This window comes from Corynebacterium sp. HMSC070H05, from assembly GCF_001837615.1.
GTDB lineage: Bacteria > Actinomycetota > Actinomycetes > Mycobacteriales > Mycobacteriaceae > Corynebacterium > Corynebacterium coyleae.
In genome coordinates this window covers 243448-299604 of the sequence record NZ_KV833341.1, presented here as the reverse complement: position 1 = coordinate 299604, position 56157 = coordinate 243448, and the positions used below count along the sequence as shown (strand labels likewise).

Sequence of the window (56157 nt, the reverse complement as noted above, 5' to 3'; positions counted from 1 at the left end):
GTAAGGACATCCCGAAGGCGATTAATGCTGTTGTCTTCCGCCTGCTGGTGTTCTACTTCGGCTCCGTGCTCCTGCTGTGCATGCTGCTGCCGTACACCCAGTACTCCGGTGACGAGTCACCGTTTGTGACTTTCTTCAACTCCATCGGCGTGCCGTACGCCGGTCCTATCACTCAGTTGGTGGTCATCACCGCTGCGTTGTCCTCCCTGAACGCCGGCCTCTACTCCACGGGCCGCATCATGTACTCGCTGTCCAAGGCCGGTTCCGCACCGCAGTGGGCAGGCAAGGTCACCAAGGGTGGTGTGCCCTACGGTGGCATTCTGATGACCACCGGCGTCGCCCTGTTCGGCGTTGTGCTCAACTACTTCGTGCCGGAGGCAGCGTTCGAGGTTGTGTTGAATATCGCGGCACTTGGCACGATGGCGTCCTGGGCGGCAATTTCCCTGTCGCACATGCGCTTTGTGCGGCTGGCCCGGCAGGGCAAGTACACCCGTCCGGATTACCGCGCACCATTCTCGCCGTTCACCGATATTGTCTCGCTGCTGTTCCTTGGGCTGGTTGTCGTGCTCATGGCCTTCGACTACCCAATTGGCACCTGGACACTGATTGTGTCACTGCTGATGTGGCCGGCGCTTGCGTTCGGCTGGTTCAAGGTCCGCGATCGCGTCGAGTTCATTTCACGCTCGCACGTAAACTACGAGCACGTCACTGGTGAACAAGCCCCTGATATCGATCCCCCAATCGTTGCCCATTAATCCCCCACATTTTTGAAAGGAACTACCCGTATGACTCAACTCGTCGACGTCACCAACATGTGCCGCTGGATCGACCACCACGGTGTGGAGAAGATCATCGCCGGCATCCTCGAATACATCGAAAAGGACTTCGTCCGCTGGGAGGAATTCGACAAGATCCCGCGCGTGGCTAGCCACACCCCGATCGGTGTCATCGAACTGATGCCCACCTCCGACTCAATCGAGTACGGATTCAAGTACGTCAACGGCCACCCGTCGAACCCGGCTCGTGGCTTCCAGACTGTGACCGCTTTCGGTTTCCTGGCTGACGTAGACAACGGCTACCCCACGTTTGAAGCCGAGATGACCTTGCTCACTGCACTTCGTACTGCTGCAACCTCCGCAATGGCGGCAAAGTACCTCGCCCGCAAGGACTCTGAGGTCATGGCGATGATTGGCTCCGGTTCGCAGTCGGAGTTCCAGGCACTCGGGTTCCGTGCGGCGCTGGGCATCGAGCGGGTTCGCATCTTCGATATCGACCCGAACGCTATGGAGAAGTTCCGCCGCAATATCGAGCCACTCGGCATCGAGGTCTACATCGCCGACAGCGTTGAGGATGCGCTCGAAGGCGCAGACATCATTACGACCTGCACCGCCGACAAGGCCCAGAACACCATCCTGGACTACTCGTTGGTTCGCCCGGGCGTCCACATCAATGGTGTGGGCGGCGACTGCCCCGGCAAGACGGAGCTTGATCCGCGCATTCTTGACGACGCCACCGTGTTCGTCGAGTTCCCTCCACAGACCCGCATCGAAGGCGAGATCCAGAACAAGGACGAGGACTTCGAGGTTGTCGAACTGTGGAAGGTCATCGCAGGCAAGGTCCCGGGCCGCTCCAGCGATGAGGAGATCACGCTGTTCGACTCCGTGGGCTTTGCTATCGAGGACTTCTCCGCCCTGCGCTACCTGCGCGACTCGACTGCTGGCACCGACTTCCAGACCTATATTGAGTTGGTCGCCGATCCGGATGATCCGAAGGACCTGTTCTCCCTGACCACCAAGGTGCTCAGCCCCATGTAGAGCGCTCTGCCTAACGACGAAACGCCGCTGGCTCCGAACAGAAAGGTTCGGGGCCAGCGGCGTTTAATCGTCGATACGCGCTAGTGGCTTAGCGTGCGTCTTCGATAGTGATCGTCTGGGCAACAGCCTGGACAACACCGGCAATCTTGATGGATTCCCAGACTTGTTCCTTGGTCAGGCCTTCCTCGCGGACGGTGTTGGCGTGGGCGACAGCGCAGTGCTCGCAACCATTGATGGTGGAAACGGCGAGCGACCACAGCTCGAAATCAGCCTTTTCCACGCCCGGCTTGGAAATGATGTTCATGCGAAGGCCAAACTTCACGTTGGCGTAGTCGTCACCCAACCAGCCCTTAGCGCGGTACGCGACGTTGTTCATCGCCATGACAGTGGCCGCACCGAAGGCTGCGTCGATGGCCTCCTCGGAGAGGTGCTCCTTGGCCTCGTCGGTGATCTCGGAGATGACGGTTGCGTTGCGGGTCGCGGCCGCGGAGGCGACGAGCGTGCCCCACAGTTGCTGCTCATTCAGCTCGGTCGAGCGGGTCAGCGAACCAAGGTTGAGCTTCTGGTCCTTTGCGTACTCGGGAAGTGCGTTGCGCAGGTTATCGATAGACATACGTTGATCCTTTCAGTTGGTATGGGAGCGCCCCGCCACTCCAGCGGTAAGGAGCGCGGGGCGGCACGGAAACTAAAGTTCGGGTGCTACTTCAGGGACTCCTGGACCACAGCCATCTTGTCGATGTTCTTGGTCGGGTCGTTCTTCTGCCAATCGCAAGCGCAGACCTCTTCAGACTGCAGAGCGTCGAGGACACGCAGGACCTCGTCGACGTTACGGCCAACAGCGTCCGGGGTGACGGACACGAACTGGATGATGCCGTCCGGGTCGATGATGAAGGTTGCACGGTCTGCGACACCGTCAGCGTTCTCAACACCGAGGGCGCGGATCAGGTCGTGGCGGATGTCCGAGAACATCGGGAACGGGATGTCCAGCAGTTCCTCGTGGGTTGCACGCCAGTTGAAGTGCGAGAACTCGTTATCGATGGAGCCGCCGAGCACCTGGGTGTCGCGGTCCTCGAACTCCTCGTTGAGCTTGCCGAATGCGGCGATCTCGGTCGGGCAAACGAAGGTGAAGTCCTTCGGGTAGAAGAAGATGACCTTCCACTTGCCCTCGTACTTATCCAGGGAGACGCGCTCGAAGTAGTCGTCCGGGGAAGCAGCGTTAGCTTCCTTCAGGTTGCCACCCTTCAGTGCGAGAAGGTCGAACTCCGGAAAACGCTCTCCAACGGTCATGATCGGCATGATGATCCTCCAAAAGAATCTGGTCAAACGAATGTGTTTCGGACGTAAAACAGTATGACACAGTTCGCAGAAGGTTGCAACCAAAAACCTATTAGCCGGTGTAGGATTCATAAGTATGAGCAATCGAGAGTATAAACCGACACTCGCACAGATCCGTACCTTTGTCACGGTTGCAGAACAGAAACACTTTGTGAGCGCAGCAGCGAAACTTGGCATCTCCCAGCCTTCCCTGTCACAGGCTTTGGCGTCGCTTGAAAATGGTCTTGGCCTGCAACTTATCGAGCGTTCCACCCGGCGCGTGATCGTCACCCCCACCGGTGAAGCGCTGTTGCCATACGCGAAGGCAACCCTCGACGCTGCCGATGCTTTTCTTGCCCAGTCGCGCGGAGCGCTCGGCGAGCTTGCTGGACCACTGAACATTGGCATCATCCCTACAATTGCGCCGTATCTCCTTCCGGGAGTGCTTATTGGGATCGAGGAAAACTACCCGGATTTGGAACCGCGCATCGTAGAAAACCAAACGGATCAACTGTTAAAAATGTTGCGCGACGGGCAACTCGATCTGGCAGTGCTTGCCACTCCGACGCACGCACCAGGTTTGGAGCAATTGCCGCTTTACGACGAGCCGTTTGTGGCAGTGACCAATCCGGACGATCCACTTGCCGGCAGCACCGATCTGGGGCTGGACAGCCTGAAGGACCTCAACCTTTTACTACTGGATGACGGCCACTGTCTCCGGGATCAGATTGTGGAGCTGTGCAAGATCGCTGAGGCAACTCCCGGCGCGCGCAAGCATGCTGTGACACGCGCATCGTCACTGACCACGATCGTCCAGTTGGTCGTGGCAGGGCTGGGGTCAACGTTGATTCCGGCCTCCGCGGTAGGCACTGAGTGCTCTCGCCCCGGAGTCGCTTCCGCAACGTTTGCAAACGGCGTACAGGCGCAACGCACGGTGAGCTTGGTCTACCGTGCGTCCTCGCAGCGTGTTGCGGAGTTCGAGCAGTTAGGGCAACTCGTGAAGGCTTCGTATGAGCGGGCCCTGGAATCAGGTAAATCCCTGCTTCCGCGCTAAGCTCTGCCTCTGGCTATGACTGATCATTCTTCCTCCTCCCCCGCCCCGCCGAAGCCGCAGCTCTACGATGCGCTCGATGCTGTACCGATTGCGGATGTTCGACGGTTCCGTAGGCGACTCAAAAATGCGAGCGCGCCGGATGCGCTGCGGGCGATTGAGAAGGATATTGAGAGGGCACGGGGTGTCGTCGAGAAGCGCGATGCTCTGATCCCTGAAATTACTTACCCGGAAAACCTGCCGGTGTCTGCGCGCCGCGACGACATCATGGAACTGGTGCGCGACAACCAGGTCGTTGTTATCGCCGGCGAGACGGGATCGGGCAAGACCACCCAGATTCCAAAGATGCTGCTGGAGATGGGGCGTGGCCGGCGTGGACTGATTGGACACACGCAGCCGCGCAGACTCGCCGCTCGCACCGTTGCGGAGCGCATCGCCGACGAGCTCGGCCAGGACATCGGTGAATCTGTCGGCTACGCCATTCGTTTCGACGACAAAGTATCCCCGTCTACTGCGGTCAAGCTGATGACGGACGGCATCTTGCTCACAGAGATGCAGCGCGATCGCTTCCTCAACGCGTACGACACGATCATTATCGACGAGGCCCACGAGCGCTCACTCAACATCGACTTCCTGCTGGGCTACCTCAAGCGACTGCTGCCCAAGCGGCCGGACCTCAAGGTGATTGTCACATCTGCGACCATTGACCCGGAGGCATTTGCCAGCCACTTCGCCGACGCCGAGGGCAACCCAGCTCCGATTATCGAGGTCTCCGGGCGTACTTACCCAGTCGAAATCCGCTACCGACCACTGGTTGAGCAGATTCAGAAAAAAGACGGCTCCATCAAGGAGATTGACACCGACATGATCGACGGTGTCGTCGCCGCCTGCAAAGAACTTATGGGTGAGGGCAACGGCGACATTCTGTGTTTCTTCTCTTCAGAGCGCGACATCCGTGACTGCATGGAGGCGATTGAGAAGCAGCACTGGCGTGGCGTTGAGGTTGTTCCGCTGTTCGGTCGCCTCTCCAACGCGGAGCAGCACCGTGTGTTCTCCCCACACTCGGGTCGTCGCATTGTGTTGTCGACAAACATCGCCGAAACGTCTCTGACCGTGCCGGGCATCCACTATGTGGTGGACACTGGCCTGGCGCGTATCTCGAGGTATTCGACACGCACCAAGGTCCAACGTCTGCCTATCGAGGAAATCTCCCAGGCTTCCGCGAACCAGCGTTCGGGCCGATCGGGCCGTACCGCCGACGGCATTGCCATCCGCCTGTATTCGGAGGAGAACTTCGAAGCGCGCCCAGAGTTCACTGACCCGGAGATTCTGCGCACAAACTTGGCGTCAGTCATCTTGCAGATGATCTCGTTGCGGCTTGGGGATATCAATGAGTTCCCCTTCATCCAGGCGCCTGACCATAAGGCGGTCCGCGACGGTCTTATGCTGCTGCACGAATTGGGGGCGATCTCGCAAAAAGAACGTGGTGGCGCACCGATCCTCACCAACGTTGGCCGCGATATTTCCCGCATTCCTGTGGACCCCAAGATGGCCCGCATGCTGGTGGAGGCCAATCGCCTCGGCGTGCTCGATGACGTCACTGTCATCGTCGCAGCCATGACCATCCAGGATGTTCGAGAACGCCCCTTGGAGTACCAGGCCCAGGCCGACCAAGCACACGCCCGCTTCAAGGACAAAGAGTCCGACTTCCTGTCATCGCTGAAACTGTGGGATTACATCGGTGATTCCCGCGACGAGCTGTCCGGCAACGCATTCCGTAAGCGTATGAAGCGCGAGTTCCTCCACTACATGCGCATCCGTGAGTGGCGCGATCTTGTCCGCCAATTGCGCGACGTGGAGCGACAGCTCGGCTGGTCTCCCGCCGATAGTGTCGCAGGTGAGCGCGATGCAGCTGCAGTCCACCAGTCGCTCTTGACTGGTTTGCTCTCCAATATCGGCGCGCGTGACGGCAATTCCAAAGAGTTTCAGGGAGCGCGCGGGACACGGTTTATGGTCTTTCCCGGCTCGTCGCTGGCTAAGCGGCCTCCGGAGTTTCTCATGGCCGCTGAACTCGTCGAAACGTCACGGCTCTGGGCTCGTGACGTAGCCAAGATCGAACCTGTTTGGGTTGAGCGTGCCGCCGGCGACCTGCTCAAACACTCCTATTCGGAACCTGTGTGGTCGCGTAAGCGTTCCGCAGCGATGGTCCACGAAAAATCCATGCTTTACGGCGTGACCATCGTGCGTGATCGGCTTGTTCCCTACCACCGGGTGGATCCTGCCGCTGCGCGCACAATGTTCATCCGCCACGCGCTGCTGGAGGGCGATTGGAACCGTCACCATAAGTTCATCGACCACAATGAAGCGTTGCTTGCGGAAGCAGCCGAGGTCGAGGAAAAGGTTCGCCGCCGCGGCCTTGTCGTCGACGAAGATACGTTGTTCGACTTTTACGACGCTCGCCTGCCCGACAATGTCACCACCGCTCGCCACTTTGATTCGTGGTGGAAGAAACAGCGTGCGAAAGACAAGCATTATTTGGACTTCGATCCGAACGCATTGCTTGACGACGACAACGTTGACGCCTCTGCGACCGCCTTTCCCGAGGCCAAGCGCCAGGGCTCCGTGGAATACGCACTGCGCTACAAGTTCGAACCGGGCGACCCGTTTGATGGAGTCACTGTCGAGGTACCCGTGCCACTCCTGGCAAACCTTGACCCTGACGGCTTCGATTGGCTCGTCCCAGGCTTGCGCTCTGAACTCGCCGCCGAGATGATCCGCACCCTACCGAAGGCGTTACGTAAAACCGTCGTCCCCGCCCCCGACTTTGCGCAGCGTGCACTCGAGGTAATGCCCGAGGACGTCAACACGGACATCCCGTTTACTGAAGCGCTCGCCGATGCGCTTCGAAGCGTTGGTGGCCGCGGTATTAACGCCACGGATTTCACCCCCCAGGCGTTGCCACCGCACTTGCAGGTTACCTATGCGGCAATCGACCGCCGCGGCAAGATCGTCGACCACGACAAGGATCTCGCAGCGTTAAAACGCCGTCAGGCGGGCAAGATTAAGTCGTCTGTATCCAAAGCTGGACGCCAATCGGAGTCTGAGTCTGTAAAAAAGTGGACGTCGGACTCGCTCGGCGCTGTACCGGAGACTGTGACCACAACAATCGACGGTAACGAGGTTGATGCTTACCCAGCACTCGAAGCTACAAAAGACGGTGTCAAGGTCACGGTGCACCCGACGAAGGCTGCTGCCGACGCGTCGATGGTCACTGCGACACTGACGTTGCTGTTGCGCGAAATCAGCGTTAATGCGCAGCAGATGACCAAGGGCCTACCGCTGCGCCACAAGGTCGCTGTTGACCGCTATCCCCACGGCGGAGCAAATGGCCTGGTCGAGGATGCTCGTGTAGCAGTGATTCGTGATCTGATGATGTCGCACGGGGGGCCGGTGCGCACTCCGGAGGAGTTCGACGCCCTTCTCGCCGAGATTAAGCCACAGGTCTCGGGTGGTGTAAGGCGTGCTGTGGTCAACACTGCTCCAGCGCTTGCCGCGTACGCCGACATTTCGGTGGAGCTCGATCAGTGGGAGGGGCCTGCGATTGATGACATGCGTTCGCAGCTCGTCTTCTACCTCCCCCGTCACGCAATAACGGTTCATGGGGTGCAGCACTTGCAGCATTTGCCGCGCTATATCGGTGCGATGCGGATCCGGCTGGAGGATATGCGTCTGGACCCGGACCGAGATGCTGACCGCCAGGCAGTTGTCGATGGGGTGAAACGCTACCTTGCTGATCATATGAAGCGACTTCCCGCACAACGGTCGAAGACGCGGGCCTACAAGGATATTCTTTGGCTCATTGAGGAGTTGCGGGTCAGTTTGTTCGCGCAGCGACTTGGCACTCCCCGACCGGTCAGCCAGCGCCGGATTGAGAAGAAAATTGATGCGCTGCGCTAGCGATATTCTTCGCGGTCGCGCCGACGCATAAGCCTGATTTCCGACTCGAAATCGTCGGCACTTTCAAACGACTTATACACAGATGCGAAGCGCAGGTATGCAACCTCGTCAAGCGCACGAAGTGGCTCGAGTACTGCCAAACCAATCTCGTGAGCAGGAACCTGCGAGCTGCCCTGCGCACGCACGATTTCTTCGACTTCTTGTGCGAGGCGCTTCAGTGCATCGTCGGAAACGTCCCGACCTTGACATGCACGCCGCACACCAACGATGAGCTTGTCGCGGTCGAACGGCTCACTTACTCCATTACGTTTGACGACGGTGAGTACCGCGTTTTCAACAGTGGTGAATCGACCACCGCATTCTGTACATTCACGGCGACGGCGAATTGCAGAGCCTGCTTCGACAAGTCTGGAGTCAGCGACTCTGGTCTGTTCGTTATGACAGAAGGGGCAATACATAGGGCTCAGAATACCCCTCTAGCGGACCGCCTCAGAGTCTGCGATGAAAACCGGCTGGGACGATCCCGGCACCTGGTCTGCATCACTAAACACTCCACCAAACGCAGAGCCGGCTAAAAGCGCTCCAGTCAGCAACGCTGCTAAGACGAAACCTTCCTTGCCCTCGCGGTGAGATTCGAATGCCTCAGATACATATTCCCGACGTCCATAACCTAGGTTCTCTGTACGCTCACCTTTTCGATCAATAACGTCAAGCGTTCGAACACCGCTATAAACACCGCTACGATCTCGTCCTGGATTAAGGTCCCACACCTCGACCGGCTGCGCTAACCGAGGCGTCCGAGATACACCGCAATCGCTCCCATACCCACTGTTCACTGCTGGATTAATCGTTACCGACATTTCACTCTCCTTCAATCTCGTGCACCACTGTACGAATGCACTCGACATGTTCGAATATGTAATCGTTTGTATGTTCGATTCCGCTTACATGTTCGATTTATAGCAAAGCGAGCAAACACTGTCTAGCCCAAAGTGGAAAATATCGAACAAACTTGCCCTCTCTGGTAGGTTCTATGCCTACAGACCTAGAAACAGAGACACGCGGAAAGAGGAAGAGCGGTGGCAAAGAAAAAATCTGACGCAGGCAATCTCGACATGAGCACACTTTCAGACAGGCAACGTCGAATCCTTCAGGTCATCCAAGACGCCGTTGTGCTCCGCGGCTACCCGCCAAGCATCCGTGAGATCGGCGACGCTACCGGGCTGCAATCAACCTCATCCGTGGCATACCAGCTCAAGGAACTGGAGAAGAAGGGCTTCCTGCGCCGCGACCCCAATAAGCCGCGTGCCGTGGATCTGCGCCACCTACAACAGACAACCAAACCGAAGCGCAAAACCCCCCAGCAGGACACGCCCGAGGACGCGACTCCCGCGCGTTTCGTTCCAGTTTTGGGACAAATAGCAGCTGGTGCACCTATCCTGGCCGAAGAAAACGTCGACACCTATTACCCACTTCCTAGCGACCTACTCGGTGATGGCGACGTTTTTATGCTTCAGGTTGTTGGAGAGTCCATGCGCGATGCCGGCATCCTCAACGGCGACTGGGTTGTTGTACGTTCGCAGCCTGTTGCCGAGGAAGGCGAGTTCGTCGCTGCATTGCTTGACGGCGAGGCGACAGTCAAAGAGTTCCACCGCGATTCCACCGGTGTGTGGCTCCTTCCCCACAATGATGCGTTTGCCCCAATCAAGGGCGATAACGCAGAGATCATGGGGCGTGTTATTTCCGTTTTCCGCACCCTTTAGCGGGAATTTGCCCTCCTTTAGGGGCAAAACAAACACAATCGCAGACATCCGGGCATGAATGTCTGAAATACTGAGTACTCCGACCAAAACGTTTGAGGAGTGCGATGTACGCCGAGGAGCGCAAACGCCAGATTGCGTCACTTACTGCTGTGGAAGGCAGGGTGAGCGTCGCTGAACTCGCGGAAAAGTTCGATGTCACTGCCGAAACGATCCGCCGCGACCTCACCGCACTTCACGCCGATGGGATTGTGCACCGCGTACATGGTGGTGCTGTTGCAAACCAAGCGTTTCTCACCTCTGAACTCCCGCTCGATGCCCGGTCTCGTGCGGCATCTGATGCGAAAACCGCAATCGCGAAAGCTGCACTGGATTTTCTCCCCCGCCACGACAGCGCCGCGATTTTTCTGGATTCTGGCTCTACAACCAGTTACTTTGCGCAGTTGCTTTGCGAGAACACCCGCGCTCAAAACTGCTCTATCGTGACAAATTCGCTGCCAATCGCCCTGGATCTTTCCTCCGCAGGCCTTGATGGCGTACAGCTTCTTGGAGGGTCAGTTCGTGCAATTACGCAAGCGGTAGTTGGTGCGACCGCACTACGAACGTTGGCATTGCTCCGCGCCGATGTCGCATTCATTGGTACCAATGCACTGACGATTGACCACGGCCTGTCTACCGCCGACTCTCAGGAAGCAGCCGTGAAATCAGCCATGGTCACGAATGCCCAGAAGGTCGTGGTCTTGTGTGATTCATCAAAGATCGGCAACGATTACCTTGTCAGTTTCGCACCCCTCGATGCGATCGACATCGTCATTACCGATAGTGGTGCACCTGAGACATTCCTCGAAGATCTCGAGCGCAATGATATTGAAGTCGTTCTTGCGCCGGTGACATCCAGCACACATTAATTCCGATTGTGTGGGATTCGTTGCAAAAACGGAAGCAATCGGACACACTGGTTGTGTGAGCAGCACAAAGAACACGGTGCGGGTGGTCACCCTCACCCCAAACCCCAGCATGGATGTGACCGTAAACGTCCCCGTGCTTAAACGCGGTGAGGTTGCGCGGATTTCCCAGACCCGAAAAGAGGCGGGTGGAAAAGGGGTCAATGTCGCGCACGCGTGTGCCAAAGCAGGCATTCGAACCACCGCGATTGCCCCCTGTGCCCCCTCCGATCCGTTTGCGGACGTCATCCGTGAACTCCCGGTGCAGTTTCACCCCGTTGCTATCGCGGCATCGGTGCGAACCAATACTGCGATCGTTGAAGATGACGCAACAACGACAAAGATCAATGAACCAGGAGCGAGGCTTTGCGACGACGAAAAGGCAGCCGTTGAATCAGCTATAGATTCAGTCGTCGCAGACGCTGAAGCCGTCGTTCTTGCAGGATCGCTTCCTCCTGGTGTCCCAACTGACTGGTACGCAGATCTTGTGGAGCGCATACGTCGGGTTAATGCTGGCGCGTTGGTCGCAGTGGATACTTCCGATGCACCGCTGCAGGCAATTGGTGAGCGACTCGATACGAGCGCGCCGGACGTGTTGAAGCCAAACGCGTTTGAGCTCGCGCAGCTCACCGGTGGCGACGGCACCGCATTGGAGCGTAGCGCTTCCGAGGGCGACTACGCCGCCATCGTTTCGGCAGCACAGACACTGATTCACCACGGGGCCAACGAAGTACTGGTCACCTTAGGCGGCGCCGGTGCATGCTTAGTTACTCGCGCTGGCGCGTGGGCGGCGACACCACCTCCAGTCACGGTGCTCTCAACCGTCGGCGCTGGTGATAGTTCGTTGGCTGGCTACCTGATGGCACGGATCGCCGGGGATGAACCAGCCGAGTGCCTCCGCCGTGCAGTGGCGTACGGCTCGGCTGCGGCGTCGCTGCCGGGCACTGGCATCCCCTCTCCTTCCGATATCGACCTTGAACACACTCACGTGTTCCCCGTATAACTGCATGAAAGAAGACAACGTGAATCAACCTCTCATCACGCCAAAACTTGTCACGCTTGATGCTGACCTTGGCATTTCTCCCTCCGATGTCATTGGCCAGCTCGCGGCACGTATCGCAGATTCTGGCCGTGCGACTGATGCCGCAGCGGTGGCTGAGGCAGCCATCGCGCGCGAGGCTAAGGCCGGCACCGGCGTGAACGGACGAGTCGCTATCCCGCACTGCCGTAGTGCCGCTGTCACCGAACCCACGCTTGCGTTTGCCCGGCTGTCCAACCCTGTTGACTTCAACGGCCCCGACGGTGACGCCGAGCTGGTGTTTCTCATTGCAGCACCTGAAGGCGGCGGCAAAGCACACTTGAAGATTCTCTCGAAGCTCGCCCGCGCACTGGTCCGCGGCGAGTTCGTTGATAACCTACGCTCCGCAGCATCCGAGCAAGAGATTGTGGATCTTGTGCACGGCGTGGTCAATGCTGAACCGAAGAAGGCTGAGCCGAAGAAGAAGGCCGATGCGGTGGTGTCGTCGCAAAGCAATGCGCCAATTCGTATTGCAGCGGTCACATCGTGTGCGACCGGCATTGCACACACCTACATGGCAGCGGATGCACTGACGCAAACAGCTAGCAAGCGCGACAATGTTGATCTTCGTGTCGAGCCGCAAGGCTCCTCCGGTGGGGATCCGCTCGACCAGGCATTTATCGATTCCGCTGATGTGGTGATTTTCGCCCATGATGTCGCTGTTCGCGGAAAGAGTCGCTTCGCGGGTAAGCCCGTGGTCGACAGTCCAGTCAAGCGTGGTGTCAACGAACCGGACGCGATGATCGATGAGGCGATCGCCGCATCGAAGGACCCAAACGCACCTCGAGTAGCTGCAGCTTCGAAGGTAGATAGTGACGAGACCGCGTCTGCCGCGACACAGAGCTGGCCCAAGCGCATCCAACAAGCGATCATGACCGGCGTTTCCTACATGGTGCCGTTCGTCGCCGCCGGTGGCCTGCTGTTGGCCCTCGGATTCCTCTTCGGCGGCGCGGACATGGCGAATGGCTGGCAGGCACTGGTCACCGAGTACTCCCCGACCAACCTGCCGAGCAATCAGATCACTGTGGACGGCGAACTCATTGCGTTCAGGCGCTCCGGCTGGTTGCTCTACCTCGGCGCAGTGCTCTTCGCCACTGGGCAGATGGCTATGCAATTCGTCGTGCCGGCACTGTCCGGCTACATCGGCTACGGACTCGCAGGGCGTCCGGGTATCGCACCTGGCTTCGTCGGCGGCGCAATCTCCGTGATGGTCGGCGCTGGCTTCATCGGTGGCCTGATCACCGGTTTGCTCGCAGGTGTGATCGCCCACTGGATTCAGACGTGGAAGGTTCCGCGCTGGCTGGGTTCGCTCATGCCGGTGGTGATCATCCCGCTGCTGACATCGCTGATCATCGGCGTACTGATGTTCCTGCTGCTGGGCCGTCCGCTCGGCGCTGTCATGGAAGGACTCACCGCGTGGCTGGAGTCCATGTCAGGATCCTCTGCGGTGTTGCTTGGCGTGATTATCGGCTTGATGATGTGCTTCGACCTGGGTGGTCCGGTGAACAAGGCTGCCTACCTGTTCGGCACCGCTGGCTTGTCTGCGGGTACCCAGGGTGCGTACGAAATCATGGCCGCGGTAATGATCTCGGGCATGGTGCCGCCGATCGCGCTGTCTATCGCCACCTTCCTGCGCTCCTCGCTGTTTACCCCGGCTGAGCAGGAGAACGGCAAATCTGCCTGGCTGTTGGGATTGTCGTTCGTGTCAGAAGGCGCAATTCCGTTCGCAGCTGCAGATCCGTTCCGTGTGATCCCTTCGATGATGCTTGGCGGTGCAACCGCAGGTGCGGTCTCGATGGCCCTTGGTGTGGGTGCACAGGCACCGCACGGTGGCGTGTTTGTGATCATCGCCTACCACCCGTGGTGGGGCATGCTCGTGGCGTTGGCTGCCGGTGTCGCGGTGGCAACGCTCGCTGTTGTGGCGCTCAAACAGTGGTGGCCTAACGATGAGATCCGAAAGGCTGCGAAACGCGAGGAAGAACTCGTGTCGGCTTAAGCACAAGGGCGTACACTCGACTGCAAAACGCATTCTTGAAAAGCCGCGTGAAAGGAAAGTTGCATTATGGCTTCGAAGACGGTCAAGGTCGGTTCCACGGTTGGTCTGCACGCTCGTCCGGCGACGGTGATTGCGGACGCTGCTGGTGAGTACGATGACGAGATCCTGCTTACCCTGGTCGGCGGCGACGAGGACGATGAGACTGATGCTGCGTCCTCGCTCATGATCATGGCGATGGGTGCAGAGCACGGCGATGAGGTCATCGTCACCTCTGATAATGCCGAGGCGGTTGAGAAGATCGCCGCACTGATCGCAAAGAATCTCGACGACGAGTAAAGGCTTCTTGCTTAGCGACGACTACGCCCGGGCAACCACTGTGGTTGCCCGGGCGTTGTCTTTTTGATGGGTGAGGTTAGCGGAACTGGCCTTCACCAATATGGTCGTAAGCCCACCGCATCATCGGATAGATAACGATGATGCCAACGGAGCCGAGGGCGATGCCTTCCAGGGTCACCTGCCCGACCTCGAAGGTGAGGTTGCCGATGCCGACAATCAGCGCGACGGCAGCTGCGGTGAGGTTCGCCGGGTCAGTGAAGTCGACCTTGTTGTCCTGCCAGATACGCACGCCAAGCATGCCGATCAGGCCGTAAAGCACCAAGCACGCGCCACCGAGCACGCCGGCGGGAATGGTGAAGATGACGGCGCCGAACTTCGGGATGAACGCGAGGATGATCGCGAAGGTGGCAGCCACCCAGTACGCAGCGGTGGAATACACCTTGGTCGCGGCCATGACTCCAATGTTTTCGGCGTAAGTAGTGGTGCCGGAGCCGCCGAAGCCACCCGCCAGGGTCGTGGCGATGCCATCGCCGATCAGTGCCCGGCCCTGCATGTGGTCCAGGTTGCGGTGGGTCATCTCGGCGACCGCCTTGACGTGTCCGACGTTTTCAGCAATGAGCACAACAAGCACCGGAAGTGTCACTAGCACGGCAGAAAGGTGGAACTCCGGAGTGTGGAACTGCGGCAGGCCAACCCAGGCGGCGTCACCGATGGTGGCCAGCGCGTCCTCGCTCAAACCGCCAGTGAGCGCGGCGAAGAGCCAACCCACCAACACACCAATCAGGATGGACAGTCGGGAAAGCATCCCGCGCGTTGCAACCGTGACCACCACGATGGTCAGCAAGGTCACGCCTGCAACAGCAGGCTGGGTTTGTACGTTACTGACCGCAGTCGGTGCGAGGTTAAAGCCGATCAACGCCACAATCGCACCTGTGACTACAGGGGGCATTACGGCGTCAATGACGCGTTTGCCGGCTTTTTGCACGATCACGCCGACAAGGATGAGCGCCACACCCGTCAGCAGCACGCCACCGAGTTGCGATCCAATGCCATACTGCTGAGACGCGGTCAGCGGAGCGATGAAGGCAAAAGAAGAGCCGAGGTAGCTCGGCAACTGGTTCCGGGTGATCAGCAGGAAGATAATCGTGCCAAGTCCGGAAAACAGCAACGTGGTGTTTACTGGGAAGCCAGTGAGCGTGGGCACCAGCAGTGTTGCGCCAAACATAGCCACCACATGCTGCATGCCGATGCCGATGGTGCGCGACCACGACAGTCGTTCGTCGGGAGCGACAACCGCCCCGGGTTTCACATGGCGTCCGTCGCCATGCAGGGTCCAACCAATTGAGTTCGTCACGAGTCTTCATTATGGCCCTCGCGCGCTTTGCATAGCTAATCGCAGCCGCAGCAGTTCGAGCGGGTAAGTTGCTCCTCATGGACATCATCATTCGACGCACCCCCGAGGAAGTCGGCACATACGCCGCCGATTGCATCGAGCCGTTCGCACGACAAGGCGCCACCATCGGTCTTGCGACCGGATCCTCACCCAACCCAACCTATAAAGAGCTCATCCGCCGACACCGCGAAGAAGGCTTGAGCTTCGCCAACTGCAAGGCCTTCTTGCTGGACGAGTACTACGGCATCCCTCGTGACCACGAGCAGTCTTACTACTCGACGATCCGCCGCGAGTTCACCGGCTCTATCGACATTCCGGATTCGTCCGTTGCGTCTCCCGACGGCGAGGCCGCCAACCCCCAGGCAGCAGCTACCTCCTACGACCACGCCATCCGCCACGCGGGCGGTGTAGATATCCAAATTCTCGGCATTGGCGCAAACGGACACATTGCGTTCAACGAGCCGACGAGTTCGCTGCGCTCCCGTACCCGTCTCATCGACCTGCATCCACGCACGATCGAGGACAATGCACGCTTCTTCGATTCTGCCGACGAGGTCCCGCGCCAAGCCCTGACACAGGGCATCGGCACCATCCTTGAGGCACGCCACCTGGTGCTTATCGCCACTGGCCCGGCGAAGGCTAACGCGGTACAAGCACTCGTCGAGGGGCCTCTGTCCGCATCGTGCCCGGCATCGGCACTGCAGCTGCACAACGCCGCGAAGGTTGTCGTAGACGAAAGCGCCGCCGAGATGCTCACCGGGGCCGAAACCTACAAGGCGTTCGACCCTTACTGGCGCTAACACCGGGGTCAACGCCAACCCGAACCGCCAGGCTTAGGAGACGACGAACTCCGCATACTGGTCGGCGAGGACACGTGGCAGGCGGACGTCGATACGCGTGCCCTCTGCCTCGTACTCCTCGGAGCGCACTGTGCCCTCCTCGTGCACGCGGCTGACCACATCACCGCGGGTGTAGGGCACGACCATGGTCACGTGCGCGTCGATGGAGTTGAGGTGCTGCTCGATGCGCGCCTCTAGCTCGTCGATTCCCTCCCCCGTCAGCGCGGACACAAACACCGCGGTGCGGCCGGTTTTTTCAAAGGCGTGGCGAAGTTCGGCGAGCACGATCGGGTCAGCGTCGTCGATCTTGTTCACCACAACGATCTCCGGCGGCATCTCCTCGCCCGAGTCGCGTGTGACCTCTGCAAGGACCGCATTGACTGCTTCGATCTGCTTCAGTGGGAACGGATCCGAACCGTCCACGACGTGCAGGACAAGGTCGGCGCCGCTGACCTCTTCGAGCGTGGACTTAAACGCCTCAACCAGCTGGGTAGGCAGGTGGCGCACAAACCCGACAGTGTCGGTCAGCACTACGTTGCGCCCGTCCGCCAACTTGGCCTTGCGCGTCGATGGGTCGAGAGTGGCAAACAGCGCGTCCTCCACCAGCACGCCCGCACCCGTCATCGCGTTGATCAACGAGGATTTACCCGCGTTGGTGTAGCCCGCGATCGCGATCTTCGGGATAGTGGAGCGCTGGCGCTGCGCGCGCTTGATCTCTCGGGCAGTCTCCATATCGCGCAGCTGGTGGCGCAGTTTGGCCATCTCGGTGCGCAGGCGGCGACGGTCGGCCTCGATACGCGTCTCACCAGGACCACGCAGGCCCACACCGCCGTTGGAGCCAGCACGACCGCCCGCCTGACGCGACAGGTTGCCACCCCAACCGCGGGTACGGCTGTAGAGGTACTCCATCTGCGCAAGGCTGACCTGTGCTTTGCCCTCTTTACTCTTCGCGTGCTGGGCGAAGATATCGAGAATTAACATCGTGCGGTCGATCACCTTGATCTTGAGGGCTTCCTCCAGCGCGATCATCTGCGACGGCGAAAGCTCACCATCAAAAATCACCGTGTCAACGCCGGTAGACAGCACAATCTCACGCAATTCCGCAACCTTGCCGGAGCCGATGTAAGTACCCGGATCAGGTTTGTCGCGCTTTTGATACAGCATGTCGACGACTTCAGCGCCGGCTGTTTCCGCCAGTGCTGAAAGCTCCCACATGCGAGCCTCAATCTCTGCAAGGGTGCCTTCGGTCCACGCGCCAACGAGCAAGACCTGTTCGATGCGGAGTTTGCGGTACTCCACCTCGGTGATGTCTTTTTGGTCCTGCGAGCGGATCTCGGTCGATCCGGTCACGGTACGAAACGCGTTGCGCTCCTCCAGGTCGAGCGCGCCTACCGTCGGTGCGGATTCGTCGGGAACGGTGTTGTGCCGAAAAGCCTCACGGAGAAGTTCGTCGTGGGCGCGTTGCTCGGGCGTGGTGTCGTCGTCACGCAAAAAGCGCTCACGGCTACCGCCGAAACGGTCAAGGTGGGGTTCAGTCATTACATCCTTTAATGGAGCTTGAAATGTCCTCTTCATATCTACCCCATTAAACGCAGATACGGCCGAGATTCTTCCCCGTGTGCGACTGCGACTATTATCGGGCGCCATGAGCACAGCAATCAGCAACGACCTCGCCGCAATCGGCTTGAACTTTGATAAGTGGCAGGACGCTGTGGAAGCCGCCATTGCCACCGACCGTCTCGCAGTCACCGGTGAAGTGCGCGGCGGCCAACTGATCCAATACGCCGACCCCTCAGGTGCGCAGCTCAACATTTTGGCAGTTGAGCCGTTTGCCACCTTCGCAGGTTTCGATTCCGTAACCCGCGCCTACGCCCACGTCACCCCAATCAACGACGTAGTTGCGCTCGCCGACGTCGTCGACCCGCGCGGCAACGCCATGGCATCGCTGACGGTGAATCTTGCACAGGGGCCATTGCTTGTCGACGAGCCCACCCTCCAATGGCAAGAACTCTCCGTCAGCGCCCTCGCACTGTCGGTGGAGAACTACACCTCCACCGACGCATACCTCGCCCTGCACCCGGGAGCCGTGGTGGGCACGGTGACCTCCCCGGGCGCCGAAGCCCTGGCATCCGGTGCTGCCTCTACCCCAGACGCACAGGCCGAATTCTCCGGCCGCGTACTCGATGCGGAATACCGCACCTCCGAACTGACCGGCCAGCGCTTCATCCACGTCTCTGTCGATGCTGCGTTCCCGTTCGACGTGTGCCTGCCCGACGGCGACCTGCCGTCCCGCGACTCCGTCATCGCTGGCACCGCCGTCATGGCCGGCTCCATCCCAACTCCGACCGGCGGCGGCTGCGGAGGCTGCGGCGGATCCTGCGGTTGCGGCGGCCACTAATCCTGTAGGGCAGAACCATGAGTTCACCAGACAAGGACCTCTCGCGAGCACTACTCGGCGCGCTCGTACTCGCTGCCACAGTAGTGCTTGTCTTGTTGCTGAAGTGGCCTGGTTTGCTCCTGTCTGTCCTGCTGATCGCTTGCGCCTTCTTCATCAGCCGACATCTGCAGCCAGACCCCGAGGTAGCTGCAATGCGATCGTCGCTGGAGTACGCGCGCGACGACATCCTTGAGATTCTCGACGCTTACGAAAAGCTCCAAAACGGCGCATCAGCCGCCGACATCGCCGACCGCACGCTGCACTACCCCGCCCTGGCAAACCCAGATAACTCTGTGCCCCAAATCAACGAGTTTCTGCTTCGAGCATCCTCTGCGCGACGCTTCATTGAGCGCGTCGACGGTTATCTCGAATCCCCCGGCACCGACAAAACCCAGCTAGAGCGCATTCTCATGGTCGCCGACGAGCGTGCCTTCGAGCTTCAGGAGGCCTGGGACGACGCACGCCGAGCCGCGAAAGAGATCGGCCCAGCGTAACGTGTGGACGTTGCTGGTTTAGAACGGCAACTTGATCCCAAGCTGCGGTGCGAACGACAGGTGCATTGTAAGCAGGAGCACACTCCCGTGCGCAGGGTTTTGAAAGACTCCTCGTTAGAGCGCGCTGGCCAGTTCTCCGCGGTACACGATGGTGGCCGGACCGGTCATGGTGGCTACGCCGTCGTTGAGCTCGACCTTGACGGCACCACCGGGGACGTTGATGGTGACGGCACCGTTTTCAATCCCGGCGTCTGCAAGCACTGCCTGCGCTGCAGCAACCGTGCCGGTGCCACAGGAACGGGTCTCCCCGACGCCGCGCTCCCAGACGCGCATGTGCGCTTCGCTGTCGCGAAGTTCGGTAAGCACTTCGACGTTGACGCCTTCAGGGAAGAACTCGGGGTCGAAGGTCGGGGCGACAAAATCCATTTCCGCAAGCCCCTCAGGAGTCAGGCCCGGGATCACGCAGGCGAGGTGCGGGTTGCCCACGTCCACGCCGATGCCAGCAAACTGGTTCTCCCCCATCGATGCGGTGGATACACCGGTGACCTGAACTGCCCCCATGCCGACGGAGACGACAGCGTTGGCCTCGTCAGCTTCAAGCACGCGGATGTGCTTCACCCCGGCGCGGGTGTCCACGTCGAACTCGCGGGCATCTTCAAGCCCTTCGGCGACGAGCACATGGGAGAAGGCACGGATGCCGTTGCCACACATCTCGGCGATGGAGCCGTCGGCGTTTCGGTAGTCCATGAACCACATACCGTCACGTCGGACGACACGCAGCAGGCCGTCGCCGCCGACGCCAGCGCGACGGTCGCAGAGGAAGGCGACCTGCTCAGGGGTGATGTCGAGTTGGTCGTCGACGTCGATCAGGACGACGAAATCGTTTTCGGTGGCATGTGCTTTCAGGAACTTCACGCCAGCGAGTCTAACGCGAGATCCACCACGTTCGAATCGGCGGCATCGAGCCATACCGTGCGCGGGTCGCGGTTAAACCACGAGCGTTGCCGGCGCACGTAGCGGCGAGTGCCGGTGATGGTCTGTTCGAGTGCTTCTTCTTCGGTGAGTTCTCCGTCGAACATGGCGAGAACCTGCGCGTAGCCGATGGCGCGACCGGCGGTGGAATTGCGGACGAGGCCGTCTGTGACCAGGGCGCGGGTTTCGTCGATAAGCCCTTGTTCGAACATCATGCGGGTGCGCAGCTCGATGCGGGGGTTGAGCCACTCGGCGTTCGTGCGCAGGCCAAGGATGCGCGTACCCCAACGTGGAGGTGCATTCTTCGGCGGTTGGGAAGCCTTGAACGGTTTGCCGGTCAATTCGATGACTTCGAGGGCGCGCACGGTGCGGCGCGGATCTTTGTCCTCGATGATGCTGGCTGCTTCCGGATCAACCTCGGCGAGTTCGGCGTGCAGTGCGTCGACGCCGATCTCCCCCAGACGCGCTTCGTAGCGGGCGCGCACGGTGGGGTCGGTGGGTGGGAAGGACCAGGCGTCGATAAGCGATTGCACATACAGCATCGAACCGCCCACCAGCACCGGCACCTTGCCACGCGCCATGATCTCCTCAACCGTGGCCACGGCAAGCGCCTGGTACTCCGCGACGGAGGCGGTCTTGGTCACATCCCAGATATCCAGCAGGTGGTGCGTGATGCCTTCGCGCTCCTCCACCGGTAACTTCGCGGTGCCGATGTCCATGCCCCGGTACAGCTGCATCGAATCAACGTTGACCACTTCCCCGCCGAACTCGTGCGCCAGCGCAATGCCAAGCGCGGACTTGCCGCTGGCAGTGGGCCCTACAACTGCAATGGGATTCATACGCTCCACTCCGCTACATACCGTCCGACACCCAGCGTGTCATCGGCATCGATCAACCGCGCATCCTTGCGCTCAAGTCCTGCGAGTTCGCGCCACAGTTCCGGTTCGAGCACCTGCGTATCGACGAGCACTGCTTCACCACCGTCCAACCACCGCACAATGGCCTCGTGCGTCTCCGGCGCGCCGGGAACTAACGCGAGCGGGGCGCGCGGTGTTAACCCCGCGGGTCCGTCGACAACGACAACAGTGATGGCGTCGGGATCGGGCTCGTCGATACGCGAACGCACGTCGCGGACCTCCGGATCACCCAGCGCAAACCTGGCAACCAGCTCACCTAAGTGGTTACCACCACGCACCGTGATGTCAGGGCCTCCCCAGGCACGAAACGAGCCAGTGTGCGCCGTGTACCACCGCTCATCGAGGCAGCAGACGATATCGATCGGGTGGCTACCTGCAGTTTCCGCCAACGCACGGGTGACGGCCAGGAGGCGCTGCGAGGCGTCGTCGTGAGGCGAGAGCGCCAACGCAGGCGATCCGGGGATGATCCAAAGGTTTGCTCGCACCCGCCCAACCCTACCTAGCACCCCAATTCGCCCCGCAGTGGTGTGTGTGGCTGTACGATCGCTTGCATTGCGCAAAGGCAGCCGCGACGCGCGGCACAGTGCGGCCCATGCCGCGGAAAGGACGACCATCATGACCGAGTCGAACCCCACCAACACACCAGGCAAGATCCCATCGCCTGCCGCCATGGCGAAAAAGGGCCCGAAGCCTGGGCCACGCCCGTCCACGGCAACGGGCGCCCCGTCGGTAACACCCACTCCTGTACCAGCGCGCACGCCATCGGACCCGTCGAAGTTCGGCCGTGTTGATGCAGACGGAAACGTCTTCCTCACCCGCGGTGGCACCGAGCGCCAGATCGCATCCTGGCAAGCCGGCACCCCTGAGGAGGGGCTCGCACACTACGGGCAGCGTTACGACGACCTGGTTACCGAAGTCGAACTCATCGAGACCCGTCTGCGCGCTCACCCGGAAGACGCAGACGCGATCCGCAAATCCGCCGAAGCGCTGAAAGCCTCGCTTGACGACGCCGCAGTAATCGGCGACCTCGACGCCGTCGAAACCCGCCTCGATGCTGCGATTGCCGCATCCGCCGATGCCCGCGAGCAGGCTAAGGAGCAAAAGGCAGAGCGACGTAAGGCAGCGATCGCCCGCAAGGAAGCCCTCGCCGCCGAAGCCGAAGACCTGGCAGAAAACTCCACCGAATGGAAGCGTGCCGGCGACCGCATCCGCGACATCCTCGAGGAGTGGCGCGGCATCCGCGGCATCGACCGCGCAACCGACGACGAGCTGTGGAAGCGCTACTCCCGCGCCCGCGACAGCTTCAACCGTCGCCGTGGCGCCCACTTCGCCGAGTTGGACCGCAACCGCGCCCAAGCCAAGAAGATCAAGGAAGAACTCGTCGACCGCGCCGAAGCGCTCAAGGACTCCACGGATTGGGGCAACACCGCCCGCGCCTACCGCGACCTGATGACGGAATGGAAGGCCGCCGGTCGCGCCCCACGCGAGGTAGACGACAAGCTCTGGGAGCGGTTCCGCGCCGCCCAGGACCACTTCTTCGAAGCCCGCAACGCCGTCAACGCGGAACGCGACCGCGAATTCGAGGCCAACGCAGAAGCCAAGGATGCGCTCATCGCTGAATACGACGCGCAGATCGACCCCGCGAAGGGCCTCGGCGCCGCGAAGGCGAAACTGCGCGAACTGCAGGACAAGTGGGACGAGATTGGCTTCGTACCACGCGGTCGCATCCGCGAGTACGAGGACAAGATCGCCCGCATCGAGCAGCGCGTCTCCGAGGCCGAAGACTCCCGCTGGCGCAAAACCAACCCTGCCCAGCAGGACAAGGTCAACCAGTTCCAGGTCAAGGCCGACGACTTTGAGCGCCAAGCCCAAGAGGCTGAGGCCAAGGGCAACGCCGCAAAGGCAGCAACGCTGCGTGAGCAGGCGAAGCAGTGGCAGGAATTTGCCGACGTTGCCGCGAAGGCTGTGAACGAGGGCTAGTGCTCACACCACAGCAGTACGTCCCCCGGCCCAACTCATCGGAGGCAGTGGTCGGGGGTTACGCATTTTCCGCAACGCTCGCCATCCAAGACATCACCGGTCTTGCCACCTCTGGCGTGTCCGCATCGCACATTGCGAAGCGCCTCGAGCCGTCCGCCGAATCCGAAGCAATCCTCTTCGCGCTCACCTCCCAGCAGGCACCCCGCCCTGTGACGGATTTGGGCTACCGCGAACTTTTCGACGACGACCTCGACCACACCGACGCCTGGCTCTTCATCTCCCTGCCTTTGCTCGAAGACCGTCGCGTGATCGAAGCGAACTTCACCTTCGACGCCGAGATCGCGCCCCTGCCCGGCGAAGATGAACCGCCCGAACCGTGGGCCGCAGCGCTGTCGCTTCTCGACGACCTCTCCACCCGCCTCGAACGCCCCATCCGCCAACTCTGGGTCACGCACCTGCCCGACGCTTCGGCATCCCCCGCGTTGACCGAAGCCGGCTACACGGCGGCCTTCCGAGAAGACCAGGCCACGTTCGAGATCACCGCACTGGATGCCCTGCCTCGTACTGTGGCCGCCGAGTTCGCAGTCATCGAAGGCCCAGGGTTCTTCTCCAAACGCAAAGCAGGCGCCGACGAGGTAGAGCAGTTCTCCCGTCTGCTCACCGCGGCATCGCGCGACTACCCTCGCGGCGACCTGGTGATGGACACCATCAACTGGGACCTTGAGCGCATCCGCGACGCCGGCGCGAGGCTGCAAGACCGAGGCGGCTCGCAACTGACCGGACTGGCCTACGTCGACGGCGTCATCGTCGGACTCTGCGAAGTCGTGCGCTTCCACGCCGACGACCCGAAGGTCTGCGAACTCGGCCTTGTCTACGTCCTGCCAGAGCACCGCAGCCGTGGCATCGGCAAAGCCATGCTGCGTGCCTCCCTCGAGCGAGCACACGCAACCTGGGAAGACTTGGAGACGGTGTACTGCTCCTACCCCGCCGACTCCGCGCCAGCAGCCGCCATAATGAAAGGGGTCGGCGCGGAAGTGGTTTCCGCGACGACAGGGTGGCAAAAGGTCTAAATCTTGCGGTGGCGTTCGGCGGCACGGGCGCGGCGGTCGTCCACAAGCAACGGGTTCTCCTCGTGCGCGTTCGCCTGATGCGTCGCCGACTGCTGCAGCAACGCCACGTCGTCGCGCTGCTGCACCTTCGCGCGCTCGTCGGCCACCTTCACCTGTGCCTCAGAGCGAGACAGGATCAGCGGGAACAGCGTGAACACCGCAACGAACACAGCCAACATGGCCAGGTAGTAGCCGATGTCGCGTGAGGTTTCCGGAGCACTTTGGTTGCGCAACCAAATGCCGAGGATGGAAAACACGGCAGAGACCGTTGTGACCATCCAGGCAGGCAGGGTGACGGCGAATCGTCGTAAAGCAACTGCGAGCGATGTCAAAACCCCAACACCGATGAAGGAAAACCACACAAACAAGTACTCCGCCACCGAAGTGCGCGCATCGCGCGACGCCTGGGTCAGCCCCAACACCTGCCAACCGGCCACCCCACCCGCAAACGGCAACACCAACGCCACGAGGTACACCACCGCACACGCGGCGAGCACCCACCGTTTCGCCCTCATCGTGATCTGCGAAGCGGCGGACTTCTCCGCGCGAGCCAACGTCTGCGAATCCTGCTGCGTCATAGCAGCCACTGTAGCCCCTAGCAGCCGCAGGACGAATCGCCGGTGGGCTGCTTGGGCGGTTGACCGATCGTCGGTAAGCCAAGCCCCACGCCGACAGGTGCAGTCGTCGGCACTTGGCCTGCGGCAGAATTGTCGCCAGCCTTCGTACGACGGTGGTTACGCACCCCAGAATCTGCAATGAGGAAGTGCGGCTTGGACTCAGTGATGGTGACAGTGACGTAATCGCCCGGGCGGATCTCGCCATCAATGTCACCCTCAACCGCGAAGTGCACCAGGCGGCCATCGCGAGCGCGACCCGACATGCGGTGCGTGCGATCATTCTTGCGTCCGCCACCCGCTTGCACAAGCAACTCCTGCTCCGTGCCGATCATCTTCTCGTTCTCCTCGGCACTAATGCGATCCTGCAGCGCAAGCAAACGCTCGAAACGCTCCTGCACCACAGCCTTCGGAATCTGCTGCTCCATCTCCGCAGCCGGCGTGCCCGGACGCGGCGAATACTGGAACGTAAACGCAGAAGTGAAACGAGCCTTCTCCACCACATCAAGCGTGGCCTGAAAATCCTCCTCAGTCTCACCCGGGAAGCCGACAATAATGTCGGTGGTAATGGAAGCGTGCGGAAGCTTCTTACGCACCTCATCCAAAATCCCAAGGAACTTCTTCGACCGGTACGACCGGCGCATGTCCTTAAGCACCTTGTCGGAACCCGACTGCAACGGCATATGCAGCTGCGGGCACACATTCGGAGTCTCCACCATCGCGTCAATGACATCCGAGGTGAACTCCGCCGGGTGCGGCGACGTAAAACGCACACGCTCCAAGCCCTCGATGTCGCCACAGGCACGCAAGAGCTTGGAGAACGCAGAACGGTCGCGCTCCATGTCCTCGTCGACAAAGTTCACGCCATACGCATTCACATTCTGACCAAGCAGCGTCACCTCGGACACACCCTGATCGACGAGCGCCTGCACCTCCGCCAAAATAACGCCTGGGCGACGATCCTGCTCCTTACCACGCAACGACGGCACGATGCAGAACGTACACGTGTTATTGCAGCCCACCGACACGGACACCCAACCGGCGTAGGCAGACTCGCGCTTCGCCGGCAGGACAGACGGAAACACCTCGAGCGACTCAACAATCTCTACCTGGGCTTCGTCCTCCACCCGTGCGCGATCGAGCAACGCCGGCAATGCGGAGATGTTGTGCGTACCGAACACCGCATCAACCCACGGTGCCTTCTCGATCACCGTGTCGCGATCCTTCTGCGCCAAACACCCGCCGACCGCAATCTGCATGCCCGGATGATTCGCCTTCGTGTTCTTCAACTGTCCGAGCGAGCCATACAGGCGCTGATCCGCGTTTTCACGCACCGCACAGGTATTGAAGACCACCAGGTCGGGCTCAGTCCCCTCGTCTGCCGCCACGTACCCAGCATCCTCGAGCAGACCCGAAAGACGCTCAGAATCGTGCACGTTCATCTGGCAGCCGAACGTCCGCACCTCATAGGTGCGCGAAGTGGTGTTTTCAGAGGTATTTGCCGTAGTCACGGCGAGACAGTCTAACCAGGCAAAGCGCCCAAACCTAACCGCAAATGACAAACACTTTCCCAGTTTTGGTCACCCGCATCACAGTTTTGGCCTACTGTGCCTTGTATGACACAGGAGATTGCCGAACCCATGATTCGCATGGTGGGTGTGGAGAAGTACTTCGACGACTTCCACGCACTACAAAACATCAACCTTGAAGTCCCCCGCGGACAAGTAGTCGTAGTGCTGGGACCGTCCGGATCGGGAAAGTCCACCCTGTGTCGGACGATCAACCGCCTCGAAACCATCGAGGAAGGCACGATCGAAATTGACGGCCGTACCCTCCCCGCCGAAGGGAAGGAACTGGCCCACCTCCGTTCAGACGTAGGCATGGTGTTCCAACAGTTCAACCTGTTTCCGCACCTGACCATTCTGGACAACGTCACCCTGGGCCCCATCAAGGTCCGCAAGGTGAAAAAGACCGACGCCACCGCACGCGCTCGCGAACTGCTCGACCGCGTGGGGATCGGCAACCAGGCAGAAAAATATCCGGCACAGCTCTCCGGCGGCCAGCAGCAGCGCGTCGCAATCGCACGCGCCCTTGCGATGGAGCCGAAAGTCATGCTTTTCGACGAACCCACCTCCGCCCTCGACCCCGAAATGGTCGGCGAGGTCCTCGACGTCATGACAGAACTGGCCGAAAGCGGCATGACCATGGTCGTGGTCACCCACGAAATGGGCTTCGCCCGCAAAGTTGCCGACCGCATCTTGTTCATGGCCGATGGCGAAATCGTCGAAGACACCGACCCCGAGTCGTTCTTCACCAACCCGCAGTCCAGCCGTGCACGAGACTTCCTCGGCAAGATCCTGCCCCATTAACCCACCCACGTTTCTTACAAGGAGAATCACCATGAAGCGCACCGCACGTTTCGCATCGACCACTGCCGCAGCTCTGCTCGCGGCCACCACACTCGTCGCCTGCGGCGGCGACTCCGCCGGCGACGCCGAAGGCCTTCTCGCACAGATCGAGGCCGGCAACGTCACCCTCGGCACTAAGTACGACCAGCCGGGCCTAGGCCTGCGCGAAGCCGACGGCTCCATGACCGGCCTCGACGTCGACGTCGCCAACTACGTGGTCAACCACATTGCCGACGAAAACGGCTGGGAGCATCCAGAAATCACCTGGCGCGAAACCCCCTCGGCACAGCGCGAAACCGTGCTGCAAAACGGTGAAGTCGCAGCAATCGCCGCGACCTACTCCATCAATAAGTCACGCTCCGAAGCAGTCGACTTCGGAGGCCCCTACCTGCTGACCCACCAGGCCCTGCTCGTCCGTTCCGACGACGCCGAGATCACCGGCCTCGAAGCCCTCGACGGCCGCATCCTCTGCTCCGTCACCGGCTCCACCCCGGCACAGAAGGTCAAGGACACCCTGCCGGGCGTCCAGCTCCAGGAATACGACACCTACTCCTCCTGCGTCGAAGCCCTGCGCAACGGCAACGTCGACGCCCTCACCACCGACGCAACCATCCTCGGCGGCTACTCCGCACAGTCCCCGGGCGACTTCAAGGTCGTCGAGCTGAAGAAGGACGGCGAGCAGTTCACCAACGAGCACTACGGCGTCGGCCTGAAGAAGGAAGACCCGGGCGCACTCGAGGCCGTCAACAAGGCACTCAACGCCCTTTACGAGGACGGATCCTTTGACAAGTTCGTCAACGACAACCTCGACGGCGGCCAAGGTGTTGAAAAGGACAAGGTCGGCGACCTGTCCTTCGTCGAGTAGCACCTGCCGTGTGGCTGGGTGAACCCCACCCGGCCACCGAGCCCCAACCCTTCTTCATCTCCTTCACGTATTGGAAGTTCCCACCATGGATGCAATGTGGGCTGATCTCGCGCCCAAACTGTGGCCAGCATTCTGGACCACAATCAAGCTGACCTTCTACTCCGCCATCGGATCAATGATCCTGGGCACCCTACTCACTGCTATGCGGGTCTCCCCCGTTGCCATCCTGCGGAACCTGTCGGCGTTTTACATCAACACCGTGCGCAACACCCCGCTGACACTTGTGATCCTGTTCTGCTCGTTCGGCCTCTACCAAAACCTTGGCCTTGAGCTCGCGAGCCGCGAATCCAGCACCTACCTTGCAGACCAAAACTTCCGCCTCGCGATCCTCGGCTTCGTTTTGTACACCTCGTGCTTCGTCGCCGAATCGCTCCGAAGCGGCATCAACACCGTTCACTTCGGACAAGCCGAAGCCGCACGCTCCCTCGGACTGAGCTTCGGGCAGATCTTCTCGTTGATTATCTTCCCCCAAGCTCTGCGTGCAGCAATCGTTCCGCTGGGCAACACGCTGATCGCTTTGACGAAGAACACCACGATCGCATCGGTCATCGGCGTCGCGGAAGCATCGCTGCTGATGAAATCCACCATCGAATTCCACGCAAACCAGCTCTTCGCCATCTTCGGCATCTTCGCCCTCGGCTTCATCGTGCTCACACTGCCAACAGGGCTCGTCATCAGCTGGCTGTCTAACCGTCTGGCGGTGAAACGATAATGGCATCCTCTGTCCGCGCAACTGTTCTCTACGACGCCCCCGGCCCCAAAGCCGTACGCCGCAACTACATTTACACCGCAATCACCATCGCTGTGCTTTTGCTCGTCGGCTGGTGGGTACTGAGCAAACTAGCCACACACGGCCAACTCGACGCCGAACGCTGGACCCCCTTCATCCAGGGAAACACCTGGACCACATACATCATCCCTGGCCTCGTCGGCACCATTAAGGCCGCCGTCGTATCGGTGCTGCTCGCAATTGTCTTCGGCGTGATTTTCGGGCTTGGCCGCCTTGCCCCAAACAAGATCGTGCGTGGCTTCTGCGCTGTGGTTGTCGAGTTCTTCCGCGCAATCCCAGTGCTGCTACTCATGATCTTCCTCTACCAAGTCTTCGCGGTGTACAAGATCGTCCCGCCGGCATCGCTCGCATTCTGGGCCGTCGTTGTAGCACTGACGCTTTACAACGGCTCCGTTATCGCCGAAATCCTCCGCGCCGGCATCAAATCGCTACCCCGCGGCCAAACCGAAGCCGCCCAGGCACTTGGCTTAAGCCACTGGCAAACCATGGGCAAGATCTTGCTGCCCCAGTCCGTCGCAGCCATGCTCCCGGCACTGATTTCCCAGATGGTCATTGCGCTGAAGGATTCCGCCCTGGGCTACCAAATTGGCTACGTCGAGGTTGTTCGCTCCGGCACGCAGGTCGCCTCTGCAAACCGGAACTACTTGGCGTCGCTCATCGTGGTGGCCATCATCATGATCCTGATCAACTACGCGCTGACAATGCTCGCTACCCGCGTCGAGCGCCAACTGCGCGCTGGCCGCGCACGCCGCAACCCGTTTGCCAAGGTGCCCACCGCCGGCAAGGAAGTCGGTTTGGACACAAAGGACACCGTGAACCTCGACTGGCAAGCCCCTGGTTACCAGCAGATCGACAATCCTGTGGAGAAACACTAACCCCCCGTGTGCGGGGTCACCACCCCGCGTCACGCGTGGGCTTCGCACTCGGCGATGCGTTCGTCGAGCGCTTCCCGGCCCAGGCGCATTGCCATCCCCTGGTGAAACCCACGGCGGGCAAGCGCTCCAACGATCCGGCGCAAAAGCTTGTCGTACTCTGCCCGATCCTCGGGTGCGTGTTTCACCTTGCGCGCCGCCTTTTCGGCGACCCCGCGGGCGATGCGCTCTTCGTCGTCGTCTGTGATCTGCTCGAGCGCAGCCGCACGGTCCGCACTGCCCACCCCTTTGTCACGCAGTTCCATATCAAGCGCGCGGGCGGACTTTCCGCGACGCGCAGCGCGCTGGCGCACCCACTCGGAAGCAAATGCTGCGTCGTTGAGCAGGCCTGAGCCGGCGAGGTCGTCGAGAACTTCGTCGACAAGCATGGGCTCAAACTCGGCCTTGATCAGCCGACCACACAGCTCCTCACGCGAGCGTGCCCGCTGATCCAGCAGCCCTAATGCGCGTTTGCGTACCGGCGCCTTCGCCTCCTCATGTGCGTGGTCGATGAAACCCGACCCCGGCTCGTACGCCTCGAGAGCAGCTTTGAGGCGCGCAATCTTTTCGGGGTCTGCCATATGCTACTTCTCGTCCGCCTTGGCGTCGTCTTCGTCGTCAAAATCGATGTTGGGCACCATGTCTACGGGATCATCCGACAAGGCATCGTCGTCAACATTGGCATACTTGCCCACACCAAGCGCGCGGAAGATTTTGTCTTCGATTTCGTCGGCCAGGTCCGGGTTGTCTTTGAGGAACAGGCGCGCCTTTTCCTTACCCTGCCCCAACTGGTCGCCCTCGTAGGTGAACCACGAGCCGGACTTCTTCACAATGCCGTTTTCCACGCCCATGTCGATGATGGAGGACTCCCGCGAGATGCCCTCGCCGTACATGATGTCGAACTCGGCGATCTTGAACGGCGGGGAAACCTTGTTCTTCACAACCTTCATCCTGGTGCGGTTACCGATGGAATCCTGGCCGTCCTTCAGGGTTTGAATACGGCGGACATCGCAACGCACAGACGCGTAGAACTTCAAGGCCTTACCGCCAGTGGTCGTCTCCGGGGAGCCGAACATCACGCCAATCTTTTCACGCAGCTGGTTAATGAAGATCGCGGTAGTCCCGGAGTTGTACAGCGCACCGGTCATCTTGCGCAGTGCCTGCGACATCAAACGTGCCTGGAGGCCGACGTGGGAGTCACCCATCTCGCCCTCGATTTCAGCCTTCGGGGTCAGCGCTGCAACAGAGTCGATCACGATCATGTCGATAGCACCAGAGCGCACCAGCATGTCCGCGATCTCAAGCGCCTGCTCACCCGTATCTGGCTGGGAGACCAGCAGATTGTCGGTATCCACGCCAAGCTTGCGGGCGTAGTCAGGGTCGAGGGCGTGCTCGGCATCGATGAACGCCGCGATGCCGCCTGCGCGCTGCGCCTCCGCAATCGCATGCAGGGCAACGGTCGTCTTACCGGACGACTCCGGGCCGTAGATCTCCACGACCCTGCCGCGTGGCCAGCCACCGATACCAAGGGCAACGTCGATAGCAGTGTTGCCGGAAGAGATTGACTGAATCGGCGGGCGATTCTCGTCGCCCAAGCGCATGACGGCGCCCTTGCCAAAGTCCTTCTCAATCATCGCAAGCGCAGCGTCGAGCGCGTTCTGGCGCGAGTTCGCGGCGGAAGCGGCAGTCTTCTTCTTCGTTGCCATGTGGTGTTTTCCTCCAAATTGTCGGTGGTGCGACGGTTGCCGCATCCACACTGTGTGTTAGTCCGTGCCTATTAGACGCACGCGCCTACCCTTCGGTTCCCTCCAAAACAAGGAAAGTTCCTCGGGGGCGAATACAGGAGCCACTTTAGAATGCGGCTACGACATCGAACACTGTACACGCAAGCGTGTTCGAACGGGAATTCAAAACCCGGGCCTGTCAATGCCAAGTCGGCGCTCTTCCGGAATGTCAAACGCTTCACAGAGTCCGCGCCACGCCTCGCGGGGATCGACACCACTTTCGATCATGTCCGCCGCGGTGCGCTCGTAGCCCGGTATCACCTGCGTATCGATAATCCACTTGGCTCGACCCGCGCCAAATTCGTCCTCGACCAGTTGATGAAACTCCGTCAAACGCATGACTCAACACGCTACCCGAACACGCGTTATTGAACGGCGTTCAGGTACACTGCCGCGCATGAGTAAATCTTCCACCGCGCAGGACATTGCGCTCATCGCCGTCTTCGCGGCCATCATCATCGCTCTCGGCTTCGTCTCCATCCCCGTCGGCGCCGCAGGCGTGCCTATCGTGCTACAAAACGCAGCCATCATCCTCGCCGGCCTCGTCCTCGGCTGGCGCCGCGGCCTGTTCACCGCAGGTATCTTCCTCCTGGTCGGCCTCGCACTACCCGTGCTTGCAGGCGGCCGCACCGTCATCTCCGCACTCGGCGGCACGACCGTGGGCTACCTTGTGGGCTACCTCGTCTCCGCTACCGTCGCGGGCCTGATCGCCTACCGTGCGCCATTCCGCCGCAACACCGCAGCTACGATCGGCGTCCTCATCGTCGCCGGCTACGTTGCCCTGTTCTTCCAGTACCTCTGCGGCGTATTCGGCCTCATGGCCCGCGCTGAGATGTCCTTCGGCGCAGCATGGGCCGCACAGGTGCCATTCCTGCTGCCTGACGCCGGCAAGGTCGCTCTCATGATCGCCATCGCAATCGCGGTGCACCAGGCGTTCCCTGACCTGCGCGGTAGTCGTCGATAAGCACGATGCCCCTCATCGAATTCAAAGGCGCAGCCGTCACCTACGACGGCAACACCGTCCTTCAGCCACTCACCACGCGCCTGAGTGAGCAACGCATCGGCATCATCGGCTCCAACGGTTCCGGCAAATCCACCACCGTGCGCCTCATCAACGGACTCATCGAACCCACTTCAGGGCAAGTGCTTTACGACGACCTCTCCCCCACCACCCAAGGCCGCGACGTCCGCAAACGCGTCGGATTCGTCTTCTCCGACGCCGAATCCCAAATCGTCATGCCACGCGTCTCCGACGACGTCGCCTTCTCCCTTCGCCGCTTCAAACTCCCCCGCGACGAAGTGCGATCGCGTGTCGACGACGCTCTCGCCCGCTTCGAACTCACCGACCTCGCCGAAAACTCACCGCACACCCTGTCGGGCGGCGAAAAACAGATGCTCGCACTTGCATCCGTGATGGTGATCGAACCAGACACCATCATCGCAGACGAACCCACGACACTGCTTGACCTGCGCAACCGCAAACGAATCGTGCGCGAACTTAACGCACTCGAGCAGCAACTCATCGTGGTCACACACGACCTGGACATGCTGCGCGACTTCGAACGCGTCCTCGTCATCGACGACGGCGCACTCGTCTACGACAGCAACCCCGCCGACGCCATCGCGTTCTACACCGACCTCATGGATAACAAACCATGATCCGCGAACTCCCCCTCGGTGTCTACATCCCCGGCGACACACTGCTCCACCGCATCCAGCCAGCGCTGAAGTTCGTGCTGCTGGTGGTCTTCATCATCGGGGTCACTGTCCTGCCCACCCGGCCCTGGCACGCAGCCGCCGCACTCGGGTTTGTGCTGGTGCTCTACTTGTGGGCACGCATCCCAATGAAGATTGCGTGGCGCCAACTCGTGCCACTCCTGCCCTTCCTGATCTTTTTAGGCGCGTTCATGGTGTGGCAAAACGGCGTCGAATCGGCGGCGACGCTACTCATCGGGCTGCTTGCCACCATCGCGGCGGCGAACCTGCTCACACTGACCACCCCGGTCCAGGAACTCCTTGACGCCCTCGACCGAGCACTCGCACCGTTGGGACGCACAGGCGAACTCATCTCGCTCACCATTGCACTCACCATTCGCCTGATTCCGCTGACACTCGCGACCGCGAACGAAGTCCTCGACGCCCGCAAAGCCCGCGGGGCTGGCTTCTCCCTCCTAGCGTTCGGCACTCCCCTGGTCATCCGCTCCGTGCGGCGGGCGAAGATGATCGGTGAAGCGCTCATGGCGCGCGGCGCCGTGGACTAACCCCACGCAGCGAAAAGGCCCGAAGCGATGTGCTTCGGGCCTTCGACGTTGTGATTTACTCGCCGCGCAGTTCGCGCATGCGCTGCGCAACCGCATCATCGCTGACGTTAGCGTCGGTAGCGGACTGCCCCGGCTCAATCGCCTGTTTCTTGCCAGCGGTGAGCTCGCCTGCCATCTCCGCACGCAGCTGCTCCAAGCGGCCGTGACCAGCCATCTGGATACCGGCCTGCTCAACCTCAGCCATACGACCCTGAATGGAGTTCTGCGCCAACTCGGCGGCACCAAGCGCGTTAGCGTAACGACGCTCAATCTTCTCACGAACCTGATCCAAGTTCGGACCGGACGCAGTAATCGAGTTCATCGACTGCATCGTCTCCGAAACCTTCTCCTGCATCTTCGCCTGCTCAAGCTGCGACAGGAGCTTCGAGCGCTCGGCAACCTGCTGCTGCAAGTGTGCCGCGTTACGCTCCACAGCCTGCTTCGCCTGAGCTGCCTGCTGCAGCGCCTGGTCGTGGAGCTGCTTAGTATCCTCCACACCCTGCTCAGCGGTGACCAGCTGTGCCGCAAACGCCTCCGCGGCGTTTTCGTACTCCTGTGCCTTCTGCGCGTTGCCCTCGCCGCGAGCCTTATCAGCAAGCTTGAGCGCCTGGCGGGCATTCGCCTGCAGCTTCTCAACATCCTCGAGGCGACGGTTGAGCTGCATCTCCAACTGACGCTGGTTACCAATCACCGCGGCAGCCTGCTGCGACAGTGCCTGGTGCTGGCGCTGCGCCTCGTTGATGGCCTGCTCAATCTGGATCTTCGGGTCAGCGTTCTCTTCGATCTTGTTGTCGAAGAGAGCCATCAGGTAGTTCCAGAACTTGGAAAAGGGGTTCGCCATGGCTAATCACCGCGACCTTTCATCTTCATTAGTTAGTGCGTCAAACTCCACCCACAATAGTCGGGTGAGCTCCGTTACGCTTCCGCAGCCGCCGGAGAGGTAACCGCGAGTTCCTCGTTGAAGGAATGCAGCGACATATTCGCCACCGCTTCCAGCAACACCTCAGACACCGTGGTGTCCAGTGCCTCGCACAGCGCTGCAAGCAGTTCAGAGGACACTTCCTTGCGACCGCGCTCCAACTCCGAGATGTAGCCGGAAGACACGCGAGCCTCCTTCGCCAACGTGCGAAGAGTTACGCCCTTATCAGCGCGAAAAGCGCGCAGCGACATACCGAGGGCTTCGCGGAACAGCGGCTCACGCGCTGGGGCGGATGCAATCGGCAGTTCTACCGGGGCTTCGTAAAGCAGAGTCGTAGTTGTCATCAGCTGCTCCAACGATCGGTGGTCTAGTTTTGTTCCCGAACGCCAGTCAGCGCACCAACCAGGGCCGCTTCGACCGCGCGTCGGCGAATCTCGTTCCGCGACCCTGCGAGGACTCGGACAGGGGTCGCATGTCCATCGACAAGCGCATACCGGCCCGCTTCCGAATCGAGCAGTTCCGCAGCTTGCGACGACGCCGTCCACTTCGGCCCCGCCAGCCCAATCCACACCGTGCCAGCCGGCATACCGTCTTGCGCACCGGGCCCTGCGACGCCAGTAAGCGCAACCGCCCAATCCGTCCCGCACACCTTACGAGCACCGCGCGCCATCTCGCGGGCCACCGCCGCGGAGACCACGCCTTCTTCCTCAATCAGGTCGGCCGGAACGTGGGCCAACTCGGTTTTGAGCTCCGCCGAGTACGTCACCAAACCGCCGACGAGTACGTCGGAAGCACCCGGCACGTCCGCAAGGGTCGCAGCAGCAAGCCCGGCAGTCAGCGACTCGCAAAAAGCGATGGTTTGGTTCCGGGAACGTAGTTCGTCGATAAGCAATTGCGCCGTCGTCATTTGTTCGCCTTTCCTGCATCAACCAAATACTGCACACCCGTAACCACGGTGACCGCCACCGCGAGCAACATCACCACAAACACCGGCGTATCCGCCCATGCGGGCAACGGACACAAGTACAGGCCAACCGCCAGCGACTGCAGGACAGTCTTCACCTTGCCACCCTTCGACGCCGGCACCACCAGACCGCGACGCAACATCCACATGCGCCACACCGTGATCCCCAGCTCACGAGCCACGATCACCACAGTGACCCACACCGGCAACGAACTCGCAATATTCAGCGTAACCAGCGCAGTAATCATCAACGCCTTGTCCGCGATCGGATCAGCAATCTTGCCGAAATCCGTAATCAGCCCCCGCGCACGAGCAATATCCCCGTCAAGCTTGTCTGTGATCATCAACGCCACAAACAGGCCAAACGCCCACCACCAGCGCTCCGAAAGCACCAGCCACGCGAACACAGGAATGAACAGAATCCGCAGAGACGTCAACACATTCGGCAGATTCCAATTCGACGGCTTATCCGTTTGCATCACGCGATCCACCATACCCATCTCACGCGTTCCACCTAGACTGCCCTCCATGAAGTATTTCGCAGCAACCTACACCTACGGCGAGCAAACGCTTGTCGACGACACCCGCCCCGCCCACCGCGAATTCATCTCCTCGCAACTCGCACTCGGACGCATCGTGGGATCCGGCCCTTTTATCGGCGTCAATCAAGCCCTAATCATCCTGCAACTGCCCGACACTGCCACTGAAGCTGATGCGGCGGCCGTGCTGGATCAAGACCCATACACGACCGCCGGCGCACTCGCAGCGCGCGAGATCCGGGAGTGGAACCCGGTGATGAATATCTTCGGCTAAGCCTTCCTACCGCCACGCGCGACATCGAGGTGGGCGGTCTCGCGCGATCCGGTCGCGGTGTGATCGCCCTTGCCAGAGGTCGCCGGGTCGTCGATCCACTCAACATGGTGGCCGTGACGGTCGACCTTGCGGCGGTTGCCGTGGTCGTCGAAATCAATGTGGTACTGGTTTTCGTTCGGATCACGAACACCAGCCTTCACGTCAGCGCGGTCCTTGATCACCGAGGCAATCGCGGTGATCGCGAGCACGCCGACGATGATCAGCAGCGAGGCGACAGTGCCGACCTCCGGCACGTCGAGACCCTCGCCGCCATTGATGAACGACAGGTTGTTCTCGTGCAGCGCGTGCAACAGCAGCTTCACGCCGATGAAGCCGAGCACCACCGCGAGGCCGTACGGCAGGTATACCAGGCGGTCGAGCAGGCCGTTGAGCAGAAAGTAGAGCTGGCGCAGGCCCAGCAGCGCGAACGCGTTGGCGGTGAACACGAGGAAGGATTCCTGGGTGATGCCGTAGATCGCCGGGATGGAGTCGAACGCGAACATCACGTCGATGAACCCGATGGACAGCAGCGCCACAAACAGCGGGGTAACCGCGCGCTTGCCGGCCTGGGTAGCGGAAACGAGACGGTCTCCGTGGTACGAGCTGGTCACCGGAATAACCTTGCGTAGCGTCTTGACCACCATCATGTCGTTCGGATCCGGATCCTCTTGGTCCGTCACCTCGTCGTACACCATCTTGATCGCGGTGTAGATCAGGAAGGCGGCGAAGATGTAGAACACGTCCGACCAGGCCTCGATGATCACGGCACCCAGCAGAATGAATACGAGACGGCAGATCAGCGCGATCACGATGCCGATCAGCAACACCTTTTGCTGATATGCACGCGGGATCTTGAACGCACCCATGATCAGCGCGAACACGAACAAGTTATCTACCGACAGCGACAGCTCAGTGATGTAGCCAGTGAAGAACTGCATGCCGTGTTCGCCGTCCCACAGCCACCACACGATCCCGCCGAAAATGCAGGCCATGGTCATGTAGAACAGGGCCCAGCCGCCCGATTCCTTCATCGTCGGCTCGTGCGGGGTACGCACGTGCGAGACGAAGTCAAAGATGAAAAATCCCAGGATCACCGCAGAGGTGATCAGCCAAATACTTAACGGCACATGCATGCGTTTAATCCTCCGGTAGCAGAAACAACCGGAGGTCTCCCCCACCCAAGTGGGCTGTTCGGACCGGGGCCATCACTTTTCGACGACACCGTGTTGACGATCCAGAACACTTCCGGGGTACTCCCCTCCAAGTGGGTAACACAATACACACACTTTTTTGGTGTCGCGAATGTGGATAACCACCCCAGTTTGTTGATGTGTCAACGCGGTTATCCACAAGGGCCCTGCCAGGCATTGCGGAACTGGTTTAACGTGCGAGGCATGAGCCCATTTGAAACCTTCCTCGCGGACCTACCCACGGTGGATAGCCTGCAAGGCTTCAACCGTGCAGCCGCACTTGCCAGCCGCTGCCGGCCAGCAACCGTGACCGCCTGGGGCCGCATCCACGACGTCTACTTCGGCGCCACAAAGTGGACCAAGCAGCAGCGCCGAGCCCTGGAGGCGGCCCGCGCTGGCGCGTTCGACTTGGACCGGCTGTCGTACATCGAGAACCGGCTGACTGCAATCGACGATGAGAGCGAGCGTTGGCGCGTGCGCCACAAGCTCCTCGCCGTCCACGGCAGCTTCGCCGCACTGCGCCAGGCCGCAAAAGACCTCATCCCACCCACGGCGCCGAGGATGCCGAAGGCACAGGTCACGTTCTCCTGCTCCACCCTTGGGATGCGGACGATGAGGGGCACCGCCTCCGAGCGAGACATCGCGGATCTCGAGCACGCCCTGCGCCAGCACGTGGACAGCTCACGGCCCGCGGCACCACAGATGCTTGATGCGTTCTTGACATTGCTTCGCGACGGCACCTCCATCCCACACGTCGCTCCCCGCCCGATAGTGCTCGCACCGCTACCTGAGCACATCCGGATCCTCTCCGGCGACGGCGAGGATGTGACCCTCGTACTTACCGACGGCACCACCATGACCGGAGCCGAGTACCTCAATCTCACCTTCGGTGAAATCGCCCTGTTCCACCCGCAAGCCGGGGCGGTGAACCTCTACCGGACACAGCGCTTCGCCAACCAAAAACAGCGCGACCTCGCACGCCTGCTCATGCCTCGTTGTCCCTTCCCCTCTTGCCGTCATGGAGCTGACTCGTGCGAGATTCACCACATCACGGCCTGGAAGCACGGCGGCGAAACCAACATGGATAACCTCGCACCCCTGTGCAGCTACCACAACCGGGTCAACGACGACGACCCTTGGCACACCAGTCGAGGGCGCATCGAAATCATCAACGGCACCCCGACGTGGGTCTCGCCAAGTGGTGTGCCGGTTCCCGTGACCGAAGCGGGGGCAATGCAGCAACTCTTCGGCTAGCGGCTACTTAATGACGAAAACCCGCACACGGCGGGTTATTCGACATGCCCTCAGACAGGCTAGAAGGCTCCCCCAGTGGGGTTGTACGTGGCGGTGACGGTGCGGGTGTCGCCGTCGGTGCCGCCAGTGTCACTGCCAGAGTCAGGGCCGTCGGTGGTGGTGTCGTCGTCAAGCATGACGTCCTTGGGTGCCTCAGCCGGATCGGCGCCCTTGATCATCCAGATGATCGTCTCCAACTCCTCCGGCTTGACCAACACCTCGCGAGCCTTCGACCCCTCAGACGGGCCGACCACACCGCGAGATTCCATCAGGTCCATCAGGCGGCCCGCCTTGGCGAAACCGATACGCAACTTGCGCTGCAGCATCGACGTCGACCCCAGCTGGGAAGTCACCACCAGCTCGACGGCCTCGAGGAGGTCGTCCATGTCCTTACCGATGTCGTCGTCAATGACCTTGGCTTCCGCCTGCTTATCCTCCGTGACGCCCTCAACGTAGTCGGGTTCGTCCTGTTGGGACTTCGCAGCGTCGACAACCGCCTGTATCTCCTCGTCCGAAACGAACGCGCCCTGCATACGCTGCGGCTTGCCGGCACCCTGCGGGATGAACAAACCATCACCCATACCGATGAGCTTCTCGGCACCGCCCTGATCCAGAATCACGCGAGAGTCCGTCAGCGACGAGGTCGCAAACGCAAGACGCGACGGCACGTTCGTCTTAATCAGACCAGTCACCACATCCACGGACGGACGCTGGGTCGCAAGCACCAAGTGGATACCGGCCGCACGCGCCTTCTGCGTGATACGAACGATCGAGTCCTCGATTTCCTTCGGCGCAGTCATCATCAGGTCTGCCAACTCGTCGACAACACACACGATGAACGGGTACGGACGCATCTCACGCTCCGACCCCGGAGGTGCAGTGAGCTCGCCAGAGCGCACCTTGCGGTTGAAGTCCTTGATGTGGCGCACGCGCGCGGACTTCATGTCCATATAGCGCTGCTCCATCTCCTCCACCAACCACTGCAAGGCTGCGGCCGCCTTCTTCGGCTGAGTGATAATCGGCGTGATCAGGTGCGGGATACCCTCGTACGGGGTCAGTTCCACCATCTTCGGGTCCACCAGGATGAGGCGGACCTCCTCAGGGGTGGCGCGCGTGAGCAACGAGATGAGCATGGAGTTCACGAACGCTGACTTACCGGAACCCGTCGAACCCGCAACCAGCAGGTGCGGCATCTTCTGTACCGACGACGCGATGAAGTCGCCTTCGATGTCCTTGCCCAGACCGATGAGCATCGGATCGTCCTGCGACGCCACGTTCGGTGCGTCGAGCACGTCGCGCAGGCGTACCATTTCGCGGTCAGCGTTGGGTACCTCGATGCCGACGGCGGATTTGCCGGGGATCGGGGTGAGCAGGCGGACGTTGTCGGTGGCCACCGCATAGGCGAGGTTGGACTGCAGGTTGGTGATCTTGGAGACCTTCACACCTGGGCCAAGTTCGACCTCGTAACGGGTCACTGTCGGGCCGCGGGAGAAGCCGGTGACTTGTGCGTTGACGTTGAATTCTTCGAAGACATCGGTGATGGCTTCGATCATGCGGTCGTTGGCTTCGGTGCGCGTCTTCGGCGGGTTGCCGGGGATGAGCAGGTCGGTTGAGGGCAGGGTGTAGTCGCCCTGCGGGATCTTGCGTACCTGCTTCGGTGCCGGTGGTTGGGTTTCGGACTTTGGGGTGGTTGCAGGGATTTTGGAGGCGTCGATGCCGGAGCGTGCGGCGATGGCTTTCGCCATCTGCTCGCGCGAGGTCTCGACGGCATCGGGGGCCACTGCTTGTCGACGATCCGACGTCTCTTCCGGGCGCTCCAACACCTTCGTCTCGTTGGGGTTGTTGTCGGCGCGGGTCGTCTGCGCTGGTGCCGGCGCTGACGTCGGTGCGGGGCGACGCTTCGGACGAGGAACGACCGTGGTCGCCTCCGGTTCTGGTTCTGGTTCGGAGGTGTCGTCGGTGTCGTCGGTGTCGTTAAGGTCGTCGGCGAAGTCGAACAGGTCGTCGTCTTCGTCCTCGTTGGTGGGGTAACTCTCCATCGGCGTGCGCGGGCGGCGCGGACGAGGCATCAGACGTGGCGCTGGACGCGACGCGCGTGGGCGTGGGCGGTCGCGGCCTTCTGCAATGTCATCGAGGTCTGCGTCGACGTGCGAGTACGGGTCGTCGTCCTCATCGTCTTCTGCGTTGAGCATGCCGGTAACGAGGCCCTTGACGTAGTCGTAGGCCTCGCGCACCGTAATACCTGTCGCTTTGAGCGCGCCGTACAGCACGATCAAGCCCAGCAGCGGCACGGCAACGAACGAGGAAAACCCGGCAGCGAGCAAACCACCGGTGAAGGCACCGATCGCGCCGCCAGCGATCCGGCGGTCTTCCCATGCCGAAGGGTTGCCGGCGAACACGTGGATGAGGCCAAGCATCGCCACTGCGATGATGCTGAAGCCCAGAGCGGCGCGTGCGCGAACTTCATCGCTCGCGCGCACGTTAAGCATGAGCGCAATAGCGACGCCGACGAGCACGACCGGCAGGATCAGCGCACCCGCACCGATCAACCAGTGCGTGCCGGTGGAGATCAAATCCCCGACCGGGCCTGCAACATCGAACCACACCGAGCCACCAATGACCGCGGCCAGGCCGATAAGTACAAGACCCCATGCGTCGGCGTGGTGCTCGAAGGTGCTGGAACGCGGCGTGGGGTCGTCGTCACGCTGCTCGAGCTCGTCGTGGTCGTCGTACTGGTCGCGTCGCGGGCGACGGCGTGAGGTACTCAGATTCTCTTCTTCCTGCTCATGGTGGCGCGGCTCGCGCCGGAGAAACGAACCGACGCCGCGGGCTGCGGCGCCGAGGGAACTACCGACCACTTTGTACGCAGAGCCGACGCGCTCATCGGCAGTGTCGGCGGCCACGGTGGAAGAGGTCGGCGGGTGTGTCATCGACACCGGCCCGCCGTAGCGGGTGCCGTCCGCCGAGCGGCGTGAAGAAGACCGCGAGTTACGCGGTGCGGTGTTTTTGACAGACATGGGTGTAACTCTAACGCCTTAAGTCACATTTTCCCCATACGCCACACCAGAGGCGCGGTGTCAAGCGTTAAATCTTGACATCCAGACCATCGAGCGCTTCCAATGCGCCGGTCAGTTCAATCTCCGCAGCGTTGCGACCCGATACCCACAACAGCAATTCGCCGGGTGCCCCGCTGACGCGCACGACGTCGTCGCCACGCTGTGCCACCCCTGCCTTATCCCCGAGAGTCACCGGCGGCAGGTCCGGCGGTGTCAGAATCACGGGCGCTTGAGCCTTGCGCAACGTCATCGCGCCGAAGCGCTTCGCCAGCGCCAAAAGCTGCGCGTTCACCGTGCGAGAAAAGTCGCGCGGGCGCACCTCTCCCCCACCCCGGCGCACATCCTCGTGGTGAATAAAGTGCTCGGCAGTGTTCATTGCAGCATCGAACGGCTTGATCCACACCGGCGGGCCGGCCGCCCACTCGTTCACCACCTCGGTGTATGGGCGGGCCTTCACCTTTGAGGTTTCCTTCTCCGTCATACCCGACAGTGCGTCCACGAACATGCCCGGCAACGCCAAGGGCTTCGACTCGCGGATCAGCAGGTGTGCGGCCAAGTCGAAGGTGTTCCACCCTTCGTTCAAGGTGGGCGCATCAGGGCCTACCTCAAGGAACAACTCGGCCAGACGTGAGCGTTCTCGTTGTGCAAAAGACATGCCAACGAGCATAGCCACGAGCTTTTAGAGCAGCTGCGCGCTCCGGAACACGCTAAAGAGATTCTGCTCGATATTGATGAAAACTCGGAGTACAGGTGCGAACATCGCCCACGTCTTGTCAGTGGTCACGACCCGACCCGACGCGCCGTAACCCAAATCGGTGACCGTCTGACCTTCGACGTAGCACCCCTGCATGCCACCTTTGTAGTGTGCGCACAGGATCTGGTCGCCGTCGAAACGACCCAGCACGCGAATCGCATCGTTATTAGCCGAGTAGTAGTCCTTATCACCAGGGCGCACAACGTCGTGGCTCATCCAGTATCCGGTGTAGCCCGGATCGTACGGAACCGGTGTCCCCTCCGGCAGCGGATGTGCTCGCTCGTCGGCAAGTGCAGGCGTGGCTGTGAGAAGGGTCGCGGTGGCGGTGAGTGCTACGAGTGACTTTTTCATACCTCTGAAATAGCAAAATCGGGGCCCGGCGTTACGGCCAGACCCCGATTTGGGGGTTAACGCAGCGAACTAGCGGGACTCGCGGGTAGCGGCGATTTCCTCCTCAGTCGCGATGTGGTTGTCGGACGACATCGGCACAACGGTCGGCAGGATCACAGGCTGACGCTTGTAGTTCTGCTCGATCGCGCGCGAGACCTTGCGGCGGATCTGCTGCACCATACGGAACGGGTCGTTCTCGCCTTCCGCAGCGAGGTCACCCATGACGGCTTCGACACCTTCGACGACCTTCTTGTTGAAGTCGCGGTCATCGTCGGAGTAGCCGGTCGTCGATACGCGAGGTGCTTCAAGGAGACGACCCGTGGCGTCGTCGATAACACAGGTAATCGACACGACACCGCCGGATGCCAGCGACGTACGATCCGCCAACACGTCCGGATCGACGTCACCCATGGTCACGCCGTCAACGTAGAGCTGGCCCACCTGGTACTGGCCGGCAACCTTGATGTTGCCCTTGTGCATATCGACGACAACACCATTCTGGGCAAGCGCCGTGTTATTCGGCTTCACACCAGTAGAGATCGCGAGCTCCTTGTTCGCGCGCATGTGACGCCATTCGCCGTGCACCGGCATGGCGTTGCGCGGGCGTGCAGCGTTGTACAGCGCAAGCAGCTCGCCAGCGTAGCCGTGGCCGGACGCGTGAACGTGCGCCTCAGCGTTGGTGATCACGTTCGCACCGATCTGGGCGAGGTTGTTAATCACCGCAAACACGGCCTCCTCGTTGCCCGGAATGAGCGAGGACGACAGGATGATCGTGTCGCCGTCATGGATGGTGATCTGACGGTGCTCGCGGCGAGACATGCGCGACAGTGCCGCCATCGGCTCACCCTGCGTACCCGTAGTGATCAGTACCGTCTTATGCGGGGCCATCTTCGCGGCTTCTTCGATCGGAATGATCGTGCCCTTCGGAGCCTTGAGCAGGTTCATCTTCTCCGCAATCTCCATGTTGCGGAGCATGGATCGGCCGTTGAAGGCAACCTTGCGGTTGTTGGCCACAGCGGCGTTGACCGCCATCTGCACACGTGCAACGTTGGAGGCGAACGAGGCAATGACAACGCGCTGGCGAGCATTACCGACGAGGCGGATCAGCGTCTCCTCAATACCCGCCTCAGAGGCGGAGATGCCCGGGATGGTGGCGTTGGTGGAGTCACACATGAACAGGTCGATGCCCTCGTCGCCAAGACGCGACAGGGCCGGCAGGTCGGTCGGCTTGCCGTCGTACGGGGTCTGGTCAACCTTGACGTCGCCGGTCATCACGACGTGGCCGGCACCGGTCTTGATGGACACGCCGAGGCACTCCGGAATGGAGTGGTTGACGTGCCAGAAGCGCAGGCGGAACGGGCCGACGGTGACCTCGGAGTCCTTGTTCACGTCGTTGAGCTTCGGACGCTGGCGGTGCTCCTGCGTCTTTGCCTTGATCAGGGCGTTGGTGAACTTGGACGAGTAGATCGGGATGTCGTGGCGCAGCTTCAGCAGCCACGGGATCGCACCGATGTGGTCTTCGTGGCCGTGGGTGACGATGAGCGCGTCGATCTTGTCCAGCTTGTTCTCAATCGGGCCGAAGTCCGGCAGGACCAGGTCCACGCCCGGCTCGTCGGAGTTCGGGAACAGCACGCCACAGTCCACGATGAGCAGACGGCCGTTGTATTCGAAGACCGTCATGTTGCGGCCGATTTCGGAAATACCACCGAGTGCGTAGATACGCAGGGTGTCCTTGGCCAGTTTCGGCGGGGCTGGCAAGCGCTTGGTCAGGTCGGCGCCTTGCATTCCCTTCACCGGGTTGCGACGACCGCCGCCCTGGTTGCCACCGCGACCACGGCCACGGCGACGGTTTCGGCTGCTGCCACCACCGTTGCCGCCACCACCGTTGTTGCCGCCGTTACCACCACGGTTGCCGCGCGGCCTTTCGCCGCCATTGCGACCACCGTCGCGACCGCCATCACGGCCCGCGTCGCCGCCATTATCGGCGGTGTTCTTCTGTGCGTTTGTGTCCGGGGTCTCCGGAGCTTGGAAGACCGGCTGTTGATCAGCCGGTTCCGGGGGTCCTGCCTTGCGCGTCACCTTGCGGGCGCGGTTGCGGGGTTCGTTCATATTTATAGGACTCCAGCCTCTTTCATATCTTCTTGGAGCCGCTTGACCTGCTCGGCTGTCGCTGGTGCGACAGGCAGGCGCGGGTCTCCCACTTCGATGCCCTGCAGTCGCAGAGCTGCTTTTGCAAATGTCACGCCACCCAGCTCGGCCTGCTGCCGTGCGAGGACGTTGAGTACGTTGGCGTTGATTTCCCGTGCGCGGGTGAGGTCGCCGGCCTCGAATGCGTCCACGAGTCCCCGCAGCGCTTGTGGTGCTGCGTGTCCGACGACGGAGATAACTCCGGTTGCGCCGAGTGTGAGCCAGGGCAGGTTGAGCGGGTCGTCGCCTGAGTACCACGCCAGGCCTGTCTCTTGGATAAGGCCTGCGGCTTCGAAGAGGTCGCCGCGGGCGTCTTTCATTGCCTGAATGTTGTCGACCTCGGCGAGTTCGCGGATCGATTCGGCAGTGATGGGGATCCCGGAGCGTCCCGGGATGTCGTAGAGGCAGACGGGCAGGTCGGTTGCGGCTGCGATTGCTTTGAAGTGCGCGACTACTCCGGCCTGTGAGGGCTTGGAGTAGTACGGGGTGACTGCGAGCAGGGCGTCTGCGCCCGCGTCTGCAGCTTGTTGTGCCAGCGTGACTGCGTGGCGGGTGTTGTTGGAGCCGGCTCCAGCGACGATTTTTGCGTTGGTGCCAACTTCTTCGCGCACTGCTTTGAGCAGCTCAACCTTTTCTTCTGCGCTGGTTGTTGGGGATTCGCCGGTGGTTCCGGCGAGGACGAGTGTGTCGATTCCGTTTTCTACAAGGTGGGCAGCAAGCCGACGTCCTGCGGCGAGGTCGAGGTTGCCGTCGGAATCAAACGGCGTAACCATGGCGACGCAGACGGTGCCGAATGTGTTGGCGCCTGTATCAACTTTGCATGATGAGCCCATGAGCAAGAAGAATACCTCCTATTGACACGTATGTGCTTATCGACGTTCCCCTGCCGCCAAATCTTCAAACACCAAGGGCGCTTCCGGCTGGAGCACATCGAGGCACGCGCGTGCGATCATTCTGATTTCTCTGTCTTCATATTTTCCGCTGTGCTTCTCGACGAAACCACGCCACGCCCCGTACGACCCTGTGATTACCAGTTGCGTTGCGGTGGCTAAGGGCTGAAGCAAGCGTGCTGCTTCGGTGGCTCGTTTGCGCCGAGAGAGCAGGTTGGGGTCGTCGACAAGCACGTGCTCGAGACCGTCGAGGAGTTCTTGGCGGATGAATGCAATGTGTTCGATGGCGGTGTCAAACAGGTTGACAAGGTCCTCGTCTTCCGCGATGAGGTGCGGGACGACCGCGCCGTCGTCGTCACGCAGGCTCACCGCGAAACCGGGGTGTGCACGGATGATTTCTGCCGCGGCGCGCGATACCCCGTACACGTGGAGGGTGGCGCTGGCGTGGGCGAGAAGGTCGGTGCGGTCGTCGTCGATAAGCCTGCGCAGCACTGTTTCGGCGTCGTGGGACGACATTGCGGCGTGCGCGATAACCGCCTCTGCGTCGGTGACATCGGTGCCGCCTGCGGGGCGGGTGTTGCGCAGGGCGGTTGCGGCGACGAGTTCGGCACGCATTTAGAGCCCGAGGTACTCGTCGAGGCCGATCGTCAGACCTGGACGGTTGGCCACTTCGCGCACACCAGTCAAAACACCTGGGACGAAGGATTCACGGCCGTAGGAGTCCTGACGGATGGTCAGTGACTGATCGGTGGTGCCGAAAATGACCTCTTCGTGCGCGACCATGCCCTGCATGCGTACCGCGTGGACAGGCACACCGTCGACATCGGCGCCGCGGGAGCCGTCGAGTGCTTGCTCGGTCGCGTCCGGCATCGCGTCCATACCGGCTTCCTTGCGGGCCTGTGCAATCCCCTGCGCTGTCTTGACCGCGGTGCCGCTCGGCGCGTCGAGTTTGTTCGGGTGGTGGAACTCGACGACCTCCGCCGACTCGAAGAATGGCGCCGCCTGGCGGGCAAACGCCATGGTGAGTACCGCAGAGATGGCGAAGTTCGGAGCGATGAGCACGCCGACACCCTCGTTAGCAGCACACCAATCGCGGACCTGCTGGTAGCGGGCATCGTCGAAGCCAGTCGTGCCGACAACGCAGTGAATGCCGTTGTTAATGCAGAACTCCAGGTTGTCCATCACCGCGTTCGGGGTGGTGAAATCGACGATGACGTCGACGCCTTCGTCGACAAGCGTTTGCAGCGAGTCCCCCTTGTTGATCTCCGCCGCCAGCTCGAGATCGTCCACCTTCTTCACCCCGGCGACGACTGCCGAGCCGACCTTGCCCTGTGCGCCAAGCACTCCAACCTTGATCATGTGCATCCTTTCTTTCGCTCGCCCGCAATGGTAGCGCCACCTAAGCTGGGCGACTATGAAACGCCACACGACACTACTTATCCCGGGTGCCATTGCGGCGCTGCTGCTCGGCGCGTGCTCTGCGGACAACGACGCCGGCACCGACGCCAGTACCGACGCCACCGTTACAGCACCAACGTCGCAGAGCACGACCGCTACCTCGAGCGAAGCGGCGACGACCACTGATGTCTCCCCTGCCGCAGCAGCTGCCCCCGTAGAGCCCCCCACCAAAGATGGGTTCTCGCTCGAAGACACACACATCCAGTCCGAGCAACTCGCCGAGATGATGGTCGAAGACGTGCGTGCTGGTTCGCACGAGGGATACGACCGCCTCGTAGTGGAACTGTCTGGCACCGGTTCGCCGAGCGTGATCGCCGGGTACGACACCGACCCGCGCCAGCAGGCTTCCGGCCTCCCACTGAAACCCGCCGGTAATGCGTACTTCACGCTGATCATCCAGGGTGTGCCGCTAAGTATGTCTGCAGATGAGGCAGTCTTGGCTAAGTCCAGCCCTGCCGGCGTGGCGGCCGGCAGCATCACGGAGATCGCGGACGGCGGCGTGTTCGAAGCGGACGCCCAGTACGTTGTCGGTTTGGACAAGCAGCGCCCGTACAAGCTCAGCGTGCTTGAAAACCCGACCCGCATCGTCGTGGACTTTCAGAAGTAATGAACGCGACATCGTGGCTTGGGCTCGCCTTCGTCATCGGGGTGAGTGTCCTTGGGTTGTTCGTCTTGTGGCGCAAGTTGCGCGAGATTCAGCGCAGCGATCTTGACGACGACGCCAAGCGCCGCTGGGGCCTGCTTTTCGGTATCTCGCCGCTTGCCGGATTGTTTACGTGGAATCGTCGCGAAGAATTGCTCGGCCATCGTGACGATTCGGAAGAAACTTCCAGTGAGACAGGTCAAGGGAGAGCGTGATTGTGTTACGCTTCACACCATGCCAAGGCCACAGCCATCCGATAGCTTCGACGACCTGCTCGACGGCAGTGTCAAAACCGGTAAGCGCGACGTAAAACGCGCACCGCTCGGCCCTGACTCGCTGCTGTGGAAATGGGGCGCCGACAACCGCATTCAACTCCTGCGCGGCTACACCGGCGTGCTGCAGAATATGCACCCAGCCATCGGCCAGTCACTGCTGGACCACTCGAAGTTTTTCGAGGAGCCCTTCGCACGCCTCGAGCGCTCCACCCCACAAATCATCGCGTCGATTTACGACGACCAGGACGTGATCGGTAAACAAATCCGCGATTACCACGTAGATATCAAGGGCAAGCTCCGCGACGGCAAGCGCTACCACTCGCTCAACCCAGAAACCTACTGGTGGGCACACGCAACATTCGTCTACCGTGTCATCCTCGCTCAGGAACTGTTCGGGACCCCGTTTACCCACGCGGAGAAAGACCAGATCGTGCGCGAAGGCGTGACCTGGTGGGACATGTACGGCCTGTCCGAGCGCCCTGTCATGAACACCTACGACGACCTGATCGCCTACATCGAAGAGATGGAAGACACCGTGCTTGAGCGCAACGATACGGTCGATTTCGCGCTGCGTACCGCCCGCGTCGAACCGGTAAAGGCGCCGGATGGTGTCCCCGAGGCTGTGTGGAAGGTCATCTGGAAGCCGATCATGCGCAGCGTGATTTGGCTGACGGTGGGCACGCTCAACGACAAGGAGCGCCAGATCCTCGACCTTGAGTGGACGCACCGCGACCAGCGCCGCTTCAACCGAATCGCAAGGTTCATCCGCAGTGTGTTCAAAATCCTGCCTGAGGACAAGCGCTACATGGAGCCAGGGCGCTCGCTGATGATCAAAAACGGCATGATCTCCGGCAAGTACAAGGAACCGAAACTGATCACCCCGTACTCTCCGAAGAGCCAAGACGCAACGTCCGGCGGTTGCCCCGTCTAGCATCGGCGTTATGCTGCCAAAACGCCTCCGCGAACAACCACTGCCCGCACACCTTCAGAGCGAGCTCGTCGCCCTGACGACGAACCACGGCGGCGAGGTGATCTCCGTCGCATCTCCGCTTATCGACGAGCCCCTCGGCACCGTCCCCGCAGGCACCACAGACGACGTGGATGAAGCGTTTCGCCGCGCCCGGGTGGCGCAGCGTGCGTGGGCGGAGCGCAGCCTGGCGGATCGCACCGCGGTGTTCGACGCGTTCCATTCGCTGGTCTACCGGCACCGCGACGTGCTGGCGGACATCGTGCAGCTCGAGACCGGCAAGGACCGAACGGCAGCGTTCGACGAAGTGCTCGACGTGCTCAATAATGCCCGGTACTACGCCCGCAACGCAGCAACGTTTCTGGCAGAGAAACGACGCCCGGGTGCTCTACCTCTGCTGACCCGTGCGCGGGAGCAACGCATCCCCGTCGGTGTTGTCGGCCAGATCAGTCCGTGGAACTACCCGCTTTCCCTGGCTATTTCTGATGCCATCCCGGCTCTTATCGCTGGCAACGCTGTGGTGGCGAAGCCGGATTCGAAGACGCCGTTTTCGTGTCTCGTCGTCAAGCAACTGCTCGTGGAGGCTGGCCTTCCAGCGGACGTGTTCCAAGTCGTGACAGGCTCCGGCCAAAAAGTCGGCGGTGCGATAGCCGAGCGGTGCGACTACCTGATGTTCACCGGCTCCACCGCCACCGGCAAGAAACTGGGCCGCACTGTCGGCGAACGGCTCATCGGCTATTCCGCGGAACTCGGCGGCAAAAACACGATGATCGTCGCGCCGGACGCCGACGTACAAAAGCACGCGCGCACAATGGCTATCGCGTGCTTCTCCAACGCGGGTCAGTTGTGTGTGTCCATCGAACGCATCTACGTCCACACAGACATTTACGACGACTTCCTGCACGCGTTCACCCACTCCACCGAATCACTCACCTTGGGCAAGGGACTGAACTGGGACTATGACATGGGCTCGCTTATCGACGATACCCAGCTCAAACGGGTGCAGACCTACGTCGACGACGCCGTAGCGAAGGGTGCACGGGTGGTCACCGGTGGCACACCTCGCCCAGATGTTGGCCCTCTCCACTTCGCGCCGACCGTTCTCGCAGACCTACCCGCTGACGCGAACCTGCGTGAGGAAGAGGTATTCGGCCCCGTCGTGTATGTCCAGCGTGTGGGCAGCGTCGATGAGGCGATCGATCTGGCAAACGCCCTCCCCTACGGACTTAACGCCTCCGTGTTTGCATCCCCGCACACCGCCTGGGAGATCGCGCGCCGCGTTGAAGCCGGCAGCGCGACGATCAACGACGGCTACGCCGCTACATGGGGCTCGATGGCAACCCCGCTGGGCGGGGTAAAGGAATCCGGGATGGGCCGGCGCCACGGACGCGACGGAATGACCAAATACACCGAGGTGAAAAACATCGCACAGCAACGCATCGTGTCTATGCGCGGCCCACACGCGATGCCGAAGCGGCTCTACGGCCCGCTCATGACCTCGGCACTGGCGCTTGGCAAAAGGTTGCGTCTTCTGCCCTAGCAAGACAAAACGGGCGCTTCCCCAACTGGGAAGCGCCCATGATGTTAGCGAAAAACTACGCGTTATCCTCCACCGGGACAAGCGAGATCTTGCCACGGTTGTCGATGTCGCGGATCTCAACCTCGACCTTGTCGCCGACGTTGATGACGTCCTCGACCTTCTCTACACGGGTGTTACCACCCAGGTTGGAGATGTGGATCAGGCCATCGGTGCCCGGGGTGATGGACACGAACGCGCCGAACGCCACGGTCTTGACCACGGTGCCAAGGTAGCGCTCGCCCACCTTCGGCATCTGCGGGTTCGCGATCGCATTGACCTTCTCAATCGCGGCGTCGGCAGCCTCACCAGAGGTGGCGGAGACGAACACGGTGCCATCGTCCTCGATGGAGATGTCTGCGCCGGTGTCCTCGGTGATCTGGTTGATGGTCTTGCCCTTCGGGCCGATCAGCTCGCCGATCTTGGATACCGGGATCTTCACAGTGGTGATCTTCGGTGCGAGCGGGTTCATCTCGTCCGGGCCGTCGATGACCTCAGCCATCGTGTCCAGGATGGCCTCGCGGGCGTCGCGGGCCTGGTTCAGCGCATCTGCAAGAACGCTGGACGGAATGCCGTCGAGCTTGGTGTCTAGCTGCAGGGCGGTGATGAACTCGCGGGTACCGGCGACCTTAAAGTCCATGTCGCCGAACGCGTCTTCGGCACCGAGGATGTCGGTCAACGCAACGTATTCGGTTTCACCGTTGACCTCGCCGGAGACCAGACCCATCGCGATACCCGCAACCGGTGCTGCCAGCGGCACACCAGCGTTGTACAGCGACAGCGTGGAAGCACACACGGAGCCCATCGAGGTCGAGCCGTTAGAACCGAGCGCCTCGGAAACCTGACGGATCGTGTACGGGAACGCCTCACGCGACGGGATCACCGGCTCAAGGGCACGCTCGGCGAGCGCACCGTGGCCGATTTCGCGGCGCTTCGGAGAGCCGACGCGTCCGGTTTCACCAGTGGAGTACGGCGGGAAGTTGTAGTGGTGGATGTAGCGCTTGGACTCCTCCGGGTGCAGCGAGTCGAGGTGCTGCTCCATCTTCAGCATGTCCAGGGTGGTCACGCCGAGAATCTGGGTCTCGCCACGCTCGAACAACGCAGAGCCGTGGGCACGCGGGATGAGCTCCACCTCGACACCCAGGTCGCGGATATCGGTCACGCCGCGGCCGTCGATACGGAAGCCCTCGGTGAGGATCTTCTCGCGCACGATCTGCTTCTGCAATGCGTTGTACGCGGCGCGGATTTCCTTCGATGCTGCGTCGCGCTCCTCGCGCTCGTCATCGTCGATATCGAAGGAGTCGAACAGATCTTCCTCGATGTCTTCCATGTACTCGTTGGTGGCGTTCTCACGCTCAGCCTTCGATGCAATGGTCATCAGCTTGGACAGCTTCTTCGCAGCCTTCTTCTCAACGGCTTTGAACACCTTCTCGGAGTACGCCGGGAAGAGTGGGAATTCCTTCTGCTCGGTGGAAACCTCGCTGGTAAGCGCACGCTGCGCGCGGCACAGGGTCTCGATGTACGGCTTGGCAGCCTCGAGGCCTTCTGCAACGGTCTTCTCAGTCGGGGCTGGGTAGCCCTTCTTGATCTGCTCGACCACGTTCACGCCGGCGCCAGCCTCCACCATCATGATGGCGACATCTTCCTCGGTCTTGCGGCCACGCTTACGCTCAACCATGCGGCCAGCAACGACCATTTCGAACAGGCAACGCTCGTGCTGCTCGTAGTTCGGGAATGCCACCCACTGGCCCTCGGGATGCTTATCGTCGGCAAGCAGTGCCATGCGCACGCCACCAACCGGGCCGGACACCGGCAGGCCGGAAAGCTGCGTCGCGGCGGACGCGCCGTTGATCGCGACAACGTCGTAGTACTCCTCCGGGTGCTGCGACAGCACCGTGATGACAACCTGAACCTCGTTGCGCAGGCCCTTAACAAAGGTCGGGCGCAACGGGCGGTCGATCAGACGGCATGCCAGGATCGCCTGGGTGGACGGGCGGCCCTCGCGGCGGAAGAACGAGCCCGGGATCTTGCCCGCGGCGTACATGCGCTCTTCAACGTCGACGGTCAGCGGGAAGAAGTCGAATCCTTCGCGCGGCTGGTTGGATGCGGTGGTGGTGGCCAGCATCATGGTCTCTTCGTCGAGGTACGTGGTGACGGAACCGTCGGCCTGGCGCGCGAGCTGGCCGGTCTCGAAACGAATGGTGCGGGTGCCGAAGTCGCCGTTATCCAGCGTGGCAACCGCTTCGGTGACGCCGAAATCTTCATCGACGTGGACATCAAACGAGTTGTTTGGCTTAAAGTTGCGCAAAAGATCCCTCTCCTTCGAAGGCGTGTTGGCGATCATCGGTGCCGCCATGTCATAGGTGTTCTTGCAACGGGCAGCAATAATAGCAAAAAACGCCCCACCGTGCAGGTGAGGCGTTATTTTTGGCGCTATTGCTTAGCGACGAAGACCCAGACGGGCAATGAGATCACGGTAGCGATCAACATTGTTCTCGCGCAGGTACTTCAGCAGACCACGACGACGACCAACGAGCAGCAGCAGGCCACGACGAGAGTGGTGATCGTGCTGGTGGTCCTTCAGGTGCTCGGTCAGGTTGTTGATACGCGCGGTGAGCAGCGCAACCTGTGCCTCGGTGGAACCGGTGTCGGTCTCGTGGATGCCGTACTCCTTGAGGATTTCGGCCTTCTTCTCAGTGGACAGTGCCATGAGGTGCTCCTTGGTTGTTTCAGTTCGCGTTCTACGGAAAAAGTCTGTGCTGCACCATAACTGCCGCGAACCACAGTCGTCTGGCGCAAGACCTCAAAGAGGTTACACGACCGGCGTGGACTGCGCCAAACTCGTCAGACGTCGCATGAACTCCTCGAGAAAACCTGCGGTGTCTACCGTGACGGCCACTGCGGCGGACTTGTCCGGGTCGTTCAGGCGGGTTTCGTCGCCAATCGTGCGCCCACGCGTCTCGCCCTCGGTGTCCACCTTCATGTTGATGCCAAGCGTGTCCACCAAACCCGGCTGGATAGCCACGGCAACCGCCAACGGGTCGTGCAGTCCGCAGCCACCAAGGTGTGGCGAGGTGGTCTTGTAGGCGTCGATGTAGTAGTTCGTGATGTCGGCAAGGAACTTCCCGCCGGTGGTGCCCAGTTCGGCCCACTTCGCGGTCTCTTTAGTGGTCAAAAGCGTTTGCAGCGTGACGTCAAGACCGATCATGGTGACGTTGCGCAGCTGGCGGAATAACAGGTCGGTTGCTTCGGGGTCCTGGTTGATGTTCGCTTCGGACCAGGCGGTGACGTTGCCTGGGACGGTGAGCGCGCCGCCCATCATCACGATGTTGGCATTTTCACGGAACACGTTGGATGCCTCGACCGCTGCCGCGATTGTGGTGGACGGGCCTGTGGGCACGATGATGAGGTCATCGCCGTACGCCGTAACCGACTCGACGAGGAAGTCCACCGCAGACGTCGATTCCACCTGACGCGTCGGATCAGGGATCTCCACCTCGCCAATGCCATTTTTGCCGTGGATGAACGCGGAGATCTCCTGGACCTCGAAGGAGTCCTTCGCGCGCGCGTGGTCTGGGCCTGCGAACACCGGAATGTCTGTGCGGCCAAACAGCTCCAAGATGGCAAGGGTGTTGCGCACTGAATCCTCGACAACCACGTTGCCGTAGGTGCAGGTCACGCCGATGAGTTCTACTTCGGGCGACGCGAGTGCGTACGCCAGTGCCAGGGCATCGTCGATGCCGGTGTCAAGGTCCAGGATCAGCTTCGTGGTCATGCACCGAGAATATCGCGGGTGGTGTCCACATCGCGCGCCATGTGCTCAAGTAATTCCTCAACGGAGTCAAACTTGACCATGTCGCGAACCTTGCCCACGAACTCCACTCGGGCCATCCGCCCGTACAGGTCAGCGTCACGGTCGAGCACAAACGACTCAACGCTGCGCCGGTTGTCGCCAAACGTGGGGTTCGTCCCCACGGAGATCGCCGCTGGGTAGCGCACGCCGGGTTCCATGTCGCCGTCGATGGGGGCGTCGTCGATGATGGTGAGCCAGCCCGCGTAGACACCGTCAGCCGGGATCGCGGCCGCATCCGATGCGTACTGGTTGGCCGTCGGGTATCCCAGTTCCTTGCCGCCACGGCCGGCACCACGTTCAATCGGGGCGATCACAGAGAACGGCCGTCCCATGTAGTCGGTCGCCGTTTGTACGTTTCCGCCGGAGAGTTCGTCGCGGATGGCGGTGGAGCACACCTTGACGCCGCCGTCGGAAAGCAATCGCACAATTGTCACGTCGATGCCAGCGCGCTCCCCTAGCTGCGCCATGGTTGTAGCGGTGCCTGCGGCATCCTTACCAAAGGTGAAATTCTCCCCCACCAGCACATGGCGGGCGCGCAGTTGGCCCACGAGTACATCCTCGACGTACCCCTCGGGCGAAACCCCGCCGAGCTCGTGCCGGAAATCAATGACAAGCAAGTAGTCCACGCCCAACTCAGCGATGTGGCGGGCGCGCTCCTCAAGCGACATCAGCGCCGCAGGTGTGTGACCTGGGGCGAATACCGTCACGGGGTGCGGGTCAAAGGTCATGACCACACTTGGCACACCGAGTTCACGTGCGGTATCCAC

The 56157-nt window shown here is 61.1% G+C and carries 56 protein-coding genes (2 of these 56 cut by a window edge); 27 read left to right on the top strand and 29 right to left on the bottom strand.

What is annotated here, in order from left to right:
- Together HMPREF2617_RS09650 and HMPREF2617_RS09645 are read left to right on the top strand one after the other, a co-directional pair.
- A protein-coding gene (locus tag HMPREF2617_RS09650) for an amino acid permease (RefSeq protein ID WP_083316765.1) crosses the window boundary here: on the top strand, window positions 1-755 show its final stretch. Its footprint begins 757 nt before the window's first position; 755 of the gene's 1512 nt are visible here — the last part of the coding sequence; the start codon falls outside the window, past its left edge; the stop codon is at window positions 753-755.
- Between the two features lie 30 nt (window positions 756-785).
- The gene (locus HMPREF2617_RS09645; protein WP_070840592.1) at window positions 786-1814 is read left to right on the top strand and encodes an ornithine cyclodeaminase; all 1029 of its coding nucleotides are present in this window, start codon (window positions 786-788) and stop codon (window positions 1812-1814) included.
- An 88-nt stretch (window positions 1815-1902) separates the two neighbouring features.
- Here HMPREF2617_RS09645 and HMPREF2617_RS09640 read toward each other — a convergent pair whose 3' ends face one another.
- Window positions 1903-2427, bottom strand: coding sequence for an alkylhydroperoxidase, AhpD family (locus tag HMPREF2617_RS09640; RefSeq protein WP_070451048.1), 525 nt, complete (start codon window positions 2425-2427; stop codon window positions 1903-1905).
- An 86-nt stretch (window positions 2428-2513) separates the two neighbouring features.
- Entirely contained in the window at window positions 2514-3110 is a 597-nt protein-coding gene (locus tag HMPREF2617_RS09635) for a peroxiredoxin (RefSeq protein WP_070422344.1), read from the bottom strand.
- A gap of 115 nt (window positions 3111-3225) precedes the next feature.
- Here HMPREF2617_RS09635 and HMPREF2617_RS09630 point away from each other — a divergent pair, with 115 nt between their 5' ends.
- Together HMPREF2617_RS09630 and hrpA are read left to right on the top strand one after the other, a co-directional pair.
- Window positions 3226-4182 (top strand): hydrogen peroxide-inducible genes activator, encoded by a 957-nt coding sequence (locus HMPREF2617_RS09630; RefSeq protein ID WP_070569939.1) that lies wholly within the window; start codon window positions 3226-3228, stop codon window positions 4180-4182.
- Between the two features lie 15 nt (window positions 4183-4197).
- Window positions 4198-8136 carry an ATP-dependent RNA helicase HrpA gene (gene hrpA, locus HMPREF2617_RS09625; protein ID WP_070840591.1) on the top strand — a complete coding sequence of 1313 codons (3939 nt, stop codon included), beginning with the start codon at window positions 4198-4200 and terminating at the stop codon, window positions 8134-8136.
- Here the strand turns inward: hrpA and nrdR are convergent.
- Complete coding sequence (gene nrdR, locus HMPREF2617_RS09620) at window positions 8133-8594, bottom strand: transcriptional regulator NrdR (protein WP_070422341.1); 462 nt, start codon at window positions 8592-8594, stop codon at window positions 8133-8135. The two genes, hrpA and nrdR, sit on opposite strands and share 4 nt — an antisense overlap.
- 657 nt (window positions 8595-9251) lie before the next feature.
- Here nrdR and lexA point away from each other — a divergent pair.
- From lexA to HMPREF2617_RS09595, 5 genes are all read left to right on the top strand, one after another.
- Complete coding sequence (lexA, locus tag HMPREF2617_RS09615; protein ID WP_083284773.1) at window positions 9252-9899, top strand: transcriptional repressor LexA; 648 nt, start codon at window positions 9252-9254, stop codon at window positions 9897-9899.
- A gap of 104 nt (window positions 9900-10003) precedes the next feature.
- Window positions 10004-10804, top strand: coding sequence for a DeoR/GlpR family DNA-binding transcription regulator (locus HMPREF2617_RS09610; protein WP_070840590.1), 801 nt, complete (start codon window positions 10004-10006; stop codon window positions 10802-10804).
- Between the two features lie 55 nt (window positions 10805-10859).
- Window positions 10860-11843: a 1-phosphofructokinase family hexose kinase gene (locus tag HMPREF2617_RS09605; protein ID WP_256381229.1), complete on the top strand. Its 984-nt coding sequence runs from the start codon at window positions 10860-10862 to the stop codon at window positions 11841-11843.
- 4 nt (window positions 11844-11847) lie between these two features.
- Window positions 11848-13914 carry a PTS fructose transporter subunit IIABC gene (locus HMPREF2617_RS09600; protein ID WP_070840589.1) on the top strand — a complete coding sequence of 689 codons (2067 nt, stop codon included), beginning with the start codon at window positions 11848-11850 and terminating at the stop codon, window positions 13912-13914.
- Between the two features lie 66 nt (window positions 13915-13980).
- Window positions 13981-14250, top strand: coding sequence for an HPr family phosphocarrier protein (locus HMPREF2617_RS09595; RefSeq protein ID WP_070422337.1), 270 nt, complete (start codon window positions 13981-13983; stop codon window positions 14248-14250).
- A gap of 76 nt (window positions 14251-14326) precedes the next feature.
- Here the strand turns inward: HMPREF2617_RS09595 and HMPREF2617_RS09590 are convergent, their stop codons facing one another.
- Window positions 14327-15604: a uracil-xanthine permease family protein gene (locus tag HMPREF2617_RS09590; protein ID WP_070451040.1), complete on the bottom strand. Its 1278-nt coding sequence runs from the start codon at window positions 15602-15604 to the stop codon at window positions 14327-14329.
- Between the two features lie 77 nt (window positions 15605-15681).
- Here HMPREF2617_RS09590 and nagB point away from each other — a divergent pair, with 77 nt between their 5' ends.
- The gene (gene nagB, locus HMPREF2617_RS09585; protein ID WP_070422335.1) at window positions 15682-16443 is read left to right on the top strand and encodes a glucosamine-6-phosphate deaminase; all 762 of its coding nucleotides are present in this window, start codon (window positions 15682-15684) and stop codon (window positions 16441-16443) included.
- A 33-nt stretch (window positions 16444-16476) separates the two neighbouring features.
- Here nagB and hflX read toward each other — a convergent pair whose 3' ends face one another.
- Window positions 16477-18021, bottom strand: coding sequence for a GTPase HflX (hflX, locus tag HMPREF2617_RS09580; protein WP_083308103.1), 1545 nt, complete (start codon window positions 18019-18021; stop codon window positions 16477-16479).
- Window positions 18022-18139: 118 nt separating this feature from the next.
- Here hflX and HMPREF2617_RS09575 point away from each other — a divergent pair, with 118 nt between their 5' ends.
- Window positions 18140-18880 carry a hypothetical protein gene (locus HMPREF2617_RS09575; protein ID WP_070840620.1) on the top strand — a complete coding sequence of 247 codons (741 nt, stop codon included), beginning with the start codon at window positions 18140-18142 and terminating at the stop codon, window positions 18878-18880.
- 17 nt (window positions 18881-18897) lie between these two features.
- Window positions 18898-19413 carry a hypothetical protein gene (locus HMPREF2617_RS09570; RefSeq protein ID WP_070840588.1) on the top strand — a complete coding sequence of 172 codons (516 nt, stop codon included), beginning with the start codon at window positions 18898-18900 and terminating at the stop codon, window positions 19411-19413.
- A gap of 114 nt (window positions 19414-19527) precedes the next feature.
- Here HMPREF2617_RS09570 and dapF read toward each other — a convergent pair whose 3' ends face one another.
- From dapF to HMPREF2617_RS09555, 3 genes are read right to left on the bottom strand one after another with little or no spacing between them, the layout of a single operon-like run.
- On the bottom strand, window positions 19528-20382 hold the full coding sequence (gene dapF, locus HMPREF2617_RS09565; RefSeq protein ID WP_070840587.1) for a diaminopimelate epimerase: 855 nt from the start codon (window positions 20380-20382) through the stop codon (window positions 19528-19530).
- Window positions 20325-21224 carry a tRNA (adenosine(37)-N6)-dimethylallyltransferase MiaA gene (gene miaA, locus HMPREF2617_RS09560; protein ID WP_070840586.1) on the bottom strand — a complete coding sequence of 300 codons (900 nt, stop codon included), beginning with the start codon at window positions 21222-21224 and terminating at the stop codon, window positions 20325-20327. Before miaA ends, dapF begins: the two co-directional genes overlap by 58 nt.
- On the bottom strand, window positions 21221-21787 hold the full coding sequence (locus tag HMPREF2617_RS09555; protein ID WP_070840585.1) for a hypothetical protein: 567 nt from the start codon (window positions 21785-21787) through the stop codon (window positions 21221-21223). The genes miaA and HMPREF2617_RS09555 overlap by 4 nt, the downstream gene beginning before the upstream one ends.
- A 130-nt stretch (window positions 21788-21917) precedes the next feature.
- Between HMPREF2617_RS09555 and HMPREF2617_RS09550 the strand changes: the two genes are divergently transcribed.
- Together HMPREF2617_RS09550 and HMPREF2617_RS09545 are read left to right on the top strand one after the other, a co-directional pair.
- Window positions 21918-23282, top strand: coding sequence for a DUF349 domain-containing protein (locus HMPREF2617_RS09550; protein WP_070840584.1), 1365 nt, complete (start codon window positions 21918-21920; stop codon window positions 23280-23282).
- Window positions 23282-24352, top strand: coding sequence for a GNAT family N-acetyltransferase (locus tag HMPREF2617_RS09545; RefSeq protein ID WP_070422328.1), 1071 nt, complete (start codon window positions 23282-23284; stop codon window positions 24350-24352). The genes HMPREF2617_RS09550 and HMPREF2617_RS09545 overlap by 1 nt, the downstream gene beginning before the upstream one ends.
- On the opposite strand, the gene HMPREF2617_RS09540 is transcribed toward HMPREF2617_RS09545, so the two are convergent.
- Window positions 24349-24969, bottom strand: a complete 621-nt coding sequence (locus HMPREF2617_RS09540) for an Rv2732c family membrane protein (protein WP_070569955.1) — start codon at window positions 24967-24969, stop codon at window positions 24349-24351. The two genes, HMPREF2617_RS09545 and HMPREF2617_RS09540, sit on opposite strands and share 4 nt — an antisense overlap.
- 17 nt (window positions 24970-24986) lie before the next feature.
- Window positions 24987-26516, bottom strand: a complete 1530-nt coding sequence (miaB, locus tag HMPREF2617_RS09535) for a tRNA (N6-isopentenyl adenosine(37)-C2)-methylthiotransferase MiaB (protein ID WP_070840583.1) — start codon at window positions 26514-26516, stop codon at window positions 24987-24989.
- Window positions 26517-26645: 129 nt separating this feature from the next.
- Between miaB and gluA the strand changes: the two genes are divergently transcribed.
- The 4 genes from gluA to HMPREF2617_RS09515 all read left to right on the top strand — a co-directional run bounded on the left by gluA (window position 26646) and on the right by HMPREF2617_RS09515 (window position 30003).
- On the top strand, window positions 26646-27374 hold the full coding sequence (gene gluA / locus HMPREF2617_RS09530) for a glutamate ABC transporter ATP-binding protein GluA (protein ID WP_070483829.1): 729 nt from the start codon (window positions 26646-26648) through the stop codon (window positions 27372-27374).
- A 31-nt stretch (window positions 27375-27405) separates the two neighbouring features.
- Window positions 27406-28278 (top strand): glutamate ABC transporter substrate-binding protein, encoded by an 873-nt coding sequence (locus HMPREF2617_RS09525; RefSeq protein WP_070840582.1) that lies wholly within the window; start codon window positions 27406-27408, stop codon window positions 28276-28278.
- A gap of 85 nt (window positions 28279-28363) precedes the next feature.
- Window positions 28364-29050, top strand: a complete 687-nt coding sequence (locus tag HMPREF2617_RS09520; RefSeq protein ID WP_070840581.1) for an amino acid ABC transporter permease — start codon at window positions 28364-28366, stop codon at window positions 29048-29050.
- The gene (locus tag HMPREF2617_RS09515) at window positions 29050-30003 is read left to right on the top strand and encodes an amino acid ABC transporter permease (RefSeq protein ID WP_070569957.1); all 954 of its coding nucleotides are present in this window, start codon (window positions 29050-29052) and stop codon (window positions 30001-30003) included. Before HMPREF2617_RS09520 ends, HMPREF2617_RS09515 begins: the two co-directional genes overlap by 1 nt.
- Window positions 30004-30032: 29 nt before the next feature.
- Here the strand turns inward: HMPREF2617_RS09515 and recX are convergent, their stop codons facing one another.
- From recX to HMPREF2617_RS09500, 3 genes are all read right to left on the bottom strand, one after another.
- Window positions 30033-30620 carry a recombination regulator RecX gene (gene recX, locus HMPREF2617_RS09510; RefSeq protein WP_070840580.1) on the bottom strand — a complete coding sequence of 196 codons (588 nt, stop codon included), beginning with the start codon at window positions 30618-30620 and terminating at the stop codon, window positions 30033-30035.
- 3 nt (window positions 30621-30623) lie between these two features.
- The gene (gene recA / locus HMPREF2617_RS09505) at window positions 30624-31745 is read right to left on the bottom strand and encodes a recombinase RecA (protein ID WP_070422320.1); all 1122 of its coding nucleotides are present in this window, start codon (window positions 31743-31745) and stop codon (window positions 30624-30626) included.
- 201 nt (window positions 31746-31946) lie between these two features.
- Entirely contained in the window at window positions 31947-32162 is a 216-nt protein-coding gene (locus HMPREF2617_RS09500) for a DUF3046 domain-containing protein (protein WP_070422319.1), read from the bottom strand.
- 58 nt (window positions 32163-32220) lie between these two features.
- On the opposite strand from HMPREF2617_RS09500, the gene HMPREF2617_RS09495 reads away from it, so the two are divergent.
- The 3 genes from HMPREF2617_RS09495 to HMPREF2617_RS09485 are packed head-to-tail and all read left to right on the top strand — an operon-like array spanning window position 32221 to window position 34084.
- On the top strand, window positions 32221-32787 hold the full coding sequence (locus tag HMPREF2617_RS09495) for a biotin transporter BioY (protein WP_070422318.1): 567 nt from the start codon (window positions 32221-32223) through the stop codon (window positions 32785-32787).
- Between the two features lie 5 nt (window positions 32788-32792).
- Window positions 32793-33482 carry an energy-coupling factor ABC transporter ATP-binding protein gene (locus HMPREF2617_RS09490; RefSeq protein WP_070840579.1) on the top strand — a complete coding sequence of 230 codons (690 nt, stop codon included), beginning with the start codon at window positions 32793-32795 and terminating at the stop codon, window positions 33480-33482.
- Window positions 33479-34084 (top strand): energy-coupling factor transporter transmembrane component T family protein, encoded by a 606-nt coding sequence (locus HMPREF2617_RS09485; protein WP_070451024.1) that lies wholly within the window; start codon window positions 33479-33481, stop codon window positions 34082-34084. The genes HMPREF2617_RS09490 and HMPREF2617_RS09485 overlap by 4 nt, the downstream gene beginning before the upstream one ends.
- Before the next feature lie 55 nt (window positions 34085-34139).
- On the opposite strand, the gene HMPREF2617_RS09480 is transcribed toward HMPREF2617_RS09485, so the two are convergent.
- From HMPREF2617_RS09480 to pgsA, 4 genes are all read right to left on the bottom strand, one after another.
- Window positions 34140-34964 (bottom strand): PspA/IM30 family protein, encoded by an 825-nt coding sequence (locus HMPREF2617_RS09480; RefSeq protein ID WP_070451023.1) that lies wholly within the window; start codon window positions 34962-34964, stop codon window positions 34140-34142.
- 74 nt (window positions 34965-35038) lie between these two features.
- Window positions 35039-35386 carry a helix-turn-helix domain-containing protein gene (locus tag HMPREF2617_RS09475; protein ID WP_070422314.1) on the bottom strand — a complete coding sequence of 116 codons (348 nt, stop codon included), beginning with the start codon at window positions 35384-35386 and terminating at the stop codon, window positions 35039-35041.
- A gap of 23 nt (window positions 35387-35409) precedes the next feature.
- Complete coding sequence (locus HMPREF2617_RS09470; RefSeq protein WP_070451022.1) at window positions 35410-35949, bottom strand: CinA family protein; 540 nt, start codon at window positions 35947-35949, stop codon at window positions 35410-35412.
- Window positions 35946-36485: a CDP-diacylglycerol--glycerol-3-phosphate 3-phosphatidyltransferase gene (gene pgsA, locus HMPREF2617_RS09465; RefSeq protein ID WP_083320324.1), complete on the bottom strand. Its 540-nt coding sequence runs from the start codon at window positions 36483-36485 to the stop codon at window positions 35946-35948. Before pgsA ends, HMPREF2617_RS09470 begins: the two co-directional genes overlap by 4 nt.
- A 49-nt stretch (window positions 36486-36534) precedes the next feature.
- Between pgsA and HMPREF2617_RS09460 the strand changes: the two genes are divergently transcribed.
- Window positions 36535-36819: a YciI family protein gene (locus HMPREF2617_RS09460; RefSeq protein WP_070422311.1), complete on the top strand. Its 285-nt coding sequence runs from the start codon at window positions 36535-36537 to the stop codon at window positions 36817-36819.
- On the opposite strand, the gene HMPREF2617_RS09455 is transcribed toward HMPREF2617_RS09460, so the two are convergent.
- Complete coding sequence (locus tag HMPREF2617_RS09455; RefSeq protein ID WP_070840578.1) at window positions 36816-37991, bottom strand: TerC family protein; 1176 nt, start codon at window positions 37989-37991, stop codon at window positions 36816-36818. The genes HMPREF2617_RS09460 and HMPREF2617_RS09455 overlap by 4 nt on opposite strands.
- Before the next feature lie 261 nt (window positions 37992-38252).
- Here HMPREF2617_RS09455 and HMPREF2617_RS09450 point away from each other — a divergent pair, with 261 nt between their 5' ends.
- On the top strand, window positions 38253-39302 hold the full coding sequence (locus HMPREF2617_RS09450; RefSeq protein ID WP_070840577.1) for an HNH endonuclease signature motif containing protein: 1050 nt from the start codon (window positions 38253-38255) through the stop codon (window positions 39300-39302).
- Between the two features lie 59 nt (window positions 39303-39361).
- On the opposite strand, the gene HMPREF2617_RS09445 is transcribed toward HMPREF2617_RS09450, so the two are convergent.
- The 7 genes from HMPREF2617_RS09445 to dapB all read right to left on the bottom strand — a co-directional run bounded on the left by HMPREF2617_RS09445 (window position 39362) and on the right by dapB (window position 47977).
- The gene (locus HMPREF2617_RS09445; RefSeq protein WP_070840576.1) at window positions 39362-42358 is read right to left on the bottom strand and encodes an FtsK/SpoIIIE family DNA translocase; all 2997 of its coding nucleotides are present in this window, start codon (window positions 42356-42358) and stop codon (window positions 39362-39364) included.
- Between the two features lie 67 nt (window positions 42359-42425).
- Window positions 42426-43052, bottom strand: a complete 627-nt coding sequence (locus tag HMPREF2617_RS09440; RefSeq protein WP_083316784.1) for a TIGR03085 family metal-binding protein — start codon at window positions 43050-43052, stop codon at window positions 42426-42428.
- Between the two features lie 24 nt (window positions 43053-43076).
- Window positions 43077-43502: a hypothetical protein gene (locus tag HMPREF2617_RS09435; protein WP_070771421.1), complete on the bottom strand. Its 426-nt coding sequence runs from the start codon at window positions 43500-43502 to the stop codon at window positions 43077-43079.
- A gap of 69 nt (window positions 43503-43571) precedes the next feature.
- The gene (locus HMPREF2617_RS09430) at window positions 43572-45650 is read right to left on the bottom strand and encodes a ribonuclease J (RefSeq protein ID WP_070422305.1); all 2079 of its coding nucleotides are present in this window, start codon (window positions 45648-45650) and stop codon (window positions 43572-43574) included.
- 2 nt (window positions 45651-45652) lie between these two features.
- Window positions 45653-46561: a 4-hydroxy-tetrahydrodipicolinate synthase gene (gene dapA, locus HMPREF2617_RS09425; protein WP_070422304.1), complete on the bottom strand. Its 909-nt coding sequence runs from the start codon at window positions 46559-46561 to the stop codon at window positions 45653-45655.
- Between the two features lie 36 nt (window positions 46562-46597).
- Window positions 46598-47233 (bottom strand): FAD-dependent thymidylate synthase, encoded by a 636-nt coding sequence (locus HMPREF2617_RS09420; protein ID WP_070840575.1) that lies wholly within the window; start codon window positions 47231-47233, stop codon window positions 46598-46600.
- Entirely contained in the window at window positions 47234-47977 is a 744-nt protein-coding gene (dapB, locus tag HMPREF2617_RS09415) for a 4-hydroxy-tetrahydrodipicolinate reductase (RefSeq protein ID WP_070816278.1), read from the bottom strand. It abuts the gene before it with no gap.
- Window positions 47978-48032: 55 nt separating this feature from the next.
- On the opposite strand from dapB, the gene HMPREF2617_RS09410 reads away from it, so the two are divergent.
- Genes HMPREF2617_RS09410 through HMPREF2617_RS09395 form a run of 4 tightly spaced genes read left to right on the top strand, consistent with a single transcriptional unit; the run spans window position 48033 to window position 51501 of the window.
- Window positions 48033-48683 (top strand): AMIN-like domain-containing (lipo)protein, encoded by a 651-nt coding sequence (locus HMPREF2617_RS09410; RefSeq protein WP_070422301.1) that lies wholly within the window; start codon window positions 48033-48035, stop codon window positions 48681-48683.
- On the top strand, window positions 48683-48934 hold the full coding sequence (locus tag HMPREF2617_RS12130) for a hypothetical protein (RefSeq protein ID WP_070422300.1): 252 nt from the start codon (window positions 48683-48685) through the stop codon (window positions 48932-48934). Before HMPREF2617_RS09410 ends, HMPREF2617_RS12130 begins: the two co-directional genes overlap by 1 nt.
- A 19-nt stretch (window positions 48935-48953) precedes the next feature.
- A complete protein-coding gene (locus tag HMPREF2617_RS09400; protein WP_070840574.1) occupies window positions 48954-49925 on the top strand; it encodes an oxygenase MpaB family protein in 972 nt (323 codons plus the stop codon).
- 10 nt (window positions 49926-49935) lie between these two features.
- Entirely contained in the window at window positions 49936-51501 is a 1566-nt protein-coding gene (locus tag HMPREF2617_RS09395) for a succinic semialdehyde dehydrogenase (RefSeq protein ID WP_141763043.1), read from the top strand.
- A gap of 55 nt (window positions 51502-51556) precedes the next feature.
- Here the strand turns inward: HMPREF2617_RS09395 and HMPREF2617_RS09390 are convergent, their stop codons facing one another.
- The 4 genes from HMPREF2617_RS09390 to HMPREF2617_RS09375 all read right to left on the bottom strand — a co-directional run.
- On the bottom strand, window positions 51557-53881 hold the full coding sequence (locus tag HMPREF2617_RS09390; RefSeq protein WP_070840618.1) for a polyribonucleotide nucleotidyltransferase: 2325 nt from the start codon (window positions 53879-53881) through the stop codon (window positions 51557-51559).
- A 96-nt stretch (window positions 53882-53977) separates the two neighbouring features.
- The gene (gene rpsO, locus HMPREF2617_RS09385) at window positions 53978-54247 is read right to left on the bottom strand and encodes a 30S ribosomal protein S15 (protein WP_070422298.1); all 270 of its coding nucleotides are present in this window, start codon (window positions 54245-54247) and stop codon (window positions 53978-53980) included.
- A gap of 102 nt (window positions 54248-54349) precedes the next feature.
- The gene (locus HMPREF2617_RS09380; protein WP_070483862.1) at window positions 54350-55312 is read right to left on the bottom strand and encodes a nucleoside hydrolase; all 963 of its coding nucleotides are present in this window, start codon (window positions 55310-55312) and stop codon (window positions 54350-54352) included.
- Window positions 55309-56157, bottom strand: partial view of a bifunctional riboflavin kinase/FAD synthetase gene (locus tag HMPREF2617_RS09375; RefSeq protein WP_070451068.1) — the 3' portion only. The gene runs 123 nt beyond the window's last position; only the last 849 of its 972 coding nucleotides appear in the window; its start codon lies beyond the right edge, outside the window — the gene reads right to left on this strand; its stop codon occupies window positions 55309-55311. Before HMPREF2617_RS09375 ends, HMPREF2617_RS09380 begins: the two co-directional genes overlap by 4 nt.

Coding starts and splice junctions, on each gene's coding strand:
- recX (WP_070840580.1), bottom strand. CDS start 30,620: ATGGCAGACCCCGAAAAGATTGCGCGCCTCAAAGCTGCTCTCGAGGCG.
- HMPREF2617_RS09440 (WP_083316784.1), bottom strand. CDS start 43,052: ATGTCTTTTGCACAACGAGAACGCTCACGTCTGGCCGAGTTGTTCCTT.
- HMPREF2617_RS09645 (WP_070840592.1), top strand. CDS start 786: ATGACTCAACTCGTCGACGTCACCAACATGTGCCGCTGGATCGACCAC.
- HMPREF2617_RS09470 (WP_070451022.1), bottom strand. CDS start 35,949: ATGACGACGGCGCAATTGCTTATCGACGAACTACGTTCCCGGAACCAA.
- HMPREF2617_RS09455 (WP_070840578.1), bottom strand. CDS start 37,991: ATGCATGTGCCGTTAAGTATTTGGCTGATCACCTCTGCGGTGATCCTG.
- HMPREF2617_RS09540 (WP_070569955.1), bottom strand. CDS start 24,969: ATGACGCAGCAGGATTCGCAGACGTTGGCTCGCGCGGAGAAGTCCGCC.
- HMPREF2617_RS09515 (WP_070569957.1), top strand. CDS start 29,050: ATGGCATCCTCTGTCCGCGCAACTGTTCTCTACGACGCCCCCGGCCCC.
- HMPREF2617_RS09550 (WP_070840584.1), top strand. CDS start 21,918: ATGACCGAGTCGAACCCCACCAACACACCAGGCAAGATCCCATCGCCT.
- HMPREF2617_RS09435 (WP_070771421.1), bottom strand. CDS start 43,502: ATGAAAAAGTCACTCGTAGCACTCACCGCCACCGCGACCCTTCTCACA.
- HMPREF2617_RS09525 (WP_070840582.1), top strand. CDS start 27,406: ATGAAGCGCACCGCACGTTTCGCATCGACCACTGCCGCAGCTCTGCTC.
- HMPREF2617_RS09485 (WP_070451024.1), top strand. CDS start 33,479: ATGATCCGCGAACTCCCCCTCGGTGTCTACATCCCCGGCGACACACTG.
- HMPREF2617_RS09640 (WP_070451048.1), bottom strand. CDS start 2,427: ATGTCTATCGATAACCTGCGCAACGCACTTCCCGAGTACGCAAAGGAC.
- gluA (WP_070483829.1), top strand. CDS start 26,646: ATGATTCGCATGGTGGGTGTGGAGAAGTACTTCGACGACTTCCACGCA.
- HMPREF2617_RS09390 (WP_070840618.1), bottom strand. CDS start 53,881: ATGATCGCCAACACGCCTTCGAAGGAGAGGGATCTTTTGCGCAACTTT.
- HMPREF2617_RS09400 (WP_070840574.1), top strand. CDS start 48,954: ATGCCAAGGCCACAGCCATCCGATAGCTTCGACGACCTGCTCGACGGC.
- HMPREF2617_RS09450 (WP_070840577.1), top strand. CDS start 38,253: ATGAGCCCATTTGAAACCTTCCTCGCGGACCTACCCACGGTGGATAGC.
- nrdR (WP_070422341.1), bottom strand. CDS start 8,594: ATGTATTGCCCCTTCTGTCATAACGAACAGACCAGAGTCGCTGACTCC.
- miaA (WP_070840586.1), bottom strand. CDS start 21,224: ATGAATCCCATTGCAGTTGTAGGGCCCACTGCCAGCGGCAAGTCCGCG.
- HMPREF2617_RS09600 (WP_070840589.1), top strand. CDS start 11,848: ATGAAAGAAGACAACGTGAATCAACCTCTCATCACGCCAAAACTTGTC.
- HMPREF2617_RS09420 (WP_070840575.1), bottom strand. CDS start 47,233: ATGCGTGCCGAACTCGTCGCCGCAACCGCCCTGCGCAACACCCGCCCC.
- dapB (WP_070816278.1), bottom strand. CDS start 47,977: ATGATCAAGGTTGGAGTGCTTGGCGCACAGGGCAAGGTCGGCTCGGCA.
- HMPREF2617_RS09500 (WP_070422319.1), bottom strand. CDS start 32,162: ATGCGTTTGACGGAGTTTCATCAACTGGTCGAGGACGAATTTGGCGCG.
- dapA (WP_070422304.1), bottom strand. CDS start 46,561: ATGGGCTCATCATGCAAAGTTGATACAGGCGCCAACACATTCGGCACC.
- HMPREF2617_RS09635 (WP_070422344.1), bottom strand. CDS start 3,110: ATGCCGATCATGACCGTTGGAGAGCGTTTTCCGGAGTTCGACCTTCTC.
- HMPREF2617_RS09480 (WP_070451023.1), bottom strand. CDS start 34,964: ATGGCGAACCCCTTTTCCAAGTTCTGGAACTACCTGATGGCTCTCTTC.
- rpsO (WP_070422298.1), bottom strand. CDS start 54,247: ATGGCACTGTCCACTGAGAAGAAGGCCGAAATCCTCAAGGAGTACGGC.
- HMPREF2617_RS09410 (WP_070422301.1), top strand. CDS start 48,033: ATGAAACGCCACACGACACTACTTATCCCGGGTGCCATTGCGGCGCTG.
- HMPREF2617_RS09475 (WP_070422314.1), bottom strand. CDS start 35,386: ATGACAACTACGACTCTGCTTTACGAAGCCCCGGTAGAACTGCCGATT.
- HMPREF2617_RS09395 (WP_141763043.1), top strand. CDS start 49,936: ATGCTGCCAAAACGCCTCCGCGAACAACCACTGCCCGCACACCTTCAG.
- pgsA (WP_083320324.1), bottom strand. CDS start 36,485: ATGCAAACGGATAAGCCGTCGAATTGGAATCTGCCGAATGTGTTGACG.
- nagB (WP_070422335.1), top strand. CDS start 15,682: ATGGACATCATCATTCGACGCACCCCCGAGGAAGTCGGCACATACGCC.
- HMPREF2617_RS09630 (WP_070569939.1), top strand. CDS start 3,226: ATGAGCAATCGAGAGTATAAACCGACACTCGCACAGATCCGTACCTTT.
- recA (WP_070422320.1), bottom strand. CDS start 31,745: ATGGCAACGAAGAAGAAGACTGCCGCTTCCGCCGCGAACTCGCGCCAG.
- HMPREF2617_RS09520 (WP_070840581.1), top strand. CDS start 28,364: ATGGATGCAATGTGGGCTGATCTCGCGCCCAAACTGTGGCCAGCATTC.
- HMPREF2617_RS09595 (WP_070422337.1), top strand. CDS start 13,981: ATGGCTTCGAAGACGGTCAAGGTCGGTTCCACGGTTGGTCTGCACGCT.
- HMPREF2617_RS09430 (WP_070422305.1), bottom strand. CDS start 45,650: ATGAACGAACCCCGCAACCGCGCCCGCAAGGTGACGCGCAAGGCAGGA.
- HMPREF2617_RS09570 (WP_070840588.1), top strand. CDS start 18,898: ATGAGTTCACCAGACAAGGACCTCTCGCGAGCACTACTCGGCGCGCTC.
- HMPREF2617_RS09490 (WP_070840579.1), top strand. CDS start 32,793: ATGCCCCTCATCGAATTCAAAGGCGCAGCCGTCACCTACGACGGCAAC.
- dapF (WP_070840587.1), bottom strand. CDS start 20,382: ATGGCTCGATGCCGCCGATTCGAACGTGGTGGATCTCGCGTTAGACTC.
- HMPREF2617_RS09495 (WP_070422318.1), top strand. CDS start 32,221: ATGAGTAAATCTTCCACCGCGCAGGACATTGCGCTCATCGCCGTCTTC.
- HMPREF2617_RS09460 (WP_070422311.1), top strand. CDS start 36,535: ATGAAGTATTTCGCAGCAACCTACACCTACGGCGAGCAAACGCTTGTC.
- HMPREF2617_RS09380 (WP_070483862.1), bottom strand. CDS start 55,312: ATGACCACGAAGCTGATCCTGGACCTTGACACCGGCATCGACGATGCC.
- HMPREF2617_RS09610 (WP_070840590.1), top strand. CDS start 10,004: ATGTACGCCGAGGAGCGCAAACGCCAGATTGCGTCACTTACTGCTGTG.
- HMPREF2617_RS12130 (WP_070422300.1), top strand. CDS start 48,683: ATGAACGCGACATCGTGGCTTGGGCTCGCCTTCGTCATCGGGGTGAGT.
- hrpA (WP_070840591.1), top strand. CDS start 4,198: ATGACTGATCATTCTTCCTCCTCCCCCGCCCCGCCGAAGCCGCAGCTC.
- lexA (WP_083284773.1), top strand. CDS start 9,252: ATGAGCACACTTTCAGACAGGCAACGTCGAATCCTTCAGGTCATCCAA.
- hflX (WP_083308103.1), bottom strand. CDS start 18,021: ATGACTGAACCCCACCTTGACCGTTTCGGCGGTAGCCGTGAGCGCTTT.
- HMPREF2617_RS09445 (WP_070840576.1), bottom strand. CDS start 42,358: ATGTCTGTCAAAAACACCGCACCGCGTAACTCGCGGTCTTCTTCACGC.